General features: G+C 66.9%; 50 protein-coding genes (2 of these 50 only partly in view). 16 read left to right on the top strand and 34 right to left on the bottom strand.

What is annotated here, in order from left to right; all coding sequences use genetic code 11:
• A protein-coding gene (locus tag shn_RS26305; RefSeq protein WP_064333486.1) for an ABC transporter ATP-binding protein crosses the window boundary here: on the bottom strand, positions 1–486 show its 5' end (the start). 1428 nt of this gene lie to the left of the window's left edge; 486 of the gene's 1914 nt are visible here — the first part of the coding sequence; it begins with the start codon at positions 484–486; the stop codon falls past the left edge of the window.
• Between the two features lie 245 nt (positions 487–731).
• Between shn_RS26305 and shn_RS26300 the strand changes: the two genes are divergently transcribed.
• The 3 genes from shn_RS26300 to shn_RS26290 all read left to right on the top strand — a co-directional run bounded on the left by shn_RS26300 (position 732) and on the right by shn_RS26290 (position 4214).
• Positions 732–1694, top strand: coding sequence for a glycosyltransferase family 32 protein (locus tag shn_RS26300; RefSeq protein ID WP_064333485.1), 963 nt, complete (start codon positions 732–734; stop codon positions 1692–1694).
• A gap of 166 nt (positions 1695–1860) precedes the next feature.
• On the top strand, positions 1861–3204 hold the full coding sequence (locus tag shn_RS26295; RefSeq protein ID WP_064333484.1) for a UDP-glucose/GDP-mannose dehydrogenase family protein: 1344 nt from the start codon (positions 1861–1863) through the stop codon (positions 3202–3204).
• A complete protein-coding gene (locus shn_RS26290) occupies positions 3201–4214 on the top strand; it encodes an NAD-dependent epimerase (RefSeq protein WP_064333483.1) in 1014 nt (337 codons plus the stop codon). Before shn_RS26295 ends, shn_RS26290 begins: the two co-directional genes overlap by 4 nt.
• A gap of 117 nt (positions 4215–4331) precedes the next feature.
• Here the strand turns inward: shn_RS26290 and shn_RS26285 are convergent, their stop codons facing one another.
• From shn_RS26285 to shn_RS26275, 3 genes are all read right to left on the bottom strand, one after another.
• The gene (locus tag shn_RS26285) at positions 4332–6785 is read right to left on the bottom strand and encodes a glycoside hydrolase family 2 protein (protein ID WP_064333482.1); all 2454 of its coding nucleotides are present in this window, start codon (positions 6783–6785) and stop codon (positions 4332–4334) included.
• A 206-nt stretch (positions 6786–6991) separates the two neighbouring features.
• Positions 6992–7888: a fructose bisphosphate aldolase gene (locus shn_RS26280; protein ID WP_064333481.1), complete on the bottom strand. Its 897-nt coding sequence runs from the start codon at positions 7886–7888 to the stop codon at positions 6992–6994.
• Positions 7889–7958: 70 nt separating this feature from the next.
• Positions 7959–9464 (bottom strand): winged helix-turn-helix domain-containing tetratricopeptide repeat protein, encoded by a 1506-nt coding sequence (locus shn_RS26275; RefSeq protein ID WP_064333480.1) that lies wholly within the window; start codon positions 9462–9464, stop codon positions 7959–7961.
• Positions 9465–9613: 149 nt separating this feature from the next.
• Between shn_RS26275 and shn_RS26270 the strand changes: the two genes are divergently transcribed.
• Complete coding sequence (locus shn_RS26270; RefSeq protein ID WP_064333665.1) at positions 9614–9820, top strand: DUF1127 domain-containing protein; 207 nt, start codon at positions 9614–9616, stop codon at positions 9818–9820.
• Positions 9821–9843: 23 nt separating this feature from the next.
• Complete coding sequence (locus tag shn_RS26265; RefSeq protein ID WP_064333479.1) at positions 9844–11010, top strand: MFS transporter; 1167 nt, start codon at positions 9844–9846, stop codon at positions 11008–11010.
• Between the two features lie 6 nt (positions 11011–11016).
• Here shn_RS26265 and yghU read toward each other — a convergent pair whose 3' ends face one another.
• Entirely contained in the window at positions 11017–11931 is a 915-nt protein-coding gene (yghU, locus tag shn_RS26260; protein ID WP_064333664.1) for a glutathione-dependent disulfide-bond oxidoreductase, read from the bottom strand.
• A gap of 302 nt (positions 11932–12233) precedes the next feature.
• Between yghU and lhgO the strand changes: the two genes are divergently transcribed.
• The 5 genes from lhgO to otsA all read left to right on the top strand — a co-directional run bounded on the left by lhgO (position 12234) and on the right by otsA (position 20354).
• The gene (gene lhgO / locus shn_RS26255; protein WP_064333478.1) at positions 12234–13427 is read left to right on the top strand and encodes an L-2-hydroxyglutarate oxidase; all 1194 of its coding nucleotides are present in this window, start codon (positions 12234–12236) and stop codon (positions 13425–13427) included.
• A 164-nt stretch (positions 13428–13591) separates the two neighbouring features.
• Positions 13592–14182, top strand: coding sequence for a 3'-5' exonuclease (locus tag shn_RS26250; RefSeq protein WP_064333477.1), 591 nt, complete (start codon positions 13592–13594; stop codon positions 14180–14182).
• A 199-nt stretch (positions 14183–14381) separates the two neighbouring features.
• Complete coding sequence (locus tag shn_RS26245) at positions 14382–15491, top strand: efflux RND transporter periplasmic adaptor subunit (protein ID WP_064333476.1); 1110 nt, start codon at positions 14382–14384, stop codon at positions 15489–15491.
• A gap of 3 nt (positions 15492–15494) precedes the next feature.
• Complete coding sequence (locus tag shn_RS26240; RefSeq protein WP_064333475.1) at positions 15495–18644, top strand: efflux RND transporter permease subunit; 3150 nt, start codon at positions 15495–15497, stop codon at positions 18642–18644.
• 222 nt (positions 18645–18866) lie between these two features.
• Complete coding sequence (gene otsA / locus shn_RS26235; protein ID WP_084438520.1) at positions 18867–20354, top strand: alpha,alpha-trehalose-phosphate synthase (UDP-forming); 1488 nt, start codon at positions 18867–18869, stop codon at positions 20352–20354.
• Between the two features lie 6 nt (positions 20355–20360).
• Here otsA and shn_RS26230 read toward each other — a convergent pair whose 3' ends face one another.
• The 4 genes from shn_RS26230 to shn_RS26215 are packed head-to-tail and all read right to left on the bottom strand — an operon-like array spanning position 20361 to position 25284.
• On the bottom strand, positions 20361–21395 hold the full coding sequence (locus shn_RS26230; protein WP_064333474.1) for a histone deacetylase family protein: 1035 nt from the start codon (positions 21393–21395) through the stop codon (positions 20361–20363).
• A gap of 1 nt (position 21396) precedes the next feature.
• Positions 21397–22479, bottom strand: a complete 1083-nt coding sequence (locus tag shn_RS26225) for an ABC transporter ATP-binding protein (RefSeq protein ID WP_064333473.1) — start codon at positions 22477–22479, stop codon at positions 21397–21399.
• A 20-nt stretch (positions 22480–22499) separates the two neighbouring features.
• The gene (locus shn_RS26220) at positions 22500–23972 is read right to left on the bottom strand and encodes an amidase (RefSeq protein WP_245337487.1); all 1473 of its coding nucleotides are present in this window, start codon (positions 23970–23972) and stop codon (positions 22500–22502) included.
• The gene (locus shn_RS26215; protein ID WP_064333472.1) at positions 23947–25284 is read right to left on the bottom strand and encodes an aminotransferase; all 1338 of its coding nucleotides are present in this window, start codon (positions 25282–25284) and stop codon (positions 23947–23949) included. Before shn_RS26215 ends, shn_RS26220 begins: the two co-directional genes overlap by 26 nt.
• A gap of 212 nt (positions 25285–25496) precedes the next feature.
• Here shn_RS26215 and shn_RS26210 point away from each other — a divergent pair, with 212 nt between their 5' ends.
• A complete protein-coding gene (locus shn_RS26210; protein WP_064333471.1) occupies positions 25497–26174 on the top strand; it encodes a GntR family transcriptional regulator in 678 nt (225 codons plus the stop codon).
• A 19-nt stretch (positions 26175–26193) separates the two neighbouring features.
• On the opposite strand, the gene shn_RS26205 is transcribed toward shn_RS26210, so the two are convergent.
• Genes shn_RS26205 through shn_RS26170 form a run of 8 tightly spaced genes read right to left on the bottom strand, consistent with a single transcriptional unit; the run spans position 26194 to position 34299 of the window.
• Positions 26194–26937, bottom strand: a complete 744-nt coding sequence (locus shn_RS26205; protein ID WP_064333470.1) for an SDR family NAD(P)-dependent oxidoreductase — start codon at positions 26935–26937, stop codon at positions 26194–26196.
• Positions 26938–26947: 10 nt separating this feature from the next.
• Positions 26948–27751, bottom strand: a complete 804-nt coding sequence (locus shn_RS26200; protein ID WP_064333469.1) for an ABC transporter permease — start codon at positions 27749–27751, stop codon at positions 26948–26950.
• A 3-nt stretch (positions 27752–27754) separates the two neighbouring features.
• On the bottom strand, positions 27755–29029 hold the full coding sequence (locus shn_RS26195) for an ABC transporter permease (RefSeq protein WP_245337486.1): 1275 nt from the start codon (positions 29027–29029) through the stop codon (positions 27755–27757).
• A complete protein-coding gene (locus shn_RS26190) occupies positions 29026–30072 on the bottom strand; it encodes an ABC transporter substrate-binding protein (protein ID WP_064333467.1) in 1047 nt (348 codons plus the stop codon). The genes shn_RS26195 and shn_RS26190 overlap by 4 nt, the downstream gene beginning before the upstream one ends.
• Positions 30073–30083: 11 nt before the next feature.
• Positions 30084–31112, bottom strand: a complete 1029-nt coding sequence (locus tag shn_RS26185) for a polyamine ABC transporter substrate-binding protein (RefSeq protein WP_064333466.1) — start codon at positions 31110–31112, stop codon at positions 30084–30086.
• Between the two features lie 36 nt (positions 31113–31148).
• Positions 31149–32450: an aspartate aminotransferase family protein gene (locus shn_RS26180; protein ID WP_064333465.1), complete on the bottom strand. Its 1302-nt coding sequence runs from the start codon at positions 32448–32450 to the stop codon at positions 31149–31151.
• Positions 32451–32461: 11 nt separating this feature from the next.
• Positions 32462–33439, bottom strand: coding sequence for a transketolase family protein (locus shn_RS26175; RefSeq protein WP_064333464.1), 978 nt, complete (start codon positions 33437–33439; stop codon positions 32462–32464).
• On the bottom strand, positions 33436–34299 hold the full coding sequence (locus tag shn_RS26170; protein WP_064333463.1) for a transketolase: 864 nt from the start codon (positions 34297–34299) through the stop codon (positions 33436–33438). The genes shn_RS26175 and shn_RS26170 overlap by 4 nt, the downstream gene beginning before the upstream one ends.
• Before the next feature lie 107 nt (positions 34300–34406).
• On the opposite strand from shn_RS26170, the gene shn_RS35995 reads away from it, so the two are divergent.
• Positions 34407–34694, top strand: coding sequence for a hypothetical protein (locus tag shn_RS35995; RefSeq protein WP_145926065.1), 288 nt, complete (start codon positions 34407–34409; stop codon positions 34692–34694).
• Between the two features lie 118 nt (positions 34695–34812).
• On the opposite strand, the gene shn_RS26165 is transcribed toward shn_RS35995, so the two are convergent.
• From shn_RS26165 to shn_RS26135, 7 genes are all read right to left on the bottom strand, one after another.
• The gene (locus shn_RS26165; RefSeq protein ID WP_064333462.1) at positions 34813–36246 is read right to left on the bottom strand and encodes a calcium-binding protein; all 1434 of its coding nucleotides are present in this window, start codon (positions 36244–36246) and stop codon (positions 34813–34815) included.
• 185 nt (positions 36247–36431) lie between these two features.
• A complete protein-coding gene (locus shn_RS26160) occupies positions 36432–37301 on the bottom strand; it encodes a bile acid:sodium symporter family protein (RefSeq protein ID WP_064333461.1) in 870 nt (289 codons plus the stop codon).
• Between the two features lie 140 nt (positions 37302–37441).
• A complete protein-coding gene (locus shn_RS26155; RefSeq protein ID WP_064333460.1) occupies positions 37442–38356 on the bottom strand; it encodes an SMP-30/gluconolactonase/LRE family protein in 915 nt (304 codons plus the stop codon).
• Between the two features lie 16 nt (positions 38357–38372).
• Positions 38373–39323, bottom strand: a complete 951-nt coding sequence (locus tag shn_RS26150) for an ABC transporter permease (RefSeq protein WP_064333459.1) — start codon at positions 39321–39323, stop codon at positions 38373–38375.
• Entirely contained in the window at positions 39320–40261 is a 942-nt protein-coding gene (locus shn_RS26145; RefSeq protein ID WP_064333458.1) for an ABC transporter permease, read from the bottom strand. The genes shn_RS26150 and shn_RS26145 overlap by 4 nt, the downstream gene beginning before the upstream one ends.
• Positions 40258–41715, bottom strand: a complete 1458-nt coding sequence (locus tag shn_RS26140; protein ID WP_064333457.1) for a sugar ABC transporter ATP-binding protein — start codon at positions 41713–41715, stop codon at positions 40258–40260. Before shn_RS26140 ends, shn_RS26145 begins: the two co-directional genes overlap by 4 nt.
• Positions 41716–41779: 64 nt before the next feature.
• Complete coding sequence (locus shn_RS26135; protein ID WP_064333456.1) at positions 41780–42796, bottom strand: ABC transporter substrate-binding protein; 1017 nt, start codon at positions 42794–42796, stop codon at positions 41780–41782.
• Between the two features lie 237 nt (positions 42797–43033).
• On the opposite strand from shn_RS26135, the gene shn_RS26130 reads away from it, so the two are divergent.
• Positions 43034–44311: a sensor histidine kinase gene (locus shn_RS26130; RefSeq protein WP_064333455.1), complete on the top strand. Its 1278-nt coding sequence runs from the start codon at positions 43034–43036 to the stop codon at positions 44309–44311.
• On the top strand, positions 44286–45008 hold the full coding sequence (locus shn_RS26125; RefSeq protein WP_064333454.1) for a response regulator transcription factor: 723 nt from the start codon (positions 44286–44288) through the stop codon (positions 45006–45008). Before shn_RS26130 ends, shn_RS26125 begins: the two co-directional genes overlap by 26 nt.
• Positions 45009–45038: 30 nt before the next feature.
• Here shn_RS26125 and shn_RS26120 read toward each other — a convergent pair whose 3' ends face one another.
• The 10 genes from shn_RS26120 to shn_RS26075 all read right to left on the bottom strand — a co-directional run bounded on the left by shn_RS26120 (position 45039) and on the right by shn_RS26075 (position 55715).
• A complete protein-coding gene (locus shn_RS26120) occupies positions 45039–45929 on the bottom strand; it encodes a polysaccharide deacetylase (protein WP_064333453.1) in 891 nt (296 codons plus the stop codon).
• A complete protein-coding gene (locus shn_RS26115) occupies positions 45926–46663 on the bottom strand; it encodes an SDR family NAD(P)-dependent oxidoreductase (RefSeq protein WP_064333452.1) in 738 nt (245 codons plus the stop codon). Before shn_RS26115 ends, shn_RS26120 begins: the two co-directional genes overlap by 4 nt.
• Positions 46660–47442 carry an SDR family NAD(P)-dependent oxidoreductase gene (locus shn_RS26110; protein ID WP_064333451.1) on the bottom strand — a complete coding sequence of 261 codons (783 nt, stop codon included), beginning with the start codon at positions 47440–47442 and terminating at the stop codon, positions 46660–46662. The genes shn_RS26115 and shn_RS26110 overlap by 4 nt, the downstream gene beginning before the upstream one ends.
• A gap of 3 nt (positions 47443–47445) precedes the next feature.
• On the bottom strand, positions 47446–48417 hold the full coding sequence (speB, locus tag shn_RS26105) for an agmatinase (RefSeq protein ID WP_064333450.1): 972 nt from the start codon (positions 48415–48417) through the stop codon (positions 47446–47448).
• 51 nt (positions 48418–48468) lie between these two features.
• Entirely contained in the window at positions 48469–49884 is a 1416-nt protein-coding gene (locus tag shn_RS26100; protein WP_084438516.1) for an APC family permease, read from the bottom strand.
• 383 nt (positions 49885–50267) lie between these two features.
• A complete protein-coding gene (locus tag shn_RS26095) occupies positions 50268–51026 on the bottom strand; it encodes an amino acid ABC transporter ATP-binding protein (RefSeq protein WP_064333662.1) in 759 nt (252 codons plus the stop codon).
• A gap of 29 nt (positions 51027–51055) precedes the next feature.
• A complete protein-coding gene (locus tag shn_RS26090) occupies positions 51056–52186 on the bottom strand; it encodes an amino acid ABC transporter permease (RefSeq protein WP_064333448.1) in 1131 nt (376 codons plus the stop codon).
• A complete protein-coding gene (locus shn_RS26085; RefSeq protein WP_064333447.1) occupies positions 52183–53394 on the bottom strand; it encodes an ABC transporter permease subunit in 1212 nt (403 codons plus the stop codon). The genes shn_RS26090 and shn_RS26085 overlap by 4 nt, the downstream gene beginning before the upstream one ends.
• A 65-nt stretch (positions 53395–53459) precedes the next feature.
• The gene (locus shn_RS26080) at positions 53460–54491 is read right to left on the bottom strand and encodes a transporter substrate-binding domain-containing protein (RefSeq protein WP_064333446.1); all 1032 of its coding nucleotides are present in this window, start codon (positions 54489–54491) and stop codon (positions 53460–53462) included.
• A gap of 255 nt (positions 54492–54746) precedes the next feature.
• On the bottom strand, positions 54747–55715 hold the full coding sequence (locus tag shn_RS26075; protein ID WP_064333445.1) for a LysR family transcriptional regulator: 969 nt from the start codon (positions 55713–55715) through the stop codon (positions 54747–54749).
• A 131-nt stretch (positions 55716–55846) separates the two neighbouring features.
• Here shn_RS26075 and glyA point away from each other — a divergent pair, with 131 nt between their 5' ends.
• Positions 55847–57124 carry a serine hydroxymethyltransferase gene (gene glyA / locus shn_RS26070; RefSeq protein WP_064333444.1) on the top strand — a complete coding sequence of 426 codons (1278 nt, stop codon included), beginning with the start codon at positions 55847–55849 and terminating at the stop codon, positions 57122–57124.
• A 91-nt stretch (positions 57125–57215) separates the two neighbouring features.
• Positions 57216–57671, top strand: partial view of a bifunctional methylenetetrahydrofolate dehydrogenase/methenyltetrahydrofolate cyclohydrolase gene (locus shn_RS26065; RefSeq protein WP_064333443.1) — the 5' portion only. The gene runs 441 nt beyond the window's last position; 456 of the gene's 897 nt are visible here — the first part of the coding sequence; the start codon lies at positions 57216–57218; the stop codon falls past the right edge of the window.

Raw genomic sequence — 57671 nt, 5'->3', positions numbered from 1 at the left:
CTTGCGCGGATTGGAAAAGCCGACGCGCGACAGCATGTCCTCGCAGCGCTCGCGCATCTCCGTCCCTGTAAGGCCGCTGTGGATGGCGAGGGACTCGCTGATCTGGTCGCCGATCGTGTGCAGCGGCGAAAACGAGGTCATCGGCTCCTGGAAGATCATGCCCATGCGCCCGCCGCGGATGGAGCGGATCTTCCTGCCGTCGCGCGGCAGGGGCAGGATGTCGATGGGGCCTTCGTCGGAGAGCGGGTCGTCGAAGAGGATCCTGCCGGAAACGCGCGCGGTCGGCGGCTGCAGGCCCATGGCGGTCTGGCTGATGACGGACTTGCCGGAGCCGGATTCGCCCACCAGGGCGGTCACCTTGCCGGGCAACACCCTGAGACTTGCGCCCCTGACGGCGGTGATCCTCGCGCCCATCAGGGAGAAGGAGACGTGCAGGTCTTCAATCCGCAGCAGGTCCCTCGGCCGGCGCCTCGCATTCGAGTTCATATGTGCTTTCTCGCCTGACGGATTTTATCCACGCGGCCTTTTCTTGATGTTCCCCGCCGTGACACTAGCGCGCGCACTTTTTTCTGTCCACGCCTTACTCCGGGCAAGGTTGGGGGTTGTCGTTGCTTCGGCCGGGGCCGAATATGAAGGAACGTCTCCGGCGGGCGGGCTCGCTCTTGCCTTGCCCCCGGCGCCGGATGCAAAACCGCGTCGCACTTTTGCCGGACTTCCTCTAGGACAGCTTGATGTCAGCCAAGCAACGATTGAACGAACAACTGGAAAAAGCCGCCGAATACCGCGAGGCCGGCGATTTCGGCGCCGCCTGGCAGGTGCTGGAGGAGGTTTCCATCGATCCCGAGCGCGCCGCCCTCGGCCCGGAAACGGCGCTCGGCCTGCCGCGCCGCCTGCATTCGGCCTTCCTCAAGCTCGCGAAGGCCGAGGACGATCCCCTCGAACGCATCGGCTACCAGTACCATCTCGTGCCCGACCCGGACCTGCTGGCCGCCCACGGACGCTTCTCCTCGGCCGAGCGGCGGGCGATCGCCGAGGCCAACCGCACCGCGATCCCGCCCGTCATCCACCAGGTCTGGATCGGGGAGGGGGCCGTGCCGCCCGCGGCCAAGGCCTGGGAACAGCACGCCAAGGCCCACGGCTACGGCTATTTCCTCTGGCGGGAAAAGGACCTGGAAGAGGCCGGCATCCACGGGAACAGGGCGTTCGCCGCCATGCTGGAGCGGGGGGACTATCCCGGCGCCGTCGATACCGCCCGCTACCTGCTCGTCGAGCAGGAGGGCGGCATCTACCTCGACTGCGACTGGTATCCCGCCCGCGCCGACATCAGCTTCCACGACCTGCTGCCGATGACCGGGCTGACCGCCATGGCGGAGGACATTCCGCGCAAGACCGGCCGCGGCAGCCTGCTGCTCGCCAATTCCTTCCTGGCCGCCCCCGCCCATCACCCGGTCCTCATCCGCCTCAATACGGTGCTGCCCGATGTCGTCGCGGCGATGCCCGGCGCGCCCGCCTGGTGGTCCACCGGCCCGCTGATCTTCACCGTCGTCGCCCGCGGCGCAGCGATCACGCTCGCCGATGCCGGGCTGGTCGCCGGCACCCTGCCGCGCGGCACGCCGCTTGCCGATGTCGAGGCGGCCTGCCGGGCGGCCGAGCGTGACGATGGCGGGCTGTTGTTGGCGTGGAAGTCGTGGTGAGGCAGGCCGGAGGCGGGTGGCAAAGGCCGCCGGCCCTTCCTAGATAACCGCCCGCATTCCACTTGAAGCCGGCCCTGTTCCGTGCTTTGCCCGGCACCATATTCCATCTGTGACGAACGACGGCTAGGACAGCCGCGACAAGGGTCCCATCCGGAGAAGAAACACCATGAAGATCGCGATGATCGGTTCGGGCTATGTGGGCCTGGTATCCGGCGCCTGTTTTGCCGATTTCGGCCATACCGTCGTGTGCATCGACAAGGCCGAGGCGAAGATCGAGGCGTTGAAGCGCGGCGAGATGCCGATCTTCGAGCCGGGCCTGGAGGCGCTGGTGGCGGAGAACGTCAAGGCGGGGCGGCTCTCCTTCACCACCGAGTTCGCGGGGCCTGTCAGCGAGGCCGACGTCGTCTTCATCGCGGTCGGCACGCCCTCGCGGCGCGGCGATGGCCATGCGGACCTTTCCTATGTCTACGCCGCCGCCCGCGAGATCGCCCAGTCGGTCAGGGGCTTCACCGTCGTCGTGACGAAATCGACCGTGCCCGTCGGCACCGGCGACGAGGTGGAGCGCATCCTGCGCGAGACCCGCCCGGAGGCGGACATCGCCGTCGTGTCGAACCCGGAATTCCTGCGCGAGGGCGCGGCGATCGGCGATTTCAAGCGGCCGGACCGCATCGTCGTCGGCATCGAGGACGAGCGGGCGCGCGAGGTGATGACGGAGGTCTACCGGCCGCTCTATCTCAACCAGTCGCCGCTGCTCTTCACCACCCGCCGCACCTCCGAGCTGATCAAATACGCCGCCAACGCCTTCCTCGCCATGAAGATCACCTTCATCAACGAGATCGCGGACCTGTGCGAGAAGGTCGGCGCGGACGTGCAGCAGATCTCGCGCGGCATCGGCCTCGACGGGCGCATCGGCGCCAAGTTCCTGCATGCCGGCCCCGGCTATGGCGGCTCGTGCTTCCCGAAGGACACGCTGGCGCTGGTCAAGACCGCACAGGACAATGACAGCCCCGTGCGGCTGATCGAGACGACCATCGCCATCAACGACACGCGCAAGCGCGCCATGGCCCGCAAGGTCGTTTCGGCGCTCGGCGGCGAGGTGCGCGGCAGGAAGATCGCCGTGCTCGGCCTCACATTCAAGCCGGAGACCGACGACATGCGCGATGCTCCGTCGATCTCCATCATCCAGGCCCTGCAGGACGGCGGCGCGCACATTTCTGCCTACGACCCGGAGGGCATGGAGGCGTCGAAAGCCGTGCTCGACAACGTGACCTACGGCACCTCGCCCTATGATATCGCCGAGGGCGCCGAGGCGCTTGTCATCGTCACGGAATGGAACCAGTTCCGCGCGCTCGATTTCCAGCGGCTGAAGGCCAGCATGGCGAAACCCGTCCTGGTGGACCTGCGCAATGTCTACAAGCCGGAGGAGGTGGCCCGCCACGGCTTTGCCTATTTCAGCATCGGCCGCGGCACCTCTCCCATGGTCGCGCCGGTCTGCGAGGCCGCTGAATGACGCATTTCCTCGTCACGGGCACCGCGGGCTTCATCGGCTTCCACCTGGCGCGGCGCCTGCTGGAGGACGGCCATTCCGTCACCGGCTTCGACGGCATGACGCCCTATTACGACGTGCGGCTGAAGCAGGCGCGCCTTGCGCTGCTGGCGCCGTACGAAGGGTTTCGACAGGTCACCGGCATGCTGGAGGACCGGGCGGCGCTGGATGCGGCCGCGGCGCTGCAGGAACCGGAGGCGATCATCCACCTCGCCGCCCAGGCCGGCGTGCGCTACAGCCTGGAAAACCCGAAGGCCTATGTGGATTCCAACCTGGTCGGCTCGTGGAACGTGCTGGAGCTGGCGCGGGCGCTGCAGCCGCGGCACCTGCTGCTCGCCTCCACCTCCTCGATCTACGGCGCGGCGGAAAAGATCCCCTTCGCCGAGGCCGACCGGGCCGACGAACCGATGACGCTCTATGCCGCCACGAAGAAATCCATGGAGCTGATGGCGCATTCCTACGCCCATCTCTACCGGGTGCCGACAACGGCCTTCCGCTTCTTCACGGTCTACGGTCCCTGGGGCCGGCCCGACATGGCGCCGATCAGGTTTTCCGACGCCATCCTCTCCGGCCGCCCGATCGACGTCTACGGCGAGGGGAAGATGAGCCGCGACTTCACCTATGTCGACGACATCGTCGAGGCGATCGTGCGGCTCGTCGACGTCGTGCCGCGGGAAGAAAGCCGCGTCACGGCGCCCGGCGTCGTCGACACGCTCTCGGCCGGCACGCCCTTCCGCACCGTCAATATCGGCGGCGGCCAGCCGGTCGGGCTGATGACCTTCATCGAGACGATCGAAAAGGCGCTCGGCCGCCCCGCCATGCGCAATTACCTGCCCATGCAGCCCGGCGACGTCCCCCGCACCTTCGCCTCCACCGACCTTCTTGCCCATCTCACCGGCTTTTCCCCCCGCGTGACGCTGGAGGAGGGCATCGCGGCCTTCGTGGCGTGGTATCTGGAGTGGCGCGCGCGCTAACGCCGCGCTTCATTTCCGTGGGGCAGGAGCGGCCCGAGGCGGGATGGCGACAGCCGGGTTCGGCGATTCCGGATCACATAAGACGATTTATGGAACTAGAGCGAATTCCAGAATGCTCTAATGGCAGGATTGTAGGTCGTAGAGGCGGAATTCCGGGCGGGTGCCGGCGGCGAGCGGTTTGGCCGGGGTGAAGGTGATGCGGCGCGTCTCGCCGGCGGCAAGGTCGAAGGCGTTGTCGGAATAGCGGCCGTCGCCATCGGTCTCGATCATCACGAAGAGCGCCAGCCCCGCGGCGGTGACGTCGAGATGGATGGCGCCGTCCGGCCCGTCCTCCTGCGTGAGCGTCAACCCGGCGGGCTCCAGCTCCAGCGCCTTGTAGGTGCCGTGGACATGGTGCCCTTCGCCCTGCATGCCGTTCGACGCCGTGAAGCGCCAGGCCAGCAGGCTGCCGGCCGGCAGATCGGCCACGGCGACGGTCGTTGCGGTCACGGCAGCATCCGGCGTGCAGACCACCCGGACATCCGCCAGCGGCCGGCGCTCCCCCTTCATGTCGAGGAGCGAGATCGAGAGATCGACGGTGACATCGGCGAGGGTGTCGTTCACCAGCGAGAAACGGATCGCCCCGCCGTCGTCCTGCGGGATCGCGGCAATCGCGACCGGCTGGAAGAAGCGCCGGACGAGATAGTGCATCGCCTTCCAGCGGCCGCCATAATCGAGGCTCGACCAGGAGGCGACCGGCCAGGTGTCGTTGAGCTGCCAGTAGAGCGTGCCCATGCAATGCGGCTTCAGCGAACGCCAGTATTCCACCGCCGTCTTGATGGCAAGGCCCTGCTGGATCTGGCTGAGATAGACGAAGTTCGGAAAATCCTTCGGGAAGCGGAAATAGCGGAACATGGTGCCGGCGATGCGTTCGTTGCCGCCGGCATTCTTCTGGTGCAGCTCCATCACGGGCGAGGCGATGTTCATGTCCCTCGCCTCGGCATAGGTCCTGATGACGGGCAGCGACGTATAGGACTGGAAGCCGAATTCCGAGCAGAAGCGCGGTCGCACGGTGCGGTAGTTGTCGAACGGCTTGTTCTCGTGCCAGACGGACCAGTAATGCATGTCGCCGGAACCGTCGGCATGCCAGGCGTCGCCGAAATCGAGATAGCCGGAGGCCGGGCTCGACGGCCACCAGATGGCATCGGGCGCGGCCCTGCGCATCGCCTGCTCGATCGTCCGGTTCAGCCGGTCGTAGGAAACGAGGAAGCGGTCGCGGTCCTTCCGCGGCTCGTCGAACCAGGTGAGCGCGCCGCCCAGCTCGTTGTCGCCGCACCAGAGCGCGATCGACGGATGGGAAGAGAGGCGGCGCACCTGGTAGTCGACCTCCCGCGCGACATTGTCGAGGAAGTCCTCGGTCGAGGGATAGAGGTTGCAGGCGAACATGAAGTCCTGCCAGACCAGGAGGCCCATGCGGTCGCACAGGTCGTAGAACCAGTCCTGTTCGTAGAAGCCTCCGCCCCAGACGCGGATCATGTTCATGTTGGCCGCCCTGGCGGAGTGCAGCAGATCCTCGGTCCTGTCGCGGCTCGACAGCGAAAACAGCGCGTCGGCCGGAATCCAGTTGGCGCCGCGGCAGAAGATCTCGCGCCCGTTGACCTTCAGCCCGAAGCGGCTGCCGGCTGCGTCGGGCGTGGTGACGAGGTCCACCGTGCGCAGGCCGATCTGCCGGACGACGGCATCGCCGGGCAGCTCGACCGTGAGCGTATAGAGCGCCTGCTCGCCGCTTCCCGCCGGCCACCACAACCGCGGCCCGGCGATCTCGAAGACATGGGTGACGGCCGTTTCGCCGGCGCCGACGCCGGCATCGAGGCGGATGCGCTCGCCATCGAGCGCGAAATGCAGGGCCACGATATCCGGGGTCTTCGCGAACACGGTCGCCGTCACCTGCAGATAGACCGACCCGTCGGGATTGTGCACCTGCCGCGTCGTGACATGCTCGATGCGGGCCCTGTCGAGCCTGCGCAGCAGGATCGTACCGTAGAGGCCCAGCGGCGCGATCGCGATGTTCCAGTCCCAGCCGAAATGGCATTGCGGCTTGCGCAGCATGTTGCCGTTAGGGATGGGCGAATTGCCGGCATGGTAGGGGACGTAGAAGGGTTGCCGGGCCTGCCGGTCGGCACCGGCCGCGATGTTCGAATGGAAGACGATGCGGATGACATTCTCGCCGGCCTTCAGTTGGGCGCCGACATCGGGCCTGTAGCGGCGGAAGCAGTTGTCGGCGAGCAGGACAGGCGCGCCGTTGACGAAGACGGCGGCCACCGTGTCGAGATAGTCGATGTCGAGATACCACTCGCCATCCGGCTCCGCCACCAGGAAGCGGCGCTCGACGACCCAGTCGCGCTGCGCCACCCACTGCACGGCCTCCTCGTTGCGGCCGAAATAGGGATCGGGAATGAGGCCGGCGTCCCGCAGTGCCGTGTGCACGTCGCCCGGCAGGGTGATCGGCGCCGTGATGTCGCCCTCGGCCGAGGCGAGCGTCCACGGGCCGGAAAGATCGATCGCGGGATTGGTTTTCGGCAAGGATGTCATGGCTCTATCCGGATCACAAATCGAGGGACGAAAGGCTCGCGGTGCGCGACGAAGCGCGATTTGCAGAAAGGGCAGCAGCCCGCGCCGCCGCGCGAGCGATGCCCACCAGCAAGCACGCCCTTCCGCTGCGTGCTGCCGATGATGAATATCCCGGGCTGGCCGGCGCGCCGGGATCGAACCCGACCCGCACGCACCCGGCCCCGCCGTCAGGCCTTGACCACGCTGGCGGTGTAGATCTCGTCGATCGTCCGTCCGAGGCTGGCGTTGAACGCGTCATCGTCCATCGTCACGCGCAGATCCTCCGTCAGCGCGCGCGAGAAGCTGGCGATCATGCCGTGGTTGCGGCTGAGCTTCTCGCAGGCATCCGCCCGGCTGTAGCCGCCCGAAAGGGCGACGACGCGGATGACCGCCTTGTGGTCGACGAGCGGCTTGTAGAAATCCGCGATCGTCGGGATGGTGAGCTTGAGCATCACCTTCTCGCCCGCCGGCAGCGCATCGAGCTCCCGGGCGATCTCGTCGCGCAGGATCGCCTCGGCTTCCTCCTTGCTCGGGCTCTTGATCGAGACTTCCGGCTCGATGATCGGCACGAGGCCGTGGCCGAGGATCTGCCGGCCGACCGCGAACTGCTGCTTCACCACGGCGGCGATGCCGGCCCTGTCGGCATGGGCGATGACCGAGCGCATCTTGGTGCCGAAGATGCCCTTCTTCACCGCGCGGGCAAGCAGGGCGTCGAGATCGGGCATCGGCTTCATCACCTGCGCGCCATTCTCCTCGGCGGCAAGGCCCTTGTCGACCTTGAGGACGGGCACGACGCCGCGCTCCTCCCACAGATAGGACGGCACCGGCCTGCCGCCGGCCTCGCCGTCCATGGTCTTCTCGAACAGGATGGCGCCGATCACCTTTTCGCCGGTGAAGGCGGGCGCCGTCATGATGCGCACGCGCATCTCGTGCATCAGGCGGAACATCGCCTCCTCGCCGTCATAGTCGGTCTCGGCGATGCCGTAGAGCCGGAGGGCGCCGGGCGTCGATCCTCCGCTCTGGTCGAGGGCGGCGATGAAGCCCTCCTTGCCGGTCATCTGCGCCATCATCCTTGCATCGGCCATGGTTTCCTCCCTGTTGCGGGCCGGGGCGCGGCGCGCCCTGCCCTGATCTCGTCTTCCCCGCCGCCCGGCCTCATGCCGGAAGGCCGGCCTTGCGGTAGCCCTCGACGAAATGCGCCCGCGTCGCGGCATCGCGGAACGGCTCCGTCTCGGCCCATTGGCTGGTCGAAAAATGCGGGTTCGCGACCAGGAACAATTCGACCTCCGCCCGCGCCTCGTCGAGCCGGCCAAGCTGGGCAAGGCTTGCCGCCAGGAAGCGGCGCGAGCCCGTGCGGTAGGTCTCGTCCCGGGTCAGTGTCTCGACGGCGGCCTCATAGGCGCCGGCGGCATATTGCGCCTGGCCGAGCGTCAGATAGTACCAGCTCGCCGGATAGGGATTGAGCCGGAACGCCTTGCGGATCTGCTCCAGCCCCTCCTCGATGCGCCCGGCAAGGACGAGGATGTCGGAGAGGGTGGCGAAGGTGTCGGCCTCGTTCGGATCGAGCACGATGGCTCTCGCGAATTCCGCATCCGCCTCCTCGAAGCGGCGCTCGTAGGCGAGCAGGTTCGCCAGCACCCAGCGGCAGCCCGCATCGTTGGGATCGAGCGCGACGGCCTTTTCCGCAAGGGCAAGGGCAAGACGGCGGGCCGGCTCCTCCGGCTCGCCCCAGTGCACCCAGCCCATCCAGTGGTTCATGGCGAGCCAGCGATAGGCCTCGGCATAGTGCGGGTCGAGCGCGACGGCACGTGTCAGCATCAGGTGCGCCTCGCGCGCCGTCTGCGGCGAATCGTCGATCAGCTTGCGCGCCCGCACGCACAGGTCGTAGGCTTCGAGGCTGTTCGGCCGGTTACGCGGCGGCGGGGCGCGCAGGCGCCCGAGCAGCGCCTCGACGATCTTGCCGGCGACCTCGTCCTGCACGGCGAAGATGTCGTCCAGGCTGCGGTCGAAACGTTCGGCCCACAGGTGGTCCCCGTTCTGTGCATCGACCAACTGCGCGTTGATGCGCACGCGCCCGCCGGCGTGCCGCGCACTGCCCTGGAGCAGGTAGCGCACGCCGAGATCCTCGGCGATGGCGCGCACATCCGCCGCCCTGCCCTTGTAGGCGAAGACCGAGTTGCGGGCGATGACGAAGAGGCCGGGCATGCGGGAAAGGTCCGTGATGAGATCTTCCGTCAGCCCGTCGGAAAAGCTCTCCTGCTGCGGATCGCTGCTGACATTGACGAAGGGCAGCACGGCGATCGACGGCCTGTCGGGCAGCGGACGGGGCATGCGATCCACCCGATGCGGCGCGATGGCCCCGGTGAAGCGATAACCGACGCGCGGCACCGTCGAGATCCATTCGCCGCCGCCTTCGGCCGGGCCGAGCAGCTTGCGCAACTGGGCGATCTGGACGGTGAGGTTGCCCTCCTCGACGGCCGTGCCCGGCCAGGCCGCATCCATCAGCTCGGCCTTGCCGAGGATTTCGCCGGGCCGTCCGACGAGCGCGGCAAGCAGCTTCAGCCCGCGATGGCCGACGGCAACGGGGTCGTCGTTCCGAAGGAGCGTTCCCGCACCGGAATCAAGCACGAACGGACCAAAGGCAAAGCGCGCTCCCTGCATAGGGCGCATCTATAACCGGTTTTGGAAGTTTTTGAGAACTTTTTGGGAAGGTTTAAGGACGGTTCCCGTCCGCCTCCCGCACAATCCAGCCTTCAAGACGGGCCAGCCGCCGGAACCCGGCCGGCCCGGCAAACCCGATGGAGGTTGCCATGACCACGATATCCTCGCACGCAAGGCCGATCGCCCTGCCCGTCCCCGCAACCCTTGGCGCCCTTCTGGCCGCCTGGGACGCCCGCCTGCGCTTTCGCTGGGACCTCGCGCGCAAGGCGGCGGAAACCCCGCACCTGATCGACGATATCGGTCTCACGCGCGACGAGGTCGCCGCGGAGATCGCCAAGCCGTTCTGGCAGGTATAAGACGGGATCATGTCGAGGTTTGCATGACGGCCGAAAGCACGACAGCAGGTGAGGAGCGCGGCCTCCCGTGGGCCGCGATGGCCGGCATCATCGCGACCGTCTCGGTCTTCGCCCTGGCGCAGGGGCTGACCTATCCGCTGCTCAGCTTCATCCTGGAGCGGCAGGGCACGACGCCCGGCCTCATCGGCCTGTCGGCCGCCATGACGCCGCTCGGCTTCATCGTCTCGGCGCCGCTCATTCCGGTGCTCGCGCGGCGCGTCGGCGCGGCGCGGCTGGCGGTCCTGTGCGCGCTCCTCGCCGCGCTCATCCTTGCGGCCATCGGGCTCGTGCAGGACGTGCGGGCCTGGATGCCGCTGCGTTTTCTCCTCGGCGTCTTCGCCAATCCGCTCTATGTGATCAGCGAGACCTGGCTGATCGCGCTCACGCCCGCCGCGCGCCGCGGCCGCATCCTCGGCCTCTATTCCTCGGTCGTCTCGGGCGGCTTCGCCATCGGCCCGCTGTCGCTCGGTCTTGTGGGCACGACGGGCTGGGCGCCGTTCCTCGTCGGCATCATCGCCTTCGTCCTGTGCAGCCTGATCGTGCTCGCCGTCGCCCGGCGCCTGCCGGACATGCCGCGGGAAGGCGAGACGGCATCGGTCGGCGGCATTTTCTCGCGCGCGCCGCTCCTCCTCTTCGCGGTCTTCACCGCGGCGGCCTTCGAGCAGACCTTCGTGTCGCTCTTTGCGGTCTATGGTGCGGCGCTCGGCAGCGGCGAGGCCCGCATCGCCGCGCTCATCACCGTGTTCATCGCCGGAAACGCCGTGCTGCAGGTCGTGCTGGGGCGCATCGCCGAGCGCTGCGGGTCGGCGCGCACCATGCTGGCCTGCGCCCTTGCCGCGCTTTTCTTCTGCCTGCTTTTGCCGCAGGTCTTCGCCGCCTGGCCCGTCTGGCCGCTGCTCTTCCTCTGGGGCGGGGTCTCGTTCGGCATCTACACCATGGCGCTGATCCAGCTTGGCGAGCGCTTCACCGGCCAGGCGCTGATCGCCGGCAATGCCGCCTTCGCCCTCGTCTGGGGCATCGGCGGCATTGCCGGCTCGCCCGCGACGGGCCTGGCCATGCAACTGATCGGCCACCGGGGCCTGCTGGCCGCGCTCGGCCTCCTGTGCGCCGTGCTGGCGCTCCTCTTGATGGCGCGGCGACGGCGGGCCTGATCGCCTTTATGCGGTCTTGTTCGCCTCCAGCTTGTCCTGCGTCTTCGTGTCGAAGTCGGCGGCGTCGTGGCGCTCGTGCAGCTGCTCGGACGGATCGCCGCTCAACCGGTTCACCATGCGGCCGCGCTTGACCGCCGGGCGGGCCGCGATCTCGGCCGTCCAGCGCTGGACGTTGCCGTAGCTCTGGACATCGAGGAAGGTGCCGGCATCGCCATAGGCCTGGTTGAGCGCGAGGTTGCCGTACCACGGCCAGATGGCCATGTCGGCGATCGTGTAATCGTCGCCGGCCATGAACCGGTTGTCCGCCAGATGCCGGTCGAGCACGTCGAGCTGGCGCTTCACCTCCATGGCATAGCGGTCGATGGCATATTGGATGCGCATCGGCGCATAGGCATAGAAATGGCCGAAGCCGCCGCCGAGGAAGGGCGCCGAGCCCATCTGCCAGAACAGCCAGTTGAAGGTTTCCGTGCGGGCGCGCAGCGCGCTCGGCAGAAAGGCGCCGAACTTCTCGGCGAGATAGAGCAGGATGGAGGCGGATTCGAAGACGCGCACCGGCGCGCCGCCGCCCGTCGGCGCGTGGTCCATCAGCGCCGGGATCTTGGAATTCGGATTGACCTCGACGAAGCCGGAGCCGAACTGGTCGCCATCGCCGATGCGGATGGGCCAGGCATCGTATTCGGCGCCCGCATGGCCCGCAGCCAGAAGCTCCTCCAGCATGATCGTGACCTTCACGCCGTTGGGCGTGGCGAGCGAATAGAGCTGCAGGGGATGCTTGCCGACCGGCAGGTCCTTGTCATGCGTCGGGCCGGCGATGGGGCGGTTGATATTGGCGAAGGCGCCGCCATTGCCCTTTTCCCAGGTCCATACCTTCGGGGGCTCGTAGCCGGCGGGGAAATTGTCGGCGGGGGATTTCTCGGTCATGAATCTATCCTTGTCTTTGCCCGAACGCATCCGGCTGCCGGATGCACCTTGCTCCATATAGGAAGGCGATTGCGTTTTCTTATCCCCTCCCGCGGTTCCCGTGCAATGCAGGGTCATCGCCTCTGACGTTCGACGGTGCTGCACATCCCCTTCTCCCCCGCGGGGAGAAGGGGAAGAAGGCAGCAGTTTCCTTCCATAGGCGATGGCCCGCCTTCAGCAGGGCAGGATTACGCCGGGATGGCGCGGGGCTATAGCGGATGCCGGACGGTTGGCGCATAGTCCGCCGCCGAGAGGCAAGACACATGAAATACGATTACTGCGTCATCGGCGGCGGCATCGTCGGGCTGGCAACGGCCATGCGGCTTCTGGAGGATCGTCCCGGCAGCAGCCTGGTCCTCCTGGAGAAGGAGGCGGCGCTCGGCCGGCACCAGACCGGCCACAACAGCGGCGTCATCCATGCCGGCATCTACTATCCGCCCGGCAGCCTGAAGGCCGAACTGTGCCGCGAGGGCGCGGCCGCCACCAAGGCCTTCTGCGCCGAGAACGGCATCCGCTTCGAGACCTGCGGCAAGCTTCTCGTCGCCACCTCCGATCTCGAAATGCAGCGCATGGACGCGCTTTACGAACGCTCGAAGCAGAACACGATCGAGGTGCACCGCCTCGGCGCGGGCGAGTTGAAGGAACGCGAGCCGAATATCCGCGGCCGCGGGGCGCTCTTCGTTCCCGCGACCGGCATCGTCAGCTATGCCGAGGTCTGCGAGGCCATGGGACGCCGCATTGCGGCCCTCGGCGGCGAGATCCGCCTGTCCACCCGCGTGACCGGCATTCGCGAGGCACCGGACGCGGTGACCATCGGGTCGGAAGGCGGAAGCTGGCAGGCGCGCAAGCTGGTGGTCTGCGGCGGCCTCCAGTCGGACCGGCTCGCCCTTCTCGCCGGCCTGGCGATCGAGCACCGCATCGTGCCCTTCCGCGGCGAATATTACCGCCTTCCCGCCGACAGGAACGACATCGTCCGCCACCTCATCTACCCCGTCCCCGATCCCGCCTTGCCCTTCCTCGGCGTCCACCTGACGCGGATGATCGACGGCAGCGTGACGGTCGGGCCCAATGCCGTGATCGGCTTTGCCCGCGAGGGCTATCCGCGCCTTTCCGTCAACCTTTCCGACATGGCCGACTACGCGCTGTTCCCCGGCTTCTGGAAGACCGTGTTCGCCAACCGGAAATCGGCCGTGACGGAGCTGCGCAACTCGCTCTGGAAACCGGGCTATCTCGCGCAATGCCGGAAATACTGCCCGGGCCTCGGGCTTGCCGATCTCCTGCCGCACGAGGCCGGCATCCGCGCCCAGGCGGTGGGGAGGGACGGCGCGCTCATCCACGATTTCCTGTTCGTCCAGACGGAGCGCATGCTGCATGTCTGCAACGCGCCCTCCCCCGCCGCCACCTCCGCCATCCCGATCGCCCGGATGATCGCCCGCCGCACGATGGAGACACCGTAGCCGCCCAGCCGGAAAGGGCGGTGCGATGACTTCGCTGCGATGCCCCTGGCGCCTTCATCAGGGCGCTTGCGTGGACCGAAGAGGGCGGGCCTTCCGCCTTTGCCTTTTGCCGAATCGCCCGGGTGCCGCTAGAGCAGGACGCACACAACGGGACCGGAACATCCTTGAAGACCATCGCGATCGATTTCGAGACAGCCAATGAACAGCGGGCCAGCGCCTGCTCGGTCGGCCTCGCCTGGATCGAGAACGGGCGGGTGGTGCGCGTCGAGGAGCGGCTGATACGACCGAAGAGCATGCGCTTTTCCTCCTTCAACATCGCGATCCACGGCATCCGGCCGGAACATGTCGAGGACGCGGGCGAGTTTCCCGAGGTCATGGACGAGTTCGCCGACGATTTCCGGAACGCCACGATGATCGCCCACAACGCGGCGTTCGATTTCAGCGTCTGGCGCGCCTGCCTCGATCAGTACCGGCAAGGCTATCCCGAGCTTCGTTATCTCTGCTCGGTGAAGATGGCGCAGAAGGTCTGGCCCGATCTCGGATCCCACAAGCTCAACGTGCTCGCCGCCCATCTCGGCCTGAGCTTCGCGCACCACAATGCGGCCGAGGACGCCGCGGTCTGCGCGGAGGCCGCCCTCTCGATCGCGCGATCGCTCAAGGTGGACAGCGTGCAGGACGTGCCGGCGCGGATCGGCATGAAGGCGGGCCGGCTGTTTGCCGGCGGCTACGAGGCCTGCACCTGCCGCAGGTTCTGACCGGCGGCCCTGTCGCCGGCCTCGTTTTCCGCCTTGCAAAAGCCCGCATCTGGTTGAAAAAAGAGCCGCGTCATCGCAATGCGGGGCGCTCCCGCACTATCGCCAAGATTTTTTCTATCTTCGCTTTTCATTCCTGGATTGTACGCAGCCGAAACTCTACGTACCGGTCCAACACCGCCGGCTGTCATTCGGAGCAACAATGTTCGCACGCAACAAGGCATGGTCCAGCGCGGCCGGGGCCGTCTGGCTTTTGATCACGGTAGCCACCGGCGGATCTCAGGCCGCATGGGCGCAGACGGCGGATGCTTCCAGCCCGCCGCTGGAACTGGCCGGCGTCGACGTCACGCGCGTCGAGCCGCGCGACATTGCCAGCGACGTGCGGATCTCCGGATCGCTGGCGCCGATCCGCCGGTCGACGCTCGCCGCGCGCGTCGCCTCGACGATCGTCGAGCTGCCCGTCAAGGTCGGCGATGTCGTCCGCAAGGGAGACCTTCTCGTGCGCTTCGACACGCGGGCGCTCGAATCCACGCTGACCGTGCGCCGGGCTTCGGCGGAGGCCCTGGCCGCGCAACTGCAGCTCGCCGAATCCGTCCTGCGCCGCACCACCAGCCTCGGGCAGAGCGGCGCGTCCACGGAGGCGGCGACCCTGGAGGCCGAGGCCAATGTCGCCAATCTCGCCGCCCAGCTTCGCTCGAAGCAGGCCGAGATCGCGGATGCCGAGCGCGACCTCGCCGATGCGCAGGTCCGCGCCGTGTTCGACGGCGTCGTCGCCTCGCGCCCCGTCGAGCAGGACCAGACGGTGGCGCTCAACACCGAGCTCCTCACCATCGTCGATCTCTCCAGGATGGAGGTGGATGCGGGCGTGCCGACCAGCCGCATTCCCATGGTGCGGGTCGGCCAGCCGGTCGAGCTCACGGTCGAGGGTTTTGCGGACAGGACCTTCTCCGGCGCCGTCACGCGCATTTCGCCCACCGCCGTCGCCGGCTCGCGGGCGGTACGGGTCTTCCTGGCGATCGACAACAACGACCGCACGCTGAAGGGCGGCATGTTCACGACGGGCATCCTCAAGGTCGACGAGCGGAAGGGCGTCATCGCCCTGCCCAACGCGGCGATCCGCCAGGACCAGACGGGCAGCTTCGTGCTCAAGGTGACGGAGGGCGTGCTGCGCCGCCAGCCGGTCGTGCTCGGCACGGCATGGACGGACCGGGGCCTCGTCGCGGTCTCGGGGCTTGAAACCGGCGACGTCGTCGTTTCCGCGCCGCTGCCGGCGCTGGAAGCGGGCATGCCGGTCGTCGTCGAGGGGCTGTAAGCGATGTTCCTCACGCGCATCAGCGTCCGCCATCCCGTCTTCGCCACCATGATGATGGTGACGATCCTGGTCATCGGGCTGTTCTCCTATTTCCGCCTCGGCGTCGACCAGTTCCCCGAGACCGACCTTCCCATCGTCGTCGTCACCGCGAGCTATACGGGCGCCTCGCCCTCGACCGTGGAAAGCGAAGTGTCGCGCCCGATCGAGACGGCGCTGAACACGATCGGCGGCATCGACACGATCATCTCCGAATCCTACGAGGGCCGCTCCGTCGTCGTCGTGCAGTTCGAGCTCGACGTGGATTCGCAGGTGGCCGCCCAAGAGGTGCGCGACCGCGTCGCGCGGCTGGAGGCGAGCTTCCCCGACGCGGTGGACACGCCGCAGGTCACCCGCTTCAATCCGGACGACGCGCCCATCCTCTCCATCGCCGCCTCGTCCTCGAAGCGCACGCTTTCGGAGATCACCACGCTCGCCAACCGCGTGATCACCAACCGGCTCAGCGTCATCGCCGGCGTCGGCCAGATCTCGCTGGTCGGCGGCAGCGAGCGCCAGGTGCTCGTGATGGTCGATCCCGACCGCCTCGAAGCCTATGGCATCGCGGTCACCTCCGTCATGGACGCCATCCGCAAGGAGAACCAGGACCGCGCCGCCGGCACGCTGATCTCCGGCATCAACCAGCGCATCGTCACCGTCGAGGGCCGCGTGCCGGATGTGGCGGGCTTCAACGGCATCATCGTCGCGCAGAGCGGCGGCTATCCGGTCTATCTGTCCGACGTCGCGACGATCCTCGACATCGGCGCCGAGGTGACGAGCCGCGCCACCTACCAGGGCATGCCCTCGCTGGGGCTGGACGTCGTCAAGGTGCAGGGCGCCAACACCGTGGAAGTGGCGCGGGAACTGCGCAAGGAGATCGCGGCGCTGAATGTCGAGCTTGCCCGCGAGGGCGTCGAGCTGAAGGTGACGCGCGACAATTCCCGGCCCATCGCCGCCCAGGTGCAGGAGGTCCAGCGCACCCTGATCGAGGGCGGCGTGCTCACCGTGGTGATCGTCTTCCTGTTCCTCAATTCCTGGCGCTCGACCGTCATCACCGGGCTGACCCTGCCGATCTCGGTGATCGGCACCTTCGCCCTCATCCATGCGCTCGGCTTCACGCTCAACACCATGACGCTCATGGCGCTGTCGCTGTCGATCGGCATCCTGATCGACGACGCGATCGTCGTGCGCGAGAACATCACGCGCCATCTGCACATGGGCAAGAGCCATGTGGATGCCGCCCTCGACGGCACGAACGAGATCGGCCTTGCGGTTCTTGCCACCACGCTCTGCATCGTCGCGGTCTTCCTGCCCGTCGCCTTCATGGGCGGGCTCATCGGCCGGTTCTTCCTGCAGTTCGGCGTGACCGTCGCCGTCGCGGTGCTCATCTCGCTCTTCGTGTCCTTCACGCTCGACCCGATGCTGTCGAGCGTCTGGTACGATCCGCAGTCAGAGGTGAACGCCAAGCGAGGCCTGCTCGGGCGGCTGATCGCGCGGTTCGACCGCTGGTTCGAGCGCCTCGCCGACCGGTATCGCCGGCTCATCCGCTGGACCTTCCGCTATCGCAAGACGACGGTCTTCGTGGTCATTGCGCTGTTCTTCGCAAGCCTGATGCTCGTGCCGCGCATCGGCGCGGAATTCCTGCCGCCGGCCGACCAGGGCGAGGTCTCCATCGCGCTGAAGGCCACCGAGGGCGCGTCGCTGGACTACATGGCGGCGAAGGTCGGCCAGGTCGAACGGGCGCTGCGCGAGTTCGACTATGTCGACACCATCTATTCCACCATCAATGCCGGCGGGGCGCGCGGCTTCAACGAGGCGACGGTGGCCGTCCAGCTCAAGCCGAGCACCGAGCGCTCGGTGACGACGGCGGCCAGCATGGAGCCGTTCCGCAAGCGCCTCGCCTCCATTGCCGGCCTGGAGGTCTCCATCGGCCAGAACACGGGCATGGGCTCGTCCCAAAAGCCGCTCCAGCTCTCCGTGCTCGGCGACGGCGAGGCGGAGCTGCGCCGCATCTCCAACGAGATCACCACCGCCCTTGCCGCCATCCCCGGAGCGACGGAGGTCGAATCGTCGATCGAGAACAAGCGCCCGACGCTCGCCGTGCGGATCCGCCACGAGGCGGCGAGCGACCTCGACGTCTCGATCGCGGCCATCGGCGATACCCTGCGCCCGCTGGTGGCGGGCGATGCCATATCCGTCTGGAACGCGCCGGACGGGGAGACCTACGATGTCGTGGTGCGCCTGCCGGCGACGGGCCGGCGCGATGCCGCGCAGCTTCGCGACCTCACCATCGCCACCGGCCGGACGGACGAGAACGGCAAGCCGATCACCGTTCTGCTCGACCAGGTGGCCGACGTCATCGAAAGCACCGCACCCGACGCCATCACGCGCAAGGACCTCTCACGCGAGATCCGGATCGAGAGCAATATCGAGGGGCGCGCGCTCGGCGACGTGACGGCGGACCTCAACGCCGCCATCGAGAAGATGCAGATCCCGGCGCGCTACCGCATCAGCTTCGGCGGCGATGCGGAAAACCTTCAGGAGAGCATGGGCTATGCGCTCCAGTCGCTCGCCCTTGCCGTCATCTTCATCTACATCATCCTCGCCTCGCAGTTCGGGTCCTTCCTCCAGCCCGTCGCCATCATGATGACGCTGCCGCTGTCGCTGATCGGCGTCTTGATCGGCCTTCTCGTCACCGGCTCGACGCTCAACATGTTCTCGATCATCGGCTTCATCATGCTGATGGGCCTCGTCACCAAGAACGCGATCCTGCTCGTCGACTATTCCAACCAGGGCCGGCGAGAAGGCAAGAGCCTCCAGGACAGCCTGGCGGATGCCGGCGCGGTGCGCCTGCGGCCGATCATCATGACGACGCTGGCGATGATCTTCGGCATGCTGCCGATGGCCATCGGCCTCGGCGAGGGCGGCGAGCAGCGCGCCCCGATGGCCCACGCCGTCATCGGCGGCCTCATCTCCTCCACGCTCCTGACGCTCGTCTTCGTGCCCGTGGTGCTGACGCTGCTCGACCCGGTCGGCGCGCGCGTCGCCGGATGGTTCCCCAGGGGCCCCCGCCACCGGGAACGGCAGGGCGAGGAGGACGCCGCCCTCCAGCGCCCTTGAAGCGCCCCGTCCCGGGGGCGGGCCGAGCCGCGGAAACGGCCCCGCGAGATGGCAAAATCGCCGGTTTAGGGAACCTTCCCGGCCCCCGGCCGTTTACGGTGCATTGCGAAAAAGTCCGCCAGTGCTGCCCGCTGGCGCAAAATTCCTCTTTTTCGGGTTCAACGCGCCCTCGCAAAGCCCTCATGCAATGAGGGGCGCGGCCCACAAGGTAGTACCGATTTCATGGCTCGTCTCGTCGTCGTTTCAAACCGCGTTCCCATTCCCGACAAGAGCGGGACTGCGCCCGCCGGCGGCCTCGCCGTCGCCCTTCAGACAGCGCTGGAGGCGCGCGGCGGGCTCTGGCTCGGCTGGTCCGGCCGGTCCTGCGCGGACGATGCGGTCGGGCCGCTGCAGAGGCTGAAGGAGGGCAATATCGAATACGCGCTCACCGACCTCACCGAGCGCGACGTCGAGGAATACTACCAGGGCTTTGCAAACCGGGTGCTCTGGCCGATCTGCCACTACCGGCTGGACCTTGCCGAATACGGCCGGCGCGAAATGGCCGGCTATTTCCGCGTGAACCGCTTCTTCGCAAACCGCCTCCTGCCGCTCATCGAGCCGGACGACCTGATCTGGATCCACGACTACCATCTCATCCCGCTGGCCGCCGAACTGCGCCGGCAGGGCGTGACCAACCGGATCGGCTTCTTCCTGCACATCCCCTGGCCGGCGCCCGACGTCTTCCACGCCATGCCCGTGCACGAGGAGATCCTGACGAGCCTGACGGCCTATGACGTGCTCGGCTTCCAGACGGAACACGATTGCGAGAACTTCGCCGATTGCCTTTTCCGGCGCGGCCTCGGCAAGCGGCTCGATACGTTCCGCTTCGTCGTCGGCGAGCGGGCGTTCACCGCCCGGTCCTATCCGATCGGCATCGAGACGGACGATTTCGCCGCGCTGGCGAAACGGGCAGCCGAGACCGCGCTGCACAGGCGCATGCTGCAGAGCCTCGACGGCAAGCAGCTCATCATCGGCGTCGACCGGCTCGATTATTCCAAGGGCATCACCCAGCGCATCGACGCGCTCGAATCCTTCCTCAACCGCCACCCCGACAGCCAGCGAAAGGTGACGCTGCTGCAGATCACGCCGAAATCACGCTCCGAAGTGCCGGAATACGAGGCGATGCAGCGGGCCGTCGCCGAACAGGCCGGCCGCGTGAACGGCGCGCTCGGCACGGTCGACTGGGTGCCGATCCGCTACATCAACCGCTCACTGCGCCGCCCGGCGCTGGCCGGGCTCTACCGCATGGCCAAGCTCGCCCTGGTCACGCCGCTGCGCGACGGCATGAACCTCGTCGCCAAGGAATTCGTCGCGGCCCAGAGCGAGGAGGACCCGGGCGTCCTGCTGCTCTCCCGTTTTGCCGGCGCGGCGCAGGAGCTGAAGGAGGCCGTGCTCGTCAATCCCTACGACGTCGAGGGCACCGCGGACGCCATGGCCCGCAGCCTCGCCATGCCCGTCGAGGAGCGCCGGGAGCGCTGGAAGGCCATGATGAAGACGCTGCGCGCCAACGACGTCTTCACCTGGTGCAACACGTTCCTCGATGATCTCGCCGGGGGACCCGCGGCGCAGAAGGCGCGCCCCGCCTCCGTGTCGACCTCCGTCAGGCCTGCCGAGACACGCGTGCAGACCCAACGGAAGGCCACGTCGGTATCCTTCGCGCGCTGGTCGTAGCCGGCCTCAGCAGGCGCCGCCGTCCCCGGCCGCGCCGTGCTGCCGGAAAGCCGACAGGAACCGGGTGGCTGCCTGTTCGAGGTTCGCCAGATCGTATCCGCCCTCCTGGATCAACAGGACCGGCAGATTAAGCCGCCCGAGCATGTCGCCCATCGTCCCGAAGGCCGCGGCGGTCAATTGAAGGCCCTGGGCCGGGTCGCTTGCCAGGGCGTCGAAGCCGAGGGAAACGATCAGGACCGCGGGCCGATGGGCGAGCGCGGCGTCGAGGCATGTCCTGAACGCGGTGAGATAGGCCGCATCGCCCGTGCCCTCCGCAAGGGGATGGTTCAGCGTGCGGCCCGGGGCGGATCGCCCTCCCGTCTCGTCGGCAAAGCCGGTGAGGTGCGGATAGTAGCCGGCAGGGCTCCTGTGCAGGGAGGCGAAGAAGGTGTGCGGGTCCTCCCAGAATATATCCTGCGTGCCGTTGCCGTGGTGGACGTCGACATCGATGAGGCTTGTCCGCCCGAAAGACGAGGCAAGCGCCCGTGCGGCTATGGCGGCATTGTTCAGATAGGTCGCGCCGCCGCCGAAATCGCGGCCGGCATGATGGCCCGACGGCCGGCAGAGGGCATAGGCCCGCCGCTCCCCCTCCCGGATGAGCGCGGCGGCGGTGAGGGCCACCTGCGCCGCCCAGTACGCGGCCTGCCATGTGCCCGCGCCAACGGGGGTGAGCTGGTCGCGCAGATGATACCCCGCTTTGGCGATCGGCGACCAGTCCGGCCGGTAGGCATCGGGACGGGTTTCGAAGACGGCGGGCGCGAGCGGCCCGTGTCCAGCGCCTTGCGATGCGGCGAGGAAGTCGAGATAGCGGTCCGTATGGACGGCCGCCAGCGGCGTCATGCCGTGATCGACGGCGTCGACGACCGCAAGCCCGGCGCGCCGCACCGCCCGCAGCAGCGCGTCGAGGCGTTCGGGCACGTCCCGGCTCGGCCGGGCAACGCCGCCTTCGACGACGGCGCCGGGGCTGTGCAGCCGGTGCCTATCGGAATAGACCGCCTTCATGTCAGACGGGGATCAGCACGGCGTCGCGGCTGTTCCAGCCGAGCGAAATGGCCTGCGCGGGCGCGATATCGATGCCCATGCCGGCATTGGGGATCTTGGCGACGAGCGTCGCATTGTCCCCGAAGCGGACATGGACCCGGCGATGGTCCCCGAGATAGATGACCTCGTCGACAGTCCCGGAGACGCGGTTGCTGCAGGCCGCGGCCCGGTCGAGATAGAGCCGTTCCGGGCGCAGGGAGACGATGACGGGCTGGCCCTTCGAGAAGGCCGCGCTGCTGGAGACGCTGATGAGCTGCCCGTCCTCCGTGCGCACGCCGTATTCATCCCCGTCGCCGCTGACGATCCGACCGGTGAACCGGTTGTTCTCGCCGATGAAGCCGGCGACGAAGGCGGTCGCGGGACGCTCGTAGAGCTCGCTCGGCGAGGCAAGCTGCTCGATCCTGCCGGCATTGAACACGGCGACGCGGTCGGACATGGTCAGCGCCTCGGACTGGTCGTGCGTGACATAGACGACGGTGATGCCGAGGCGCTCGTGGAGGTGCTTGATCTCGAGCTGGAGATGTTCGCGCAGGTTCTTGTCGAGCGCGCCGAGCGGTTCGTCCATCAGCACCACATCCGGCTCGAAGATGATGGCGCGGGCGAGCGCGATGCGCTGCTGCTGCCCGCCCGAGAGCTGGGCGGGCTTTCGCTCGCCCATCGCCCCCATCTGGACCATGTCCAGCGCCTTTCGAACGCGGCGGGCCCGCTCCCCCTTCGCGATCTTGCGCACCCGCAAGGGGTAGTCGAGGTTTTCGGCGACCGTGAGGTGGGGAAAGAGCGCATAGTTCTGGAAGACCATGCCGATGTTCCGTCGATGCGGCGGCACGGCGTCCAGCGATCGCCCGTCGATCCGGATGCTGCCGGAACTCGGTGCCTCGAAACCTGCCAGCATCATCAGGCTGGTCGTCTTTCCCGAGCCGGACGGCCCGAGCATGGTCAGGAACTCGCCCTTCGCGATGGTGAGGTTGAGATCGTCGACCACGAGGTTGCGACCGTCGTAGCTCTTGTCGATGTTGAGGAATTCGACGTAGTTGGAGGATGACATTCCGGTTCCCCTTTTATCTGTCATGCGGCCGCGTGGACCGCGGGACGGCGCTGCGCCCAGGGGCGCGCCTCTTCCAGTTGCGCCGCGAGCTGGAGCAATGTCGCCTCGTCGCCGAACCGGCCGGTGAACTGCGTGCCGACGGGCAGGCCGTCGGCCGTCCAGGAGAGCGGCACGCTCATTGCCGGCAGGCCCGCCATGTTCGCGAAGGTCGTGAAGGCCAGAAATTCGAGGAAGCGCTCCATGACCGCCTCGCCGCCATGCCTGTCGGCATCGAAATGGCCGAGTTCGGGCGGCGGCGTGCCGAGCGTCGGGGTCAGCCAGACATCGACGTCGAGCAGGAAAGTCGCCAGCGTCCTGCCCGTCATGTGGAACCAGTTGAGATCGACGAGATAGTCGGCGGCCGAAATCCGCGAGCCGACGCCGTAGAGATACTGATTGAAGCTCTCCACCTCGGCCACGAGCGCGGACGGGTCCTCGCCGCGGCTTCGCGCCAGCGCTGTGATCGCGCGCGTCGCCGTCATCGCCCAGAACCGCTTGTAGAGGGTGCGGTAGGTTTCCCCGTCGATCGACGGCGCGCAGTCCACGACCTCGTGGCCGAGGCTTTCGCACAGGCGCGCCGTGTCGATCGCCGCCGCCACGCAGTCGGGATCGACCGTCGTGCCGAGCAGGGAGGCCGTGGTGAGGCCGATGCGCAGGCGGCGCGGTTTCGTCCGGATCGCATCCGCATAACAGCCCGAAGGAGACGGCGCGGTGTAGGGATCGCCGGGCATCGGGCCCTGTGTCGCGTCGAGGAGGGCGGCGCTGTCGCGCACGCTGCGGGACAGGACATGTTCGTTCACGATCCCGCCCGTGCTGTCGCCGAGATCCGGCCCCAGCGTGATGCGCCCGCGGGAGGGTTTCAGCCCGAAGACGCCGCAGCAGGATGCGGGAATGCGGATGGAGCCCGCACCGTCGCCGCCATGCGCCGCCGGCACGATGCCCGCCGCCACCGCCGCGCCGGCGCCGCCGCTCGAACCGCCGCTCGACCGCGCGACGTTCCAGGGATTGCGCGTCGGGCCGAACAGCTTCGGCTCGGTGGTGCCCAGCGTGCCGAATTCGCACAGGTTGGTCTTGCCGAACGTGCTGAGGCCGGCCGCGCGGTAGCGGCGCATCAGTTCGCTGTCCCGGGCGGGCACGAAATTCCGGGTCAGCCGGGATGCGCCGGTGGTCGGCACGCCCTTCATGTGGCAATAGAGGTCCTTCACCAGGAAGGGCGCCCCGGCGAAAAGGCTGTCCCTGCCCGCATGCGCGGCTTCCGCGCGCGCCTCGTCATGGAGCGGTGCGATGATCGCGTTGATCGCGGGGTTCACCTGTTCGGCGCGCCGGATGGCCGCCTCGACCAGCTCCCCCGCCGTCACCTGCCCCGATTTCACGAGATCCGCCTGCGCCGCGAGGTCCAGATCGCCAAAATCGTCCATCGTCACGCCCTCACGCTGCAAGCCGGTCGGCGGCATCGTCGAGCGCCGCCGCTATGCCGTCGACGAGCTGGTCGACCTCCTCCGGCGTCATGACGAAGGGCGGGCATAGGGAGATGACGTCGCCCATGTTGCGGATCATGACGCCATGCGCCCGGCAGCGCTGCTCGACAAGCGCGCCGACCTTCAAGGCGGGATCGAAGGGCGCGCGGCTGGCCTTGTCGGCCACGAGCTCGATGCCGGCAAGGAAGCCGGTCCCCCTGACCTCGCCGACGAGGACATGGCCCGCGATGCGCGCGTCGAGCGCGGCGAACAGCCGGCGGCCGAGGTCGGCGGCCCGGCCGGGGGCGTCCATTTCCCGGTAGATGCGCAGCACATCGGCCGCCACCGCGGCGGTGACCGGATGGCCGGAATAGGTGAAGCCGTGGCCGAAGACCCCGATGCGGTCGGCCTCGTCGGCAATCGCCTGGTAGATGGGATCGCCGATCACCGCCGCGGCGATGGGCAGGTAGCCCGAGGACAGGCCCTTGGCGACCGACATCATGTCCGGAACGAAGCCGCAGGCCTCGGACCCGAACCACTTTCCGGTTCGCCCGAAGCCGGAGACGACCTCGTCCGAAAGAAGCAAGATGTCGTGCTTCGTCAGAAGCTGCCGCAGCGCCGGGAAATAGCCCGCCGGCGGCGGGACGACGCCGCCCGCCCCCATGATCGGCTCGGCGATCATCGCGGCGATGGTTTCCGGCCCTTCCGCTTCGATCAGGGCTTCCAGCGCGGCGATCAGCCGGGCGCAATAAGCCTCCTCGCTCTCGTCCGGCAGGGCGTTGCGGTAATAGTGCGGCTTTTCCGTATAGATCACGTTGAGGCCGGGCATGTTGAAGCTCTCATGCATGTGCGGCAGCCCGCCGAGGGCCGCCCCCATGACGGTGCTGCCGTGAAAGGCGCCCTTGCGGCTGATGATCTTGCGCTTGCCGGGCTTGCCGCGCGCGACATTGTAGTACCAGGCGAGCTTGATCATCGTGTCGTTGGCTTCCGAGCCCGAATTCACGAGGAAGACCTTGCTGCCCGGGATGGGGGAAAGCGTCGCGATCTGCTCGACGAGTTCCACGGTCGGGTCGTTCGAGCGGTGATTGAAGGTGTGGTAGGTGGCGAGCCTGCGCATCTGGCCTGCCGCCACATCCGCAAGGCGCTCGCTGCGGAAGCCGAGCGAGGCGCACCAGAGGCCTCCCATACCTTCGAGATAGCGGTTTCCCATCTCGTCGACGACATAGCAGCCCTCCCCCGCCGTGATCACCAACGGACCCTCGGCCTCGTGCCGGCGCGGATTGGTCTGGGAATGGAAGTGGTACGCCATGTCGCGCGCCCGCAGCGAGTTATGCAAGGTAGCCTCCGGAACCGTGTTTGCTATTTTATAAGTTATAAGTTATCAGAAAGCGCATGCAAGCGAATTTCGCCGAGGGCGGGAAACTTTTTGCAACGCCCCGCCCATGGCGAGCGATAAGATATAAGCGATTGGCGGCTCCGGGCATTTCAGCTAGAGCTGCGATAAAGACGAGGAGAATGCCCATGAGCGTTATGGAGATGCAGCCCGGCGAGGTGGGCAGCCTGTCCGCCCGGATCTACACCAAGGTGCGGGAAGGCCTCATCGTCGGCAATTTCGCGCCGGGCGACCGCCTCCTCATGCAGGACCTGGCAGAGCAGCTCGGCACCAGCGTCACGCCGGTGCGCGAGGCCTGCCTGCGGCTCGTCAGCGAGCAGGCGCTGGAACTGCGCTCCGGCAGGTTCGTCACGGTGCCGGATCTCAGCCGCGCCCGCTACATCCAGATCAAGCTGATCCGCATGGCGCTCGAGGGGCTGGCGGCGGAACACGCCGCCGACCATGTGACCGCCGCCGATCTCGCGCAGCTCGAAGCCTTCCACGCCGCCTTCGTGAAGAACGAGAAGGCCGGCAACCTGGAGGCGGCGCGCTCCTCCAACCGGGCCTTCCATTTCGGCGTCTACCGCCTGTCGCGCATGCCGATGCTGGTCGGCCAGATCGAGAGCATGTGGGTCTCGATGGGGCCGATCCTCAACGTCTACTACCGGGAAATCCCGCACAACTATACCGGTGCGGAGGAGCACGTGCACCTCATCGAGGCCCTCAGGGCCGGCGACAAGAAGAAGGCCCGCCAGGCCATCGAGAACGACATCCAGCGGGCCTCGCCCAGTCTCCTGCGCTATTTCGAGGAACGCGGCGCCGCGTGAACCCGGCGCCGGATTGATCCTAGACCTGCGCGATGCGCGGGGTGCGCAGGCCGGCGGTTTCCCCGCCGTCCACGGTCACGACCGTGCCGTTGACATAGGTCGACTGATCCGACAGCAGCCAGGCGACGACATCCGCCACCTCCTGCGGGGCGCCGAAGCGGTTGGCGGGGATGCGCAGTTCGAGCTGCTTCCTGCGCAGGGCATCGCTCATGATCCTGTCCATCATACGCGTTCCGATCTGGCCGGGGCAGACCGCATTGAAGCGCACCTCCTCGCCGAACTCCAGCGCCAGCGCCTGCGTCAGGCCGATGACCGCGGCCTTCGAGGCGCAATAGACGGCAAGCCCCTCCTCGCCGGTCTTTCCGGCGATGCTGGCGATGTTGACGACCGATCCCCGGCCGCGCCGCAGGCCTTCCAGCGCGTGGCGGATGAAGAGGAACGTGCTGCGTGCATTGACCGCCAGCACCTCGTCCCAATCGTCCTGCGTGGCGGCGGCGAAGGAAATGCGCTTCGACATGCCGGCATTGTTGACGAGACCCGCAAGCCGGCCCCCGCCAAGATCGAGCGCGCGGTCGACGACGCGCCGGCAGTCCTCCTCGCGGCCGACATCGCCGGGCACGAAGGTGACGCCGGGACCGATCTCTTCGAGCGCCCTGCCCGCCGCCGCATCGCGGCCCGTCGCCACCACCCGGGCGCCGGCCGCTGCAAGCTTCTCCACGCAGGCCCGCCCTATCCCGTGCGTGGCACCTGTCACGATGATCATGGTTTCACCCCTACAGATTGGCAATCGAACGGTTCGCCGCCGCGCGCTTCTGCGCCAGGGCACCGCCCCCCATCAGGACGATGGAGATGATCACGAGCAATGTCGACATCGCCAGGATCGACGGATCGATATTGTCCCGGAGGCCGTCGAACATCTGACGCGGCAGCGTGCGCTGGCCCGGCCCGCTGATGAAAAGCGCGACCACGACCTCGTCGAACGAGAAGACGAAGGCGAAGAGCGCGCCCGAGATGACGCCCGGCGCGATGAGCGGCAGCGTCACCGTGCGGAAGGCATGGAACGGGCTCGCGCCGAGGCTCGCCGCCGCCCGCACGAGGTTCATGTCGAAATTCTTCAACGTGGCGGTGACCGTGATCAGCACGAAGGGCACCGCCAGGACCGCATGGGCGAGAACGAGGCCCAGGAAGGACGCGACGAGCCCCAGCCTGGCGAAGAAGAAATACATGCCGACGCCGCTGATGACGACGGGCACGATCATCGGCGAGATCACCACCGCGAGGATCATCGAGCGGGCCGGAAGCCGGCCGCGCGACATGCCGAGCGCCGCCAGCGTGCCCAGCACCGTGGAGACCAGCGTCGCGCCCACGCCGATGATCAGGCTGTTGAGGAGCGCCGACATCCAGGGCTGCGGCTGCAGGATCTTCTCGTACCATTGCAGGGAAAAGCCCGGCAACGGATAGGACAGGAAGTTGGCCGAGCTGAAGGAGATCGGGATGATGACGAGCGTCGGCCCGATCAGGAAGACCATCGCGAGGCAGCAGAAGGCGATCTGCACGCGTCTCAAGGCAACAGGCATCTCTCACTCCATTCCAACGATGCGGCCGATGCCGACGATCCGCCCGACGATCCCGTAGAGCGCGAGGATGCAGGCCAGAAGCAGGACGCCGAGCGCGGCGGACATGCCCCAGTTGATCGTGGTGTTGGCATAGAAGGCCACGAAGTAGCTCAGCATCTGGTCCGACGCGCCGCCGACGAGGGTGGGCGTGACATAGTAACCGGCGGAGATGATGAAGGTCAGCAGACATCCCGCGCCGACGCCCGGCAGGGTGAGCGGCAGATAGACCCTCAGAAACGTCGTGACAGGCCCCGCGCCGAGCGATGCGGAGGCTTTGACATAGGACGGCGAGATGCCCTTCATGACGCTGACCAGCGGCAGCACCATGAACGGCAGCAGGATATGCACCATCGCGATGTAGAGGCCGGTCCGGTTGAACACGAGTTCGAGCGGCGCATCCGTGATGTTCAGCGCCTGAAGCAGGCGGTTCACCACCCCCTCCTTCTGCAGGATGACGATCCAGGCGCTCGTCCTGACAAGGAGCGACGTCCAGAAGGGCAGGAGCACGCAGGCCAGCATGATCGCCGAGAAACGCCCGCCGATGGCGACGATGGCATTGGCGACCGGATAGGCGACGAAGAGGCAGATCACCGTGACCAGCGCGCTGATCGTCAAGGTCCGCATCAGCGTCGAGAGGAACAGCCGCTCCTCCGGCGGCGCCATCTGCACCCCGCCGTTCTCCCCGGGGCGCAGGTCGACGGCCGAGAGCAGGTAGAAGGCGGTCAGCGGCGCGCCGTTGCGCTGGATGACCCGCCAGTAGGCCGGGTTGTCCCAGTTCCCGTCGATGGCGAGCAACTGCGCCCTGGCGGGTTCCACCGGCGCCTTGCGGACCGTTCGCACCGTCTTGGCAAGAAGGCTGCGGAACCCGGTGATCTCGTAGTTCAGCCGGCGGCCCGCCTCCGCCAGGACCTTGGGATCGGCACCCGCCCGGATGTCGGCGGCCAGCGCCTCGAAGGCCGCATCGGGCGGCGTGTCGACCCCGTCCCAGCCCTCCAGCGAGGCGAGCGTCATCGGCAGCGCATTGCGGACCTCGGGATTGTTGATGGCATGGAACAGCATCGTGCCGAGCGGCAGCACGAAGGCAAACACGATGAAGGCGACGAGAGGGCCGATCAGGACGAGGCTGACGATCGTCTGCCGCCGCCTGTCGGCGCGAAAGCCGGCGGCAAGGGCGGAAACCCGCCCCTGCTGGCCGTCGGCCGCGCCAGCGCGCGGCCGCAGGAGGACATCCGACGTCATTGCGCGCGCCATGTCGCAAATCTCGCCTCAAGCGCCTCGCCATGATCGGCCCAGAATTCCGTGTCGAGCGCCACGGCCGCGGCCATGTTCGCCTCGGTGGTCGGAAGATCCTTTGCGATCTCCGGCTTGACGCCCCTGATGGCCGCAAGGTTGGTGACGCCGTAGGCGATATGTTGCGGGAAGGCCGCCTGGGCGCTCTCGGTCGAGGCGAAGGCGATGAACTTCTCCGCATTCTCCCGGTTGGGCGAGCCCTTCACGATGCCCCAGTAGTCGATGCCGAAGACCTGCCCGTCCCAGATGAGGGCGAAGTCCTTGCCGGAGGCGTTGGCCGCAGCGACGCGGCCGTTGAAGGTCGCCGTGGCGACGACGTCGCCGGCGGCAAGGCGCTCGACGGATTCCGCGCCCGTCGTCCACCAGAGGATCGATGACTTGATCTCGTCGAGCTTGGCGAAGGCGCGGTCCTGGCCCTCGTCCGTGGCAAGCACGTCATAGACCGCGTCCTTGGCAACGCCGTCCGAGAGGAGCGCGATTTCGAGCGTCATCTTGGCCGTCTGGCGGAACCCGCGCTTGCCGGGCCATTTCTCGACATTCCACAGGTCGGCCCAGGTCTTCGGCCCATCCGCGAGCTTCGCCTTGTCGTAGCTCGGCACCATCGACCAGACGAAGGCGCCGACGCCGCAATCGCTATAGGCTTCGGGAATGAAATCCTCCCGCTTGCCGATCCTGCTCCAGTCGAGTTCCTCGAAAAGGCCCTCGGCGCAGCCCGACAGGAGGGTGTTCTGCTCCACCTGCATGACATCCCAGGAAACGCTGCCGCTGTCGACCATGGCGCGCACCTTGGCCATCTGCCCGGAATAGGAATCTTCCGTCAGCACCACGCCGGACGCCGCCGCGAAGGGCTCGAAGAAGGCCTTGCGCTCGGCATCCTGCAGCACGCCGCCGGCCCCGACGACGGTCAATCTGCCGGCATCGGCAAAGGCGGCGGGCGCACCCGCCAGGACGGCGAGCATGCCCAGCCCGCCGAAGAACCTACGATACGTCATGACATCCTCCCTTATTGCGCGACCCAGCGGTTGAAGCGCTGCTGCAGTTCCTCTTCGTGATCCACCCAGAACGGCGTGCTGACGGCAAGCGCACCCGCCATGTTCTCCTCGGCCGTCGGAAGCTGCGGCTTGATGTCGGCGGCGATGCTGTCCATCGCCTTGGCGTTGGTCACGCCGTAGACCATCTTCTCGGCAAAGGCCTTCTGCGGCTCCGGGCTCGTCATGAAGTTGACGATGTCGAAGGCCTGGTCCCTGTTGCCGCCCTTCGGAATGGCCCAGAAGTCCATCGCATAGAGCTGGTGGGTCCAGGACATCCTGAAATGCCGGCCCTGCTGGTTGGCGGCGATGACGCGCCCGTTATAGGCCGAGGTCATGGTCACCTCGCCGGAGGCCAGCCATTCCATCGGCTGCGCGCCGCTTTCCCACCACTGGATGCTCGGCTTGATCTCGTCGAGCTTGGCGAAGGCGCGGTCCTGCCCTTCCCTGGTCGCCAGGATGTCGTAGAGCTCTTCGGGCTTTGCACCATCGGCGAGCAGGGCGATTTCGAGCGTCATACGCGCCTGCTTGCGCAGCCCGCGTTTTCCCGGCCACTTGTCGAGATTCCAGAAATCCGCCCAGGAGGTGACGCCGCTCGTCTTGTCGCCGTCATAGGCGAGGATCTTCGACCAGACGAAGGCGCCGACGCCGCAATCGGATTTGGCAGGCGCGATGATGTCGGCGCTGTTCGGCAGGCTGGCCCAGTCGAAGGGTTCCAGCAGGCCCTGGTCGCAGGCGAGGATCATCTCGTTCTCGTCCATCTGCACGACATCCCAGGTCGTCGTGCCGGTCTCGACCATGGCCTTCACCTTGGCGATGCCGCCCGTATAGGATTCCTCCAGAAGCGGCGTGCCGGCCTTGTCCTGGTAGGGCTTGAAGAGCGTTTCGCGCATCACGTCCTGCGTCGCGCCGCCGAAGCCGACGACGGTCAGGTCGCGCGCGAGCGCCGGAGACGAAACGACGAGCGCGGCGCTCGCCATCATTGCAAAAAACCGAGTTCTCATGGGTTCCCCTTTTATGTTCGAGAGCAGGTTGGAAGATCAGGCCGCGACGGAACGGGCGAGGCCCGCCATGGTCGTGTCGATGAGTTCGAGCGTGTCGTCGAGGACGGCGCGATCGTGGCTCAGCGAGAGGTAGAGGCGCTTGAGCTGGAGCGGCTGGAAGACCTGCCGGCCGGCGATCAGCGCGCGGCGGAAGCGCATGTCGAGATCGTTGTCGTTGCGCAGGAGGTCCGTGTAGTCGCGGAACGCGCCGTCGAAGAAATAGACGAGCCAGACCGAGCCGAAGCCGGCGGCCTGCGCCTTCAGACCGTGCCGCGCGATGATGCCGTCGATCTCGCCGCGCAGATACGCGCCGAGCTCGAACAGCCGCTCGTAGACGCCCGGTCTGGCAAGCTCCCCGATCGTCGCCTTGACGGCCGCCATGGAGGCGGGCGTGCCGTTGAACGTGCCGCCCATGAAGACGGCGCCCTCGCCCGTGCGGCCCACCCGCTCCATGATCTCGCGCCGGCCGGCGAGGATGCCGATCGGATATCCGCTCGTCGCGGCCTTGCCGAAGGTGGCAAGATCGGGCGTGACGCCGACGATCGACTGGTAGCCGCCGAGCGCGTGGCGGAAACCGGTGATCACCTCGTCGAAGATGAGGACGACACCGTGCTCGGAGGTGATGCGGCGCAGGTCGGCGAGAAACTGCTTCTCGGCAATGACCGCGCCCATATTGTGCGCGATCGGCTCGACGATGATCGCCGCGACCTCGCCGGGGTTTTTGCGGATGTAATCCTCGACGGCGCCGGCGTCGTTGTAGGGCAGGATGGCGGTGTGGCGGGCGGCATCGAACAGCATGCCGTCGGACATCGGGTCGTAGGAACCGATCATCTGGCGGCTCGACTGGCCGTTCATGGCGACATAATCGTGCCAGCCGTGATAGCCGCCCTGGAACTTGATGATCTGCTTGCGCCCCGTATAGGCCCGGGCGAGACGCAGGGCATGGTAGGTCGCCTCCGAGCCGCTGCTGCAGAACGCCACCTGTTCGGCGCAGGGGATCGCGTTCACCAGCAGCTCGGCCACCTCGACCTCCAGCTCCAGCACGCCGGCGCCGATCAGGTCGAGGTTTTCGGCCGTCTCGGCGATCGCGGCGGCGACGGCAGGCGGGCGGTGGCCGAGGACATTGGCGCCGAAGGCGCAGTGATAATCGGTGTAGCGGTTGCCATCCGCATCGTAGAGATAGGCCCCCTCGGCCCGGGCGAAGGCGATCGGCGCGCCGAGGCGCCGGCTGGGGCTCAACAGGCCGCCCGGTATGACGGATTCGGCGCGCGCGGCGATCGTTTCGTTGTTCGTCGACATCGGCATTCTCCTTACGCAAGGCTTTCGAGCGCCACGGCCCTTATGCCGTCGCCGTCCAGGCGGTAATGCCTGTAGAGATGGGTGGGGGGCGCGATCAGGCTGTATTCGTCGCGGATGCCGTGCCGGACGAGACGGGCGCCCCGGCCCTTTTCGGCCAGCACTTCCGCAACGGCACCGCCGAGGCCACCGAGAATGGTGTGCTCCTCGACTGTCAGGATGACCTTCGAGCGGGCCGAGGCCTCGATGATCGCCTCCTCGTCGAGCGGCTTGATCGAATGCATGTCGATCAGGCCGACGGAATGGCCGGCGGCGTTCAACTCCTCCATCGCACGCCTGGCGCCATGCACGGGATAGCCCGCGGCGATGATGGTGATGTCCCTGCCGATGCCGTGCACGATCGCCTTGCCGAGTTCGAAGGGGACGCCGTTCTCGTAGACGACCGGATCATGGCCGCGGTGGATGCGGAAATAGATCGGAAGCGGATAGTCGACGGTCGCCCTGAGGGCCGCATCGAGCGCCGGCCCGTCCGCCGTCGACACGACGGCGAGGTTGGCGATGCTGCGCATGATGGCGATGTCTTCGGTCGCGTGATGGGAGGTTCCGTAGAAGCCCAGCGAAATGCCGGTGTGGTGCCCGATCAGGCGGACCGGCTGCCTGCAATAGGCGACATCCATGCGGATCTGCTCGCAGCACAGCAGCGCCAGGAACGAGGCGAAGGTCGCCACATAGGGAATGACGCCCGTCGTCGCCATGCCGGCGGCGGCCGAGACCATGTTCTGCTCGGAAATGCCGAACTGCACGAAGCGCTCGGGATAGCGCTGGGCGAAGCCGGAAAGGCCGTTGGAATATTGCAGGTCCGCCGTGCCCGCCATGACGGGGTGGCCGGCCTCGGCAAGGGCGATGAGCGCATTCGACAGCGTGGGGAGCGAGGGCGCACGGCGGTTGATCTCGCGGTACTGCCACGAGTCCTTGGAAAGCAGCTGGGTCATTGGGAGATCACCGTGTTCAGGATCGTTTCGCGGGCCCTGGCCTCGTCTTCCGCGCCGAGATAGCCGAGATGCCAGCCGGGCTCGGTTTCCATGTAGTCGATGCCCTTGCCCTTCACCGTGCGGGCGATGATGCAGCAGGGCTTTTCGCGCGTGCGATCGGCCTTGACCCTGCGCAGCAGCGTCGTCAGCGCCGCAAGATCGTGGCCGTCGACGGTGTGGACCTCCCAGCCGAAGGCGCGCCATTTCTCGTCGAGCGGTTCGATCGCCATGACGTCGTCGACCTTGCCGTCGAGCTGGTAGCCATTGCGATCGACGATGGCGACGAGGTTGGAGAGATCGTGCGCGGCGGCGGACAGGGCGGCTTCCCAGACCTGGCCTTCCTGCATCTCCCCGTCGCCGAGAAGGACGAAGGCATTGAAATCGCGCTTTTGGAAGCGGGCGCCGAGCAGCATGCCGACGCCGTTCGACAGGGCATGGCCGATGGAGCCGGAGCTGAAATCGACGCCGGGGACCTTGGTCATGTCGGGATGGTCGCCGAGCGGGCTGCCGAGCCGCGTATAGCTTTCAAGCCATGCGGGATCGAAGAAGCCGAGATCGGCGAGAATGGGGAAGAGGCCGACGGCCGCATGGCCCTTGCCCATCAGGAAGCGGTCCCGGTCGACCCAGGCAGGCTCGCCCCTTCGAAGCCGCATCACATCGTAATAGAGCGCCGCGAAGATCTCCGCGCAGGAGAAGACGGAGGTGTAGTGGCCCACCTTGGCGATCGAGATCAGCCGAAGCGTCTCGAGCCTGACGAAGCGCGCGCGCTCCTCAAGGAAGGCAAGCTGTTCGCCGGACAATAGGTCATCGTCGCGCGCCACCGAAAGGTGGCCGCCTGGAGTCTGTCGCACTGACAAGGATCTGCTCCCGCTGTTTTCTAACTTATAAGTTATAAGATATAGAAAACCGGCCGGCGTGCAACAGTTTTTTGCGCAAGGGGCGCATTGCCCGGCATGTCCGCCGCAACAGCCTTTCGATCATGGGGGTGAGCGTCGCGGCGCGCGCCGCCGCCAGCCGGAAAGGCCGGTCGTGCGGTGCATCGTGGCTATTGCCGCGCATCATGAAGGACGGCGCCGAGCGAGGCCCGGCCGAAGGGGAACGCACCCTCCTGCCCGGCCATGCCGCCAAGGACGGCAAGAGCTTCGCGCGCTCTCAGCCGCGCGCTTTGCGCTTTCGCGTCCTTGATCGCACGCCTCTTCCGATCGCAAAGCGCTGAACGCCATTGCACGGCATGCTCCGGGGGAGTGTTCTAAACGGCCGTCCGGCGCCGAAGCCCTGTCGCTCCGGCTGGAAATGCCTCGGCTGGCCCAAGGGCGATCCGTCGCCCGCCGGCATCAGGAAATGATGTCGAAGTCCGAGGCGGTCAAGGCGAGGCCCTTGTCGAGAAGCGCGAACTGGATGGCCTTGCCGCCGCCGCTGCCGTCGGCATCGTACCATACCTTCCCGCTCGCCTTGTCGTAGATGATGCGATCGGAAGCATCATGCGCCTTCGTGCCGATGTAAAAGGCGCCGGAAGCCAAATCGCCGACCTTTCCGACCTTGGTGAAGATCGTTCTATCCAGAAGGATCGTGTCATCCTTCACCGAGAAGTCGTCGATCGTGTCTATGTTGATGGAGCCGAGTTTCGTGTCGAACACGAAACTGTCCTTCCCGCTGCCGCCGGACAGGAAATCCTTGCCCAGCCCGCCATAAAGCTTGTCATTGCCGCCCTGGCCCCACATGCGATCGTTGCCGTTGCCGCCCGACATGTGGTCATTGCTCTTGTCGTCGGCCTGCGCTTCGCCCGCGATGGACCAGGTCTGCGGCTTCATCGTCTTGCCCGTCGTTCCGTCCCAGGTGAGCGTCAGGGCCTTGCCGAACCAGTCTCCGCGCGGCTTGGCTTCAGAGCCGCCATACATGAGGTCGTTGCCATTGCCGCCACTCATCGTGTCGCGACCATACCCGCCATACATGAGGTCATTGCCGTCCTGGCCATAGAGACTGTCATCGTCCCACTCGCCATGCATGTAGTCGCCGCCGGCCCCGCCATACATCTTGTCGTTGCCGCGCCCGCCCAGCAACTGGTCGGCCCCGTCCTTCGCACCGGGACCGGAGGTGCGCACCTCGCCATTGCCCTTCAAGCCGGAAATGTCCGACTTGTCGTAGCCGAAGATGACGTCGTTGCCGTCGAGACCGACCGCGATGTCGCGGCCCGGCCCGCAGACGATCAGATCCGCGTGTATGCCGGTCCAGATGAAGTCATTGCCGGCGCCGGCCACGACCTCGACGGGCTGGGTCGCACCGGAGACCTTGAAGAGCTCCGGACGGCTCCCGACGCCCTTGAAGCTCAGGCCTGTCTCGGATTCGCCATGGTGCACCATATCGACCTGATACCTGCCGCGGGTCTCGCTGTAGCTGTAGACTTGGAAGGAAATGACATCGACGCCTTCCGGTATGGTCAGGGTGCCGCTCGTCTTCTCATTGTGCAGGAACTCGATCTTGTAATTCGGTCCGAACTTGTTCAGATAATCGTAGGTATATCCGCCCCAACGGAGCGACAAACGGACCCCTTCCGAGAAAATATAGGAAACAAGAAGCTTGTCGCCTGCCTTCAATCCCGACGCATCGAGATCAAGAACAAAATAGTCGGCGCTGTCATTTCCAAGATATTCGTCGATATTTCCCTTGTATCGGCCGATGACATCACTTCCGATCTTGAAGACCGGATAGCTTGATCCGTCATAGGTATCGCCCTGCGTATCCTCGGAATACTGCTGTATGGTCGCCATCTTCCACCCCGTTCCAATGGCATCGCCTGCCGACGACACGCCCCTCTATATTATCGATCTTGCCGAATATCCTGTCAACGCAGCAATAAAATGGAAAAACTTGCTTTTCGCCCTGAGAACAGCCCGTATTGCTGGACTTGATGCGCGGCCGCCCCGTCCGGTGCCCGGGGCGCAGCGCCCACCCGTCAGGCCGGCGCCTTTATGGTCATGCGGCCATAGGCAACGAGGCTGAAGCCGGTCGCATACATCAACAGGCCGAACAGCGCGGGCGGCACGGCGATCTCCGGCGAATGCATCATCGTGATCGCGAGGACCATGCCGATCGCCGCGTTTCGAATGCTGATCGAAAGGGTCACCGTGACGGCCTCGGCAGCCGAGAGGCCGAGTGCGCGCGACCCCAGCAGACCGAGCGCCACGGCGCAGACGACCAGGGCGACGACGGCCGGCCCCGCGCTGACGAGGATCTCCACCCACCGTTCATACACCGAAATGCCGATGCCGACGATCAGGGCCACCAGCACCAGGAGGCCGAATGCGCCGACCAGCCTTTCGGCGCGCGCGGCGAAGCCGGGGGCCTTCCGCCGGATGCCCATGCCGACGATCACCGGGAACAGGATGATCGCGATCATCACCCCGATCGTGCGCAACACGGGAAGGTAGACGCGGGCATCGCCATCGCTCAGGCGTTCGATCGCGAAATTGGCGAAAAGCGGCAGCGTCACGATCGCGACCAGGCTGCCGACGGCGCTCAACGCGATCGACAAGGCCAGGTCCCCCCTCGCGAGATAGGAAAACAGGCTGGACGTGGTGCCGATCGGGCAGGCGGCGACGACGACGAGGCCGACCGCGATTTCCGGCGGCAGGCCCATGAGCATGGCGAGCAGCAGGGCCACCAGCGGCATCAGCACGAGCGCGGCGACGATGCCCCAGACGAGGGCCTTCGGCTGCGTGACCACGCGCTGGAAGTCGACGGGCGCGAGCGTCATGCCGATGCCGGCCATGATGATGAACACGGCGATCGGCAGGCCGATGTCGATGAGGGCGGATTGCTCCATGCTGCTCTTCCCAACAGAGGCGTGGTGGTCCCGCCTGGCCGCCTAGCTTTGATGCATCCGCCCTCCGAATGCAACCGGCGTGATGGACCCTGCCCCCTCCGCCGCCCGGGCGGCAGACGGCGTGCGGCCGCAAAACCCCTTCAGGGCCGCTGGCTGCCCGATATGGCGAGGTATATGGAATAGAGCGAGGCCGTGGCGGTGATGAAGAGGCGGTTGCGCCGAGGGCCGCCGAAGGTGAGGTTGGCGACGGTCTGGGGCACGCGGATCTTGCCGATCAGCGTTCCCGCCGGGTCGAAGCAATGCACCCCGTCGCCGGCGCTGGACCAGAGATTGCCGGAAACATCCGTGCGGATGCCGTCCGGGATGCCGGTGTCGATATGGCAGAAGACGCGGCCGTTCTGAAGGCGGCGGCCGTCGGCGACATCGAAGGCGCGGATATGGCGCGGCAAGGCCGGATCGTGGCTGGCGGCGGAATCGGCGACATAGAGCGTGCGCTCGTCCGGCGAGAAGGCAAGGCCGTTGGGCTGGGCGAAATCGCCGATGACGGCCTCGATCGCGCCGGTCTCGGGGTCGAGGCGATAGACGTTGCGCGCCGCCTGCTCCGGTTCGGCCCGGTAGCCCTCGTAATCGGACAGGATGCCGTAGGTCGGATCGGTGAACCAGACGGAGCCGTCCGATCTCACCACGACGTCGTTGGGCGAGTTGAGGCGTTTTCCCGCATGGCTTTCGGCGAGAACCGTGATCGAGCCGTCGATCTCCGTGCGCGTGACGCGGCGCAGACCGTGCTCGCAGGAGACGAGGCGGCCCTGCCGGTCGCGGGTGTGGCCGTTGGCGAAATTGGAGGGCTGGCGGTAGACGGAAACGCCGCCGTCCGGCGTCCAGCGCAGGATGCGCTGGTTGGGAATGTCGCTCCACAGGAGCTGGTTGGCGTCGCTGAACCAGACCGGCCCCTCCGCCCAGCGGCAGCCGGTATGGAGCTCCTCGAGCCGCGCGCTGCCGACGATCAGGTGGAGGAAGCGCGGGTCGTGGATTTCATAGGGGGATTCGGAGGCCATGGCTGGTGTTCCTGGATTACCGGGCGCCGGGTCGGCGGCCGCCCGCAAGCATGATGACGCTGATGATGATGAGGCCGGTCATGATGAGGCGCACGCCCGCGCCGAGACCGTAGGTATTGAGCATGGAGACGACGAGGAACATGAAGAGCGAGGCGCCCCAGACGCCCGGCACGTTGGAATCCCCGCCCGCCACCGCCGTGCCGCCGATGACCACGACGGCGATCGACATCAGGAGATATTCCGAGCCCATGTTCAGCGCCGCGCCGCCGGAAAAGCAGGCGAGCAGGTAGCCGGCGAGCGCGGCGAGCACCGCACAGAAGACATAGGTGACGAAGCGCGCGCCATCGACGGGAATGCCGGCCATCCGCGCCGCCGGCATGCTCTGGCCGATCGCGGAGATCCAGCGGCCGTAAAGCGTCTTTTCGAGGAGCAGCCAGGCGACGAGCGACAGCACGAGGGCGATCAGCGCCACATTGGGCACGCCGAAGGTGCTGGCCGTCGTGAAGTCGGCCAGGAAGGGCGGCGGCTTGATGCGCAGGCCCCGGTTCGTCCAGATCGCCGTCGACTGCACGATGAAGCTCATCGACAGCGTCGCGATGATGGGCGGGATGCGCAGCGTCTTGATGAGGGCGTAGTTACCGATGCCGACGGCGACGCCGATGAGGATCGCGACGACAAGGCCCGGCAGGATCATGCCGTTCTCCACATTCATCAGCTTCAGCGCCACCGTGCCGGCGAGCGTCATGGTGGCGGGCACGGAGAGGTCGATATTGCCCGGCCCGAGCGTGATGACGAACATCTGGCCGATGCCGACGATGATGGAGAAGGCGGCGAAGGTGAGCGCGGCCTGCGTGAGGCCGATCGCGCTCGCGCCGCCCGTCACGGAGATCGTCGCGAGCCAGACGATCACGGCGGCGATCCACGACCAGATCCAGCTCTTCTGCGCAAGGTGCCGGAAAAGGGTCATCGCCGCCTCTCCCGGTTCTCGATGCGGTTGAGGACGAGGCGAAGCGCCAGCACGGTGATGAGGATCGCGCCCTGCGCGCCGATCTGCCAGTCGGGCGAGATGCGCAGGAACGAGAGGAACGAGCCGGCAAGCGTCAGCGTCAGCGCGCCGATGACGGCGCCGATCGGCGAGACGCGGCCGCCGATGAACTCCCCGCCGCCGAGAATGACGCCGGCGATCGACAGCAGCGTATAGCGCAGCGCGATATTGGCGTCCGCCGAGGTGGTGAGCCCGACGAGCGCGATGCCGGCGAGCACCGCGAAGAGGCCGGCGAGCCCATAGGCGGCCGCGCGCGCAAGGATCACCGACCAGCCGGCGCGCTCGACGGAGCGCTGGTTGCCGCCGACGCCACGCATGAGCACGCCGAGCGAGGAGCGCATGACGACAAGATGGGCGATGGCCGCGATGACGATGCTGGCGACGATCGCCATCGGCACGACCGGCGGCTTCATCGTCATCAGCGCCCGCGCCCAGTCCGGCGCCTGCCCGCCCGGCGCGGGCAGGAGCAGCACGGCGAGACCCGCCCAGACGAAGCTCATGCCGAGCGTGACGACGATCGACGGCAGGTTGCGCAGGTGGATGACGACGCCGAGCAGCGCATAGACGCCGATCGCTCCGAGGAGGATGAGCCCGCCGACGAGCGGCGCGTCGCGCAGGAAGGTCGCGGTCACGCAGGCGACGAAGCTGACGAAGGCGCCCATGGAGAGATCGAGATCGTTGACCGCCATGACCAGCATCTGCGCGATCGTGGCGAGCGCGATCGGAACGGCGAGGTTGAAGAGGAGGTTGAGACCGACATAGCTCATCGCCCGCGGCTGCAGCCAGAAGACGGCGGCGAGCAGGACGGTCAAGGAGAGCGCCGGGATGAGGAGGCGCACGGCGTCGTTGGACATCCTCATGCGGCCGCTCCCTCGAAGGAGGCGGCGAGGATGTTGGCTTCGCCGACGGCATCGCCGGAAAGCTCGGCGACGATCCGGCCCTCGCGAAAGACGTAGACGCGGTCGCAGAGGCAGACCTCCTCCATCTCCGTCGAATACCAGACGAAGGTGCGGCCGGTCGCGGCCTCCTGGCGCACGATCTCGTAGACCTCCTGCTTGGTGCCGACATCGACGCCGCGCATCGGGTCGTCCATCAGCACCACCGGCGCGCGGGTCGCCAGCGCCCGGGCGAACAGCACCTTCTGCTGGTTGCCGCCGGAAAGCGACAGGATGCGGTTGCCCATGTCCGGCGTGCGGATCTCGATGCGCCTCTGCCATTCGGCCCCGCGCGCGTCCTCCTCGCCGGTTCGCACCAGGCCGCTGCGCGTCATGTCACCGAGCGAGGCGATCGAAAGATTGCGCAGGATGCTCCACAATTCGAACACGCCATTGAGCCGGCGGTCGCCGGCGACGAAGGTGACGGCGGGATCGCGCGCGGGCAGCCAGGCGCCGCTTCCCGCCGCATGCAGCGCCATCAGCATGTCGGTCTGGCCATGGCCCGCCAGCCCCGCGAGCCCGACGATCTCGCCGGCGCGCGCCAGGAACGGCAGGCCGCGCCCGCCCTGCTCAAGGACCACGGGCGCGCCGGTGAGGTCGCGCGAGGCGCGGCGGTGGGCCTCGCCCTTCACCACGCTGCCCATGGCCTCGACGAGGCTGCGCTCGGAAAAATCCGCCGCCGGCCGGCTTGCGACGATGCGGCCGTCCTTCATCACGACGATCCGGTCCGCCGTGGCGAGGATTTCGCCGAGGATGTGCGAGATGAAGACGACCGACCCGCCGGCCGCGACGAAGCGGCGGACATGGACGAGCATCTGTTCGGCAAGGCTGGCGTCGAGCGAGGACGTCGGCTCGTCGAGGATGACGAGGCGCGGCGCGACGCCCGCATCGGAAAAGGCCATGGCGATCTCGACCATCTGCCGCTCGGCGATGGAAAGCTCGCCGACCGTGCGATCGCTCTCGATGCCGTGGCCGGGAAAGATCGCGGCGAGGCTCGCCTCGATGACCGCCCGCGCGCGCCGCCGCCAGCCGAAGCCGCCGAGCGGACGGTGCATCAGCCGGACATTCTCCACGATGGTGAGGTTGGGGCAGAGCGAGAGTTCCTGGAAAACGCAGCGCACGCCGCGGGCGCGCGCCGCCGTGATGCCGTAGGCGCGCGCGGGCGCCCCGTCATCGCCCGCAACGCCGCCGGCATGGGGCGTCAGGCCGCCGTTGATGACGCTGACGATCGTCGACTTGCCGGCGCCGTTGTGGCCGACCAGACCGACGCACTCGCCCGGCATGATCGACAGCGTCACGCCGTCGAGCGCCCTGACCGCCCCGAAACTCACCCGGGCCTCGGCGACCGCGATCACCGGTTTCCCCATCTCACCCGTCATTGGCCATCGCTTCTGTGCTGGAAAAGACCGCGCGGCCAGGGCGACCGCGCGGCGCCGGGAGGCCTTACTGGGCGGCTTCGATGACCTTGATGGCGTCGGCCTGCGAATATTCCACATTCGCGACGCCGCCCGCCTGGGTGGTGGCGAGGTTGGCTTCGAGATTGTCCTGGTCGATGCGCAGGAACGGCACGACGAGGTCCTTCTTGACCTCCTTGCCGTCAAGGATCTGCTGGGCGACCCAGAAGGCGAGCGTGGAGACGCCGGGCGCGATGGAGACCGACATGGTCTCGTAGCCGTTCGCGTCCTTCTGTTCCTTCCACCATTTCAGCTCGTCCTCGCGGTTGCCCATGACGATGACGGGCATCGGGCGCTTGGCCGCGGCGATCGCCTGCGCCGCGCCATAGCCGTCGCCGCCCTGCGTGACGACGCCGACGATCTCCGGCAGGCTCGGCAGGATGCCGGCGACGGCCTTCTGCGCGACGTCCTGCGCCCAGTCGCCATGCACGGAGCCGACGACCTTGAACTGCGGGAATTGCTTGACGCCCTCATGGATGCCCGCCGAGATCTCGTCATCGACGAAGACGCCGGCAAGGCCGCGGATTTCGAGCAGGTTGCCGCCCTCCGGCAGCTTCCCGGAGAGATATTCGACCTGGCTGCGGCCCATTTCCTTGAAATCGACGGCGATGCGCCAGGCGCAGGGTTCGGTCACGATGCCGTCGAAGGAGACGACGGTGATGCCGGCATCGCACGCTTCCTTGACAGCGCCGTTGAGCGCCGTCGGCGAAGCGGCGTTGACGACGATGGCGTCATAGCCCTGCAGGATCATGTTCTGGATCTGCGCGGCCTGCTCGGTCGCCTGGTTCTCGGCCGTCGTGAACGGATCGGCGGCAGCGACCGCGCCGGCCTTCACGGCCTCGCCCGTCACCTTGTCCCAGCTCGTCAGCATGGCCTGACGCCAGGAATTGCCGGCATAGTTGTTGGACAGGGCGATCTTCTTGCCCGACGTGTCGGCAAAGGCGGAAACGGGCACGGCGACGCACGCGGCGACGGCCGATGCCAGAAGCATCTTACGAATTCCCATCTGTCTCTCTCCCTCAGGATCCGGTTGGCCGGATCGAAATCGTTATCCGCTGAGCTTCCTCCTCTCAGCCCGGACAGGATGCGGGAGAACGGCAGGCCTGTACAGGCGCGGCTCGGCAAGTCATTTGCGGGATTTGCGCGAGAAGTTGCGGGTTCACGCAAGACGCGGCTATGCTTGTCGGCGCTTACTGGAGGGCGGCGACGGCGCGGGAGGCCGCCGCCGGGAGGATGTTCGCCCATGCTGCAACTGGCGCCTGCCGCGCTTTTCGAGCACTATCTCGGCATTTCGCGGCTGCTCGCGGGCCAGCTCGATTTCCGCTCGGCCATCCGTTCGGTGGCCAACGAGGTCGCCCATATCATCCCGCACGATCATCTCGACGTCTGCGTGCTCGTGGAGGACGGCAACTACCACACCGCCTACGAGACCGGCATCGACACCGCCTGGGGCGACCTCGAAGGCGCGCCCGTCGTCTACAGCCCGATCCGCTCGCTTTTGTGGGGCGAGGTCGACTACCTCCTCAGCGACGACGCCACCGTCGATCCACGCTTCCGCTTCGAGGGCGCCTTCCGCGCGCCGATCGACGAACAGTCGCTGCGCAGCCGCATCCATGTGCCGATGAAGGTGGAAGGCGCGATCATCGCCGCCCTTTCCTGCTCTTCGCAATCCGCCGGGCTCTATACGCTCGACGATGTGGAGCGCGCCCGCGTGATCGCCGACCTGCTGACCCCCTATTTCTTCGCGCTGCGCGCCGCCGAACAGGCGCAGCGCTCCGCCATCGTCGAGGCGGAGGCCCGCGCGCGGGAGGAGGGCCTGCGCCTCGGCGCGCTGCGGCTGACCGAAGCGCTCGAACAGGAGCGCCAGCGCATCGGCATGGACCTGCACGATCAGACCCTCGCCGACCTCACCCGCCTCGCCCGCCGCGTCGAGCAGCTTTCCCTGAGCGGCGAGATCGGCCCTGACGCGCTGGAGCCCGTGTCGCGCTCGCTGCAGCACTGCATGCATGACCTCAGGCAGATCATCGAGCAGGCCAAGCCCTCCGTCCTCCAGCTCTTCGGCCTGGCGCAGGCCGTCGAGAACCATCTCGACCGCTCGGTGCGCGACAGCGGCATGCCGATCCGCTGGGCGCTCGCCGACGAGACGGCCGGCGCGCTCGACAAGCTGGAGCCGACCGTCAGCGTCGCCCTCTTCCGCATCGCGCAGGAGGCGATCAACAACGCCGTCCGGCACGCGCGCCCGACGACGCTCGCCGTGCGCCTGCGCATCGAGGCCGAAAGCCTCGTGCTGGACGTCGTGGACGACGGCTGCGGCGTCGTTCGCACGCGCGGGCGCATCGGCAGCGGCGTCGAGAACATGAAGACGCGCGCCCGGCTGATTTCCGCGAGCTGCGCGATCGGCGCGGGGCGCAACAACAGCGGTACGACCGTGACGGTCCGGCTTCCCCTCGCCCCGCAAGGCGGCGCGGCAGCCCCATGCGAAGGAGGAACGGGTGATGAAAGTCCTGATCGTGGAGGATGATCCCCTGCATCGTTCCTACCTGCACGAGGCGGTGAGCGCCGCGCTGCCGGAATGCGAGACCGTCATCGAGGCGGAGAACGGCCTTTCCGGCGAGAAGCTCGCCCGCGACCACAAGTCGGCGCATATCGTCATGGATCTCCAGATGGCGACGCGCAACGGCATCGAGGCGGCGCGCACGATCTGGAAGGAACGGCCGGAGACGCGCATCCTCTTCTGGTCGAACTATTCCGACGAGGCCTATGTGCGCGGCGTCTCGCGCATCGTGCCCGACGGCGCGGCCTACGGCTACGTGCTCAAGTCCGCCTCCGACGAGCGGCTGAAGCTGGCGCTGCGTTCGATCTTCGTCGAGAGCCAGTGCGTGATCGACCGCGAGATCCGCGGCGTGCAGCAGAAGAGCCTCGGCCAGACGAACGGTTTCACCGATTCCGAATACGAGATCCTCGTCGACATCGCGCTTGGCCTGACCGACCGGGCGATCGCCCGCCGGCGCAACCTGTCGCTGCGCAGCGTCCAGAACCGCCTGCAGCAGCTCTACGACAAGCTGGACGTCTACCAGTCGACCGGCGAGGACAGCGAGGATGCGCGCTTCAACCTGCGCACCCGCGCCGTCACCACCGCGCTCCTGCGGAAACTGCTGAACTACAGCGCGCTGGAAAAGGCCGAAGCCGACCTTCAGGAATGGCTGACCAACCTCTGAGGCGCGCCGCGGCCTTTTCCCCGCCCCGTTTCACCGGACCCGGACGGGTTCGGCATAGTAGGGCAGCCGGTCGATCCGTGGCGACCACAGCCCCTTGTCCACGACGGCGCGCACATGGGCGGCGATCTCCTCCATGGGCGCAAACCACACATCGCCGCGCGTCAGCACCTGCTCGAGGAACCGGTGCACCACCTCCCAGCGCGCAAGCCGCCCGGTGGCGAAGGGATGCACGACCGGCACCCACAGCGCGCCGTGCCGCCAGGCGGCCTCGAACTCCTGCGCGAAGGCGGCAAAGCCCTGTTCCGGCGCGCGGACCGGCATCATGTAGTCGAGGTCGATCGACTGGACATATTGCGGCCAGTCGTCGAGGCCCCAGTGCGACGGAAGCTCGACCAGGCTGCCGGCCTCGCATTCGAGGAGGTAGGGAATGTCGTCGCCCATCAGCGAGGCATCGTATTCGAAGCCGCGCGCGACCAGGAGATCGGCCGAGCGATGCGAGAAGTTGTAGAGCGGCGCCCGCCAGCCACGCGGCCGCCGGCCGCTCGCCTTGACGATCACCTCGATGCCGCGATCCAGCCAGTAGGCCTCGTCCTCGTCGGAAAGCTCGCGCGGATGCTCGTGCAGGAAGCCGTGATGGGCGAGCTCGTGGCCGCCCTCCAGGATGGCCTCGATCGCCTGCGGATAGCGCTCGATGCACCAGGCCGGCACGAAGAAGGTCTGCCTGATGCCGAGCTGGCGATAGCTTTCGACGATGCGCGGGATCGCCACCTTCGGCCCGTATTGCAGCATGGAGATACCGGCGACGCGGCTATGGCCGTCCTCCGGATGGGCGATGTGGATGAGGCTGTCGGCATCCATGTCGAAGGTGATGCAGGCGGCGCATTTCGCGCCGTTCGGCCAGGGAATGGGATTCTTGATCACGGCATGATGCTCCCGCCATTGCTGCCGACGCCCTGGCCGGTGAAGTACCGTCCGCCGGAGCCGGCGAGGAACAGCGCCAGTTCGCCGATCTCCTCCGGCTGGCCAAAGCGGGCGAGCGGGATGGCAAGCTCGCGCGCCCGCCATTCGGCGCTCATGTTCGCCGCGCCGAGCATGTCCGTGTCGATCGGGCCGGGGCAGATGGCGTTGACCAGGATGCGGGGGGCGAATTCCTTCGCCCAGGAGCGGGTGAGGCCGAGCACGCCGTGCTTGGAGGCGACGTAGGGCGAGAAGGTCTCGCGGCCGTAATAGGCCATGTCCGAGGCGATCAGGATCACCCGGGCCGGCGCTTCCGCCGTGCCCTCCATCAGCCCGATCGCCATCTTGCCGACGAGGAAGCTGCCGCGCAGGTTGATGGCGATCACCCGGTCGAAATCGGCGGCGGACGTGTCCAGCAGCGGTGCCTCGTGGATGACGCCCGCGCAGTGCACGACCACGTCGAGCCCGCCGAACCTTTCCTTCACCGCATCGCCGACCGCAAGAACGGCGCTTTCGTCGGAGACGTCGCAGGAAAGCGCCAGCGTCTCCGCCGCACCGGCCCCGGCCGCCGCGGCGGCGGTTTCATCGGGCCTGCGGATGTCGGCGAGCGCGACGCGCGCACCCGTTGCGGCAAAGACAAGGGCGCAGGCCGCGCCGATGCCGCGATAGGCACCCGTAATGAGAACGCGCCGGCTCATGCCATCACCTCGCCGCGATCGAGCATCAGGCCCTGGCCCGTCATGTCCTTCGCCCCGTCCGAGGCGAGGAAGAGATAGGGTGCGGCAAGGTCCTCCGGCTCCAGCAGGCCGGGCAGGACCTGCGCACCGACGATCTCGGCCAGCAGGTCCTCCTCGCTGCGGCCGGTGCGCAGCGACATGTTCTTCAAGGACAGCATGGCCGCCTCCGTGCGCACCCAGCCGGGGCAGACGGCGTTGACGCGGATGCCCCTCGGGCCAAGCTCCTTCGCCATCACGCGCGTGAAGCCGAGATTGGCGTGCTTGGAGGTGATGTAGGCGGCGAAGTCCGGCACCGCGACGCGGCTCCAGATCGAGGCCGTCACGATGATGCGGCCGCCCTCCACCATATGGGGCACCGCGTTGCGGGTCACGTAGAACGTGCCGTTGGTGTTGATGTCGGTGATGCGGCGGAACGTGTCCTCGATGGACGGATCGGGATCGAGCAGCGGGGTGATGCGCTCCAGCCCCGCATTGTTGACCAGCACGTCGATGCGGCCGAGCGGCGCGAGCGCCGCCTTCACGGCGGCGCTGTCGGTGATGTCGCATTCGATCGCCGCGACCTTGCGGCCGAAGCGGGCGGTCATTTCCTGCGCCGTCTCCTGAATGCCCGCGCCGGAGGAGAGGATCGTCACATCGGCGCCGGCGGCGGCGAAACCTTCCGCCACGGCCCGGCCGATGCCCCGGCTCGCCCCCGTGACGAGCACATGCTCGCCGGAGAAGTCATAGTGAAGTCGTCCCATGGTTCAGCCCTTCCTTGCGTGCATGATGCGGCCGATGAGGTTCATGAGAACCTGGGCGGCGAGAATGGCGGTGCCACCGGTCTGGTCGTAATCGGGGGCGACCTCGACGAGGTCGATGCCGACGATGTCGCCGCGCTTTGCAAGCGCCGCCAGGATCTCCAGCACCTCGTAGTAGATGAAGCCGCCATGCGACGGCGTGCCCGTGCCCGGCGCGATCGACGGGTCGAAACCGTCGATGTCGATGGTGACGTAGTAACGCGCCCCGGCCGGCACGCGCTCCACCACCGCCTGCGTGCCGAGCGCCCGGATCTGGCGGACCGAGAGGATATCGGACCCCATTTTCCGCGCATCCTCGTAGCCCTCCCTGGCCGTCGAGGAGACGTTGCGGATGCCGAGCTGCGTGAGGCCGCTGACATAGGATTTTTCCGCCGCGCGGCGCATCGGATTGCCGTGGCCGTAGCGCACGCCGTGGCGCTCGTCGACGAAGTCGAGATGGGCGTCGATCTGCACGATATGGATCGGGCCGTTCTTCTCGCAGTCCTCGGCAAAGGCGTTGACGCAGGGGATATTGACCGAATGGTCGCCGCCCAGCACCACCGGCAGCGCGCCGGCGTCAAGGATCTTGCGCACGCCGAATTCGATATTGGCATGGCTCTTCATCGTGTCGGTGTGCACGATGTCGGCATCGCCGATATCGACGACGGAGACCGCGCCGCTCGGCAGGTAGGTGACGTCGTCCTCGTGGTCATAGGCGCCGCCATGGCCGAAGGAGAAGAGCGTGGAGGCCTCGCGGATGGAGCGCGGCCCGAAGCGGGTGCCGGCGCGCCACTGCGTGCCGCAGTCGAAGGGGGCGCCGAGGATCGCCACATCGGCGTCAATGGCGTCCCAGTCCGGCTGGTAGGGATATTTGCCGAAGGTGCAGATGCCGACGAACGGCAGGTTCAGGCGGCCGGTCTCATAGGAATTGCTGGTCATGGTCGTTCCGTTTCAGATGGATGACAATGGAGGTGACGGGCGCCACGGCCCTTACGGCTCCGTGCCGTTCGGGGCCGCCTTGCGCCAGAGCTTCGACAGCGCCCAGAGGCCGACGGCGACCCCCGCCAGCACCAGCTCGCCGATCAGGAAATCGGTGGTCTGGGTGATAAGGGCATAGCCGGTGAAGGCGACGACGATGACGGGCGGCAGCGGCCAGAACGGCATCTTGAAGGGCCGATGGACATGCTTCTGCGAGATGCGGCTCCAGAAGGCGGCGACCCCGACGAAGAAGTAGACGGTCGCGATCATCGTCCCCGCGAACATGATGAGCCAGTCGAGGCTGGACATCATGATCAGGAACGCCGAGGGGACGAGCAGCGCGGCGACGCCCCAGCCCGGCGAGCGAAAGCGGTTCAGCCCGGCAAGCCTGTTGCCGATTGCCGGCGGCCAGAGACCGTCGCGCGCCGAGGCGAAGACACCGCGGGCGAAATACATCTGGAGCGTCAGCGCGGCGTTGAAGAGCGCCGCGATGACGCCGATATTGACGATCGTGCTCGCCCAGGGGCCGAGCGCGCTTTCGACCGCCGAAACGATCGGCGCATCCGACTGCAGGAAGGCGACCAGGTCCGGCGCGGCGATGACGCCGGCGAAGAGCGGGATCGTGATGAGGATCGAGGCGAGGATCGCGGCATAGATGACGGCCCGGCCGACATCGCGCGCGCCGCCGACAAGCTCCTCGACGAAGCCGCAGACGGCGTCATAGCCGTTCAGGACGTTGAAGGCCGGCGCCAGCGTCGCCAGCGCGATGCCGAGGGTCAGCGGCACGAGCTGGCCGTTCTCCAGCACGACCGGATGGAACACGATGTCGACCGGATTTTGCACCGGGGCGACGATCGCCGCCAGCACGATGAGCCCGACGACGACGAGCTGCACGACGAGAATGGCGATGTTCACCTTCGCGCCGATCTCCACCTTGGTGATGGCGATGGCGCCGGAAACGGCCAGCAGCAGGAAGGCGATCACCTCATTGGGCACGGTGATCCACGGCAGCAGGTTCTTCAAGAAGATCGGAATGCCCAGCAGCAGCGATGCGGGGATCACGATGCCCTGCGTGACGAAGTTGAACAGCGTGATCCAGGCCAGCGGCTCCGGCAAGGCGCTGCGCACCATCGAATAGGAGCCGCCCGTCGACGGATAGGTCGAGGCGAGCTCGCCGAGGCACATGGCGATCAGGACCACGACGACGCTGAGGATCAGCATCGCCCCGACGCCGAAGGTCCCGCCGACCTGGAAGACGCCCGCCGTCAGCAGCAGCACGGCCATGGCCGGCGAGGCGTCGGCCATGGCCAGGCACACCACATGCGACACCTGGAGCCGCCGCCGCAGCGTATGCGCCTCCCCCTCGGCCGCCACCCCTTCATAGTCCGGGCTCCGCCCGGATCCTTCCAGCACTTTCGTCGATGACATCGCTCACTCCCCCTCTTCGCATCCGGCATGGATGCAACCCACGGCCCGACGCCCGCCACGTCGTCGCACGGGCCCGGTCCCTCCGACCGGGCACGCCACGCAGGGGCGCCATCAATCTATAGCCGATTAAAACTTTTACTAAGTAAATTTTTTAGTCGCGAAAACTTTCTTCGTCAACGGCGAATCTTTCGAAACGCGATGCGATTTCCGGCGGGTCGACGGCGGGCAGGATGGGAGATGGGGGCGGGTCGCCAGGCAGGCGCGCTGTGGCGGGCCTCTTCGGCACCGGCACATCTCTGCCGGACGCGGCGTTCCATTTCAGCCGTCGTCCGGGGGTCAGATATACAGCGCGTCCTTGTGCGTCCGTCCGGACGCACGGCGCTTCAGTGCTTCAACACGCGTGCGAGGAAGGCGCGTGCGCGTTCGTTCTGCGGGTTGTCGAAGAATGCGTCCGGCTTGCCGATTTCCAGGATCGCGCCCTGGTCGATATAGACGATCCGGTCGGCCACTTCGCGGGCAAAGCCCATTTCGTGCGTCACGATCATCATCGTCATGCCGTCGGCGGCCAGCTCGCGCATCACGTCGAGCACCTCGCCGATCATTTCCGGATCGAGCGCCGAGGTCGGCTCGTCAAACAGCATCAGGTGCGGCTCCATCGCCAGCGAACGGGCGATCGCCACGCGCTGCTGCTGGCCGCCGGAGAGCTGGCCGGGATATTTGTGCGCATGCGCCTTCAGGCCGACGCGGTCGAGCAGCCTGAGCGCGGTCGCCTCGGCCTCGGCCTTCGACTTGCGGTGCACGCGCATCGGCGCGATGGTGATGTTCTCCACCACCGTCTTGTGCGGGAAGAGGTTGAACTGCTGGAACACCATGCCGACGCCCTTGCGGATGGCGGCAAGCTCGCTTTCGCCGCCGAGAAGGCGATCCTCCTCCACGGGCATCGGGTAGCCGTCCACCAGGAGGCTGCCGTTCTGGTACATTTCCAGCCCGTTGACGCAGCGGATGAGCGTCGACTTGCCCGAGCCGCTCGCGCCGATCACCACCACCACCTCGCCGCGCGCCACGGAAAGGTCGATGTTCTTCAGGACGTGATAGCTTCCGTAGAACTTGTTGAGGGTCTTCATTTCGACGATGGTGCTCATGGAGCGGCCTCCGGTGGTGTTCGCGTCGCTCATCGGCTGCCCCGCGCAAGATGCTTTTCGAGCTTGCGGGCGACGAAGGTGATCAGGGATCCGACGAGGAAATAGGTCAGGAACAGGAACGAATAGACTTCATAGGTGCGGTCGCCATATTGCGGGTTGGCGAGGATCATCTGTCCGGCGCGTAGGAAGTCGGTGAGGCCGATGATGAAGACCAGCGGCGCCGTGTTGAAGATGTCGAGCACGTTGCCGACGAGTGGCGGCACCACCACGCGAAGGGCCTGCGGCAGGACGATCGAGCGGTTGATGTCGAACTCGCTCATGCCGAGCGACCGGGCGGCTTCCGTCTGCCCGCGCGGCACGGCCTGCAGGCCGCTGCGGACATATTCGGCGACATAGGCGGAATAGAACAGCGTGAAGCCGATCATGCCGCGCACCACATCCGCCAGATTGAGCTGCGGCGTCAGCACGGGCATCAGGATCCAGATCCAGTAGACGACCATGATCAGCGGCACCGAGCGCATCACCTCGATATAGGCGGTGCAGATCCAGCGCACGCTGGAAAAGCGGCTGCGGCGGCCGAAGGCGAGCAGGATGCCGATCGGCAGGGTGACGACCGCGGTGACGAGCGTCAGGAGGATGCTGAGCAGCAGGCCGCCCCACAGGCCGGCGCCGGGCGGCGCCATCACGGCGAAGATCGCGATCAGCCCGACAAAACTTGCCGGCACGAGACCCCTGCGGGCCGCGGGAACGCGGGAAATCAGCGCCCAGGACAGCCCGAAGAGAGCGACGAGCGCGGCAACGCGCAGAATGTTCGCAAGGTCCTTCGTCCCCGTCAGGACCAGCGCAACCGCCACCACGAGGAGGAGGCCGCCGGCATGCCGCCCGCGGAACGCGAAGACGCAGCCCAGCGCCGCGCCGAGCAGGGCGGCGATGATCATCGCCGCGACCCAGGTCCGCCACACCTGGTCGACCGGGAAGATGCCGATCATCAGGACGCGCAGGCTTTGCGGAATGATGTCCCATTGCGCCACCGTCAGCGCCCAGCCGGCGATCTGCCAGATGAGCCAGAGCACGCCGGGAATGACCGTGAGGGACAGGAGGACGTCGAACGGCTTGGCGAACAGGTTGTGCCGCGACCATTTCAGGGATCTGGCGATCATCGCGACGCTCCGTGTCTTGTCATGCGGCGGTCGGCCCAGCCGACGGCGGCGCTGATGGCCCAGCTCAGGATGAGGTAGGAGGCCATCACGATGACGATGCCTTCCAGGCTGTGGCCGGTCTGGTTGGCGATGGTGCCGTAGATGTTGAACAGCTCGGGATATCCGATGGCGATGCCGAGGGCGGTGTTCTTCGTCAGGCTGATATACTGGTTGCCGAAGGACGGGAGGACGACGCGGAAGACCTGCGGCAGGATGATGTCGTTGACGGTGTCGCGGCGCGTGAGGCCGAGGGAGGCGGCCGCCTCCCATTGCCCCTTCGGCAGCGCGTCGATGGCGCCGCGCACGATTTCCGCGATGTAGGACGCGCTGTTGACGACGATGGCAAGCAGCAGCGCGGCCATTTCCGGGCTCATGCTCGTGCCGCCACGCGCCTGGAATTTCGAGGCGACGGGAAGGTCGAGGCCGACGATGCCGGTTGCGAACATCATTGCGCCAAGCAGGAGGACGGCGCCGGCGCAGATCCACCGGACCGTGCCGTTGCGATCGAAGAGCACGCCGAGGATGGCGACCCAGAATGCCGTCGCGGTTCCGATGGCGAGGACCGAGTCACCCCCCTGCCAGGTGGGGACGGGGAAATAGAGGCCCTGCTGGCTGATCACGACGCCGTAGACTTTCGCGGCGGCGGCGATCGGCGGGAAATGCAGGACGACGGCGAAATACCAGAAGACGAGCTGGATCAGGAGCGGCGTGTTGCGCACGAACTCCACGCACCAGAAGGAGAGGTTGCGCACCACCCAGTTGGTCGAGAGCCGGCCGACGCCGAGCAGCGTTCCGAGCACGGTGCTGAGAAGGATGGCGAGGACGGCCACCTTGATCGTGTTGAAGATGCCGGTGACGAAGGCCTGGGCGATCAGGTGATCCGACGTGAAGTTCAGCAAGGACGGCCAGACGCCGTCCTCCAGGGCGACCGTCTTGCCTTCGCTGATGTCGAAGCCCGCGGCATCCCAGAGGAAGGAGAAGCTGAACCTGATCCCGTGCCGGGCAAGTCCTTCCTTCACCGCGAAGGCGAAGAGGACCACGAGGACGATGGCCGCCGCGACGATGGCGGACTGGGTGGCGTTGTACCGAATCCGGTTGCGCCGGCGGCGAGCCGGCAGGTCGTCGTCGGCCACGTTACCGGCCACGCTCGCTTGGGTTTGCACAGTCATGTCGAAATACCAGAACCGATTGGGGGACCGGGGCGCGATGCCGCCCCGGTCCGGTCAGGAGGGGATCAGTTCCAGAGCGGCGAATAGATGGCGCCGCCCTCGGTCCACAGGGCATTCGGCGTGCCCTTGCGGTCGAGGAACATCCGGGTGTCCGGGCCGAGATTGCGCGCATAGATCTCGCCGTAATTGCCGGTGGCCTTGATCGCCTGCGCGACGAAGTCGTCGGGAAGGCCGAAATCCTTGCCGTAGCCGCCGCCGACGCCGAGGAACTTCTGGACGAACGGATCCTCGCTCTTCTGCTTCTCTTCGAGATTGGCCTGCGTGATCCCGGATTCCTCCGCCTGGAACAGGCCGTAGGTGACCCAGCGCAGCGCGTTGCGCCACTTGGAATCATTGGCCGCGACGAAGCCGCCGAAGGGCGATTTGTCGAGCGTATCGGGCAGGATCAGATAGTCGGCCGGCGTCGGCGAGTTGCCGGCCCAGGCGGCAAGCGCGGACTTGTCCGTGCTCATCGCGTTGCAGCGGCCGGAATTGAGGGCGGCGAAGAGCTTTTCGAGGTTCTCGTAGGTCAGGACCTTGGAGCCTTCCCAGCCGCGCGCCTTGAAGGCGCTGGTGAGGACCGTCTCGGTCACCGAGCCCTGCGTCGTGCAGAAGGTGGCGCCGTCGAGGTCGGCGAATTCCTTCACGCCAGACTCCGTCTTCACCATGACGCCCGTGCCGTCGTAGAAATTGACCGGCAGGAAATCGATGGCGATGGAGGATTCGCGCGCCGGCTTGATGGTGGTGTGCGCGAAGACGACGTCGACCTGGTTGGTGAGGACCGCATCGAAGCGGCTCTTGTCGGTGACCGTCACGAACTTGACCTTCGACGCATCGCCGAGGACCGCGGCGGCGACGGCGCGGCAGAAGTCGACATCGAGGCCTTCCATCTGGCCCGTCGTCGTGTTGAGGTAGCCGAAACCGGGCGCGGTGTTGTCCGTGCCGCAGTTCAGCGTGCCGCGCTGCTTGACCGTGTCGAGGACGGAGGCCGACGCGTGCCCTGCGGTAACGGCGAGGCCGGCAAACATGCCGGCCGTGAGAAGCTTGATCAGTTTCATTGCAGTCCCCTGTGAATATCGCGAGCGCCCTGCACGCTGGTGCAGAGCCCGGTTCTCATGCCGAGAGCTGATTTGGGCGATAGGGCAACAGCGGCTCTTGCCGTTCTGTAGCGATTGTTCCCGCCATTGGCCTAAGTCCGCCGTTTGGTAGCCAAGCTGCGAACCCATATCAATCGACAGGGGGACGATAGGAACACGATTTGTTCAGGTCTACTTAATTCTGCTTTACGTACTATTTAGCAAAACTGTTTGATTTTAACCGTCGGCATTGCCTGCGGAAGCCGTATCAGGCGGGATCCGCGCCTCGCCCTTGCCCGTGGGCAACCGGCGGCGGGAGCCGATCCGCGCGTTGATCTCCGCGATGAAGGCCTGGACGGCGGGGCTGCGTTTCTCCCCCTTGCGGAAGGCCAGCGAGATCTTGCGGCGGATCTCCGGCTCGACCTTGCAGACCCAGACGTCCTCGAGGTCGTAGCTCGCCCGAAGACCCGGCAGGATCGAGATGCCATAGCCCTCCCGGATCAGCGCGATCGTCACCTCGAAGCCCTTGCAGCGGGCGACGATGTTGGGGGTGAAGCCGGCCTCCTGGCACGCATCGGTGATCATGCGGTTATAGGCCGAGGAGGCGGTGTCGAGCGCCCAGCGCTCGTCGCGCAACTGATGCAGCATGACGGTCGGCTGCTCGGCCAGCGGATGGGTCTGGGACACCATCACATTGAAGACATCCTCCATCAACGGGATCGTCTCGATGTTCGGATCGACGGCACCGGCGGGCACGTTGAGGTCGTCGATGATCGCGATGTCCGTCTGCCAGCTGCGCAGGGCCGCAAGGCTCTCGGCGGGTTCCATCTCGTCGAACTGCACCGTGAGGCGCGGATGGAGGCGATGGAGGCCCTGGATCGCCCCGGCCACCACCGCCGCGGCGACGGAGGGAAAGGCCGCCACCCGCAGCTCGCCGGCAATGACCTTCTTCAGTTCGGCGATGTCGGCGCGGGCCGATTCCAGCTCGATGAGGATCCGCTCCGCCCGTTCGACGAGCTGCTTTCCGGCCGGCGTCAGCTCGACGCCGCGCCCGCGCCGCTCGATGAGGTCGATGCCGACCTCCTGTTCCAGCAGCGCGATCTGCTGCGAGACGGCGGATGGGGAAACGTATAGCGCCTCGGCCACCGCGGCCATGGTCTTGCGGATCGACAGTTCGCGCAGCGCGCGCAAGCGGGCAAGGTCCATTCTTTCCTCCTGGAGCAGCACGAAGAATGATTAGCAAATCAGAACGCATGTGCAAATATTATTAACTTTTTCTGGATCGAAGCCGTGACTAGCCTTTCTCCAAGCCCTCATACCCCTTGCGGAGACTGGTCATGACCGAACAGACGAAAGCCTATTTCAACGCCCCCGTTCACGAGCGCGACCCGCTCGTCGCCGGCGCCATCGACAACGAGCGCAAGCGCCAGCAGGACCAGATCGAGCTCATCGCATCCGAGAACATCGTCAGCCGCGCCGTGCTCGACGCGCTCGGCCACGAGATGACCAACAAGACGCTGGAAGGCTATCCGGGCAACCGCTTCCACGGCGGCGGCCAGTTCGTCGACGTCGTCGAGCAGGCGGCGATCGACCGCGCCAAGCAGCTCTTCGGCTGCGCCTATGCCAATGTCCAGCCCCATTCGGGCACGCAGGCCAACCTCGCCGTCTTCTTCCTGCTGCTGAAGCCGGGCGACAAGGTCCTCTCGCTCGATCTGGCCGCCGGCGGCCACCTGTCGCATGGCATGAAGGGCAACCTGTCGGGCCGCTGGTTCGAATCGCACAACTACAATGTGGACCCGGAAACCGAGGTCATCGACTATGACGCGCTGGAGCGCATCGCCGAGGAGGTTCGCCCGACGCTGCTGATCACCGGCGGCTCGGCCTATCCGCGCGAACTCGACTTCGAGCGCATGGGCAGGATCGCGAAGAAGGTCGGCGCCTGGTTCCTCGTCGACATGGCGCATATCGCCGGCCTCGTCGCGGGCGGCGCCCACCCCTCGCCCTTCCCGCATGCCGACATCGTCACCTGCACCACGACCAAGACGCTGCGCGGCCCGCGCGGCGGCCTGATCCTCACCAACAACGAGGCCTGGTTCAAGAAGCTGCAGGCCGCCGTCTTCCCCGGCGTCCAGGGCTCGCTGCACAGCAACGTGCTCGCCGCCAAGGCCGTCTGCCTCGGCGAAGCGCTGCAGGACGACTTCAAGGTCTATGCCGCGCAGGTCAAGGCCAATGCCCGCGCCCTTGCCGAGACCCTGATTAACCGCGGCGTGCGCATCGTCTCCGGCGGCACGGACACGCACATCGTGCTGGTCGACCTGTCGAGCAAGGGACTGATCGGCAAGCAGGCGGAAGACCTTCTGGCACGCGCCAACATCACCGCCAACAAGAACCCGATCCCGGGCGACAGCCCACGCCCGCCCGAATGGGTCGGCATGCGCCTCGGCGTCTCCGCCGCCACCACGCGCGGCATGAAGGAAGAGGAGTTCCGCACGCTCGGCACCATCATCGCCGACCTCATCGAGGCGGAAGCCGCCGGCACGGCGGACGACGTCGTCGACGGCGCGAAGGCCAAGGTGGCCAGGCTGACGACGGCTTTCCCGGTCTACGCGCACTGAGCGCGAGAGATCCGGACCGACAGAAGGGGGCGCGCCACGCGCCCCTCGTTCCGGCCCGAGCCGGGCCTTGGATGATGCGAAAGGGAACGTCATGGGAATGGACAGGGTTGCGGGCGGTGCGATCATCGACGGCAGGATGTTCGCGGCCGGCCTGCTGGACGACGTCGCGGTGAAGGTCGCACGGCTGAAGAACGCGACCGGCGCCGTGCCGGGCCTCGCCGTGGTCCTCGTCGGCAGCGATCCCGCCAGCGCCGTCTATGTCGGCTCGAAGCATCGCCAGACGGCCGCCGCCGGCATGAATTCCTTCAAGCACGAGCTTGCGGCCGACACGACGCAGGACGACCTGATGGCGCTGATCGGCCGGCTCAACGGCGATCCCGCCGTGCACGGCATCCTCGTTCAGCTTCCCCTGCCGCCTCATCTCGACACCGGTGCCGTCATCCAGGGCATCGATCCCGACAAGGATGTCGACGGCTTCCACATTTCCAATGCCGGGTGCCTTTCCACCGGCCAGCCGGCGCTGGTGCCCTGCACGCCGCTCGGCTGC

The sequence above is a fragment of the Shinella sp. HZN7 genome (genome assembly GCF_001652565.1).
GTDB lineage: Bacteria > Pseudomonadota > Alphaproteobacteria > Rhizobiales > Rhizobiaceae > Shinella > Shinella granuli.
This window is presented reverse-complemented; position numbering and strand designations above follow the sequence as displayed.

Excerpts from the sequence above, each read along its gene's own strand:
- shn_RS26300 (WP_064333485.1), top strand. The coding sequence starts at position 732 with ATGTCAGCCAAGCAACGATTGAACGAACAACTGGAAAAAGCCGCCGAA.
- shn_RS26275 (WP_064333480.1), bottom strand. The coding sequence starts at position 9,464 with ATGCAGGGAGCGCGCTTTGCCTTTGGTCCGTTCGTGCTTGATTCCGGT.
- shn_RS26190 (WP_064333467.1), bottom strand. The coding sequence starts at position 30,072 with ATGACGTATCGTAGGTTCTTCGGCGGGCTGGGCATGCTCGCCGTCCTG.
- shn_RS26125 (WP_064333454.1), top strand. The coding sequence starts at position 44,286 with ATGAAAGTCCTGATCGTGGAGGATGATCCCCTGCATCGTTCCTACCTG.
- shn_RS26165 (WP_064333462.1), bottom strand. The coding sequence starts at position 36,246 with ATGGCGACCATACAGCAGTATTCCGAGGATACGCAGGGCGATACCTAT.
- yghU (WP_064333664.1), bottom strand. The coding sequence starts at position 11,931 with ATGACCGAGAAATCCCCCGCCGACAATTTCCCCGCCGGCTACGAGCCC.
- shn_RS26185 (WP_064333466.1), bottom strand. The coding sequence starts at position 31,112 with ATGAGAACTCGGTTTTTTGCAATGATGGCGAGCGCCGCGCTCGTCGTT.
- lhgO (WP_064333478.1), top strand. The coding sequence starts at position 12,234 with ATGAAATACGATTACTGCGTCATCGGCGGCGGCATCGTCGGGCTGGCA.
- shn_RS26135 (WP_064333456.1), bottom strand. The coding sequence starts at position 42,796 with ATGGGAATTCGTAAGATGCTTCTGGCATCGGCCGTCGCCGCGTGCGTC.
- shn_RS26080 (WP_064333446.1), bottom strand. The coding sequence starts at position 54,491 with ATGAAACTGATCAAGCTTCTCACGGCCGGCATGTTTGCCGGCCTCGCC.
- shn_RS26090 (WP_064333448.1), bottom strand. The coding sequence starts at position 52,186 with ATGATCGCCAGATCCCTGAAATGGTCGCGGCACAACCTGTTCGCCAAG.
- shn_RS26205 (WP_064333470.1), bottom strand. The coding sequence starts at position 26,937 with ATGATCATCGTGACAGGTGCCACGCACGGGATAGGGCGGGCCTGCGTG.
- shn_RS26285 (WP_064333482.1), bottom strand. The coding sequence starts at position 6,785 with ATGACATCCTTGCCGAAAACCAATCCCGCGATCGATCTTTCCGGCCCG.
- shn_RS26110 (WP_064333451.1), bottom strand. The coding sequence starts at position 47,442 with ATGGGACGACTTCACTATGACTTCTCCGGCGAGCATGTGCTCGTCACG.
- shn_RS26100 (WP_084438516.1), bottom strand. The coding sequence starts at position 49,884 with ATGTCATCGACGAAAGTGCTGGAAGGATCCGGGCGGAGCCCGGACTAT.
- shn_RS26195 (WP_245337486.1), bottom strand. The coding sequence starts at position 29,029 with ATGACGTCGGATGTCCTCCTGCGGCCGCGCGCTGGCGCGGCCGACGGC.
- shn_RS26210 (WP_064333471.1), top strand. The coding sequence starts at position 25,497 with ATGAGCGTTATGGAGATGCAGCCCGGCGAGGTGGGCAGCCTGTCCGCC.
- shn_RS26175 (WP_064333464.1), bottom strand. The coding sequence starts at position 33,439 with ATGACCCAGCTGCTTTCCAAGGACTCGTGGCAGTACCGCGAGATCAAC.
- shn_RS26200 (WP_064333469.1), bottom strand. The coding sequence starts at position 27,751 with ATGCCTGTTGCCTTGAGACGCGTGCAGATCGCCTTCTGCTGCCTCGCG.
- shn_RS26140 (WP_064333457.1), bottom strand. The coding sequence starts at position 41,715 with ATGACGGGTGAGATGGGGAAACCGGTGATCGCGGTCGCCGAGGCCCGG.
- shn_RS26095 (WP_064333662.1), bottom strand. The coding sequence starts at position 51,026 with ATGAGCACCATCGTCGAAATGAAGACCCTCAACAAGTTCTACGGAAGC.
- shn_RS26230 (WP_064333474.1), bottom strand. The coding sequence starts at position 21,395 with ATGAAGGCGGTCTATTCCGATAGGCACCGGCTGCACAGCCCCGGCGCC.
- shn_RS26075 (WP_064333445.1), bottom strand. The coding sequence starts at position 55,715 with ATGGACCTTGCCCGCTTGCGCGCGCTGCGCGAACTGTCGATCCGCAAG.
- shn_RS26220 (WP_245337487.1), bottom strand. The coding sequence starts at position 23,972 with ATGCCGCCGACCGGCTTGCAGCGTGAGGGCGTGACGATGGACGATTTT.
- otsA (WP_084438520.1), top strand. The coding sequence starts at position 18,867 with ATGGCTCGTCTCGTCGTCGTTTCAAACCGCGTTCCCATTCCCGACAAG.
- shn_RS26115 (WP_064333452.1), bottom strand. The coding sequence starts at position 46,663 with ATGAGCCGGCGCGTTCTCATTACGGGTGCCTATCGCGGCATCGGCGCG.
- shn_RS26130 (WP_064333455.1), top strand. The coding sequence starts at position 43,034 with ATGCTGCAACTGGCGCCTGCCGCGCTTTTCGAGCACTATCTCGGCATT.
- shn_RS26155 (WP_064333460.1), bottom strand. The coding sequence starts at position 38,356 with ATGGCCTCCGAATCCCCCTATGAAATCCACGACCCGCGCTTCCTCCAC.
- shn_RS26150 (WP_064333459.1), bottom strand. The coding sequence starts at position 39,323 with ATGACCCTTTTCCGGCACCTTGCGCAGAAGAGCTGGATCTGGTCGTGG.
- shn_RS26145 (WP_064333458.1), bottom strand. The coding sequence starts at position 40,261 with ATGAGGATGTCCAACGACGCCGTGCGCCTCCTCATCCCGGCGCTCTCC.
- shn_RS26280 (WP_064333481.1), bottom strand. The coding sequence starts at position 7,888 with ATGGCCGATGCAAGGATGATGGCGCAGATGACCGGCAAGGAGGGCTTC.
- shn_RS26160 (WP_064333461.1), bottom strand. The coding sequence starts at position 37,301 with ATGGAGCAATCCGCCCTCATCGACATCGGCCTGCCGATCGCCGTGTTC.
- shn_RS26225 (WP_064333473.1), bottom strand. The coding sequence starts at position 22,479 with ATGTCATCCTCCAACTACGTCGAATTCCTCAACATCGACAAGAGCTAC.
- shn_RS26180 (WP_064333465.1), bottom strand. The coding sequence starts at position 32,450 with ATGTCGACGAACAACGAAACGATCGCCGCGCGCGCCGAATCCGTCATA.
- shn_RS26295 (WP_064333484.1), top strand. The coding sequence starts at position 1,861 with ATGAAGATCGCGATGATCGGTTCGGGCTATGTGGGCCTGGTATCCGGC.
- shn_RS26240 (WP_064333475.1), top strand. The coding sequence starts at position 15,495 with ATGTTCCTCACGCGCATCAGCGTCCGCCATCCCGTCTTCGCCACCATG.
- shn_RS26290 (WP_064333483.1), top strand. The coding sequence starts at position 3,201 with ATGACGCATTTCCTCGTCACGGGCACCGCGGGCTTCATCGGCTTCCAC.
- shn_RS26215 (WP_064333472.1), bottom strand. The coding sequence starts at position 25,284 with ATGGCGTACCACTTCCATTCCCAGACCAATCCGCGCCGGCACGAGGCC.
- glyA (WP_064333444.1), top strand. The coding sequence starts at position 55,847 with ATGACCGAACAGACGAAAGCCTATTTCAACGCCCCCGTTCACGAGCGC.
- shn_RS26270 (WP_064333665.1), top strand. The coding sequence starts at position 9,614 with ATGACCACGATATCCTCGCACGCAAGGCCGATCGCCCTGCCCGTCCCC.
- shn_RS26265 (WP_064333479.1), top strand. The coding sequence starts at position 9,844 with ATGACGGCCGAAAGCACGACAGCAGGTGAGGAGCGCGGCCTCCCGTGG.
- shn_RS26085 (WP_064333447.1), bottom strand. The coding sequence starts at position 53,394 with ATGACTGTGCAAACCCAAGCGAGCGTGGCCGGTAACGTGGCCGACGAC.
- speB (WP_064333450.1), bottom strand. The coding sequence starts at position 48,417 with ATGACCAGCAATTCCTATGAGACCGGCCGCCTGAACCTGCCGTTCGTC.
- shn_RS26245 (WP_064333476.1), top strand. The coding sequence starts at position 14,382 with ATGTTCGCACGCAACAAGGCATGGTCCAGCGCGGCCGGGGCCGTCTGG.